Here is a 57,671-nt window from a genome sequence, read left to right as displayed (position 1 = left end):
AGGTGGAGCAGCCCCTTCATCATTCGACATCGAAGATTCCGAATCGATGCCGGCCTCCATAAGGAGAACCTCATCGTCGATGTCAAACTCCGGCACTTCTTTACTGAGAGCCATTGTTATAGTCCTTTGGTGAGTTCGACCCCAAGCTCAAGCGACGCCTTTATCCTTGGCAGCGCTGGAGCCTGTCCCCTCTACGCGACGGAACAGGCTGGCCTCAAATCAACGTTTGGGCAGGAACTGCAGCGGATCTACAGGTTTACCTTGGCGGCGAATCTCAAAATGCAGTTTCACCCGGTCTGTACCCGTTGACCCCATTTCGGCAATTGTCTGTCCGACCTTGACCTGCTGCCCCTCCCGTACCAACAGCCTGCGGTTATGTCCGTAGGCACTGACGTAGGTTTCGCTGTGTTTGATGATGACTAATTCGCCGTAGCCCCTTAAGCCACTCCCGGCGTAAACCACCGTCCCATCAGACGCAGCTAAAACAGGCTGTCCCAAATCTCCGGCGATATCAATTCCTTTATTCAAACTACCGTTTGAAGAGAATTTTCCAATCAGAATGCCATTAGATGGCCATCCCCAGCCGGTCGGGGCCGGGCCCGGTGGAGGCATCGGAGCCGGAGCCGATTTGTTCGCGACGGACGGTGCAGCCCCCGCAGCAGCGGCTCCGGAGCCGGTCACGGTGGTGGTCGTCGTGCCATTCGCCTGGCGCCGGATTACCGTGGTTTTGCTCGACGATGATGGCGCGGAACTGCCGTTGCTCACCACCGCTGTCGGTGTTGAACCGGTGCGGCCGTCAAAGCGAATTGTCTGACCCGGGTGGATCGTATACGGCGTAGGAATATTGTTCCGGGCCGCGAGGGCTTTGTAGTCCCAGCCGTAGCGAAAAGCGATGGAAAACAGCGTATCGCCCGGACGGACTACATACTGCCCGGTCGTGACGGCCGGACGCTGGGCCGCCGCGCTGTTGCGATCGACCACCCGCACGTTGCTCGATTTGGTGCTGGAGCAACCGACGAGCAGGGTGCTCAATACAAGGCCAGTCACCAGGCGCTGAAAGCTCGTGTTACCCATACGCTGCGCAATGACTGTGAGACTCACCCGCCGCTCCCTTTGTGGTGGCTGAAATATGTGGAATGCCGAATCGCGGCAAGTAGTGTCGCAAGTATAACGGGCCGAACCGGCTTTACCGTTAAAGATGCGAAAACGCTTCACGCACACGTTTGCCCTTGGACAATCAGTTGCGTTTAAACCATCGCTGCCGGTGTAAGACACAAGCCAGCGCAAGGAATTCAGCGCCCGCAAACAAATGCTCAGGCCAGCGGGCCATTGAGCAATGGCACGAAGCGTACAGCTCCCAATACGTGACGGGAAAAGCCGTGTTCTTCACGCACGATTAGCATCAGTTGCTGCACTTCCCCCGAGCCGACCGGAATCACCATCCGCCCACCCGGTGCCAGTTGATCGAGCAAGGCCTGCGGCACGTCGGTCGCGACTGCGGTGACGATGATGCCGTTGTACGGCGCCAGCGCCGGCCAGCCTTCCCAGCCATCACCCCAGCGGAACACCACGTTGCGCAGGTTGAGTTCGACCAGGCGTTCCTTGGCCCGATCCTGCAGGACCTTGATGCGTTCGACCGAAAATACCCGCTCGACCAGTTGCGACAGCACGGCCGTCTGGTAACCCGAACCGGTACCGATCTCCAGCACCTTGTCCAGCGGCCCCGCCTCCAGCAGCAGCTCGCTCATGCGCGCCACCATATAAGGCTGAGAGATGGTCTGGTTGTGGCCGATCGGCAGTGCGGTGTCTTCGTAGGCACGATGCGCCAGCGCTTCATCGACAAACAGATGACGCGGCGTACGGCGGATCACTTCCAGCACCTTGGCGTTGGACAGGCCTTCTTCATACAGGCGCTGGATCAGACGTTCACGGGTGCGCTGCGACGTCATGCCGATGCCACTGCGCAGTCTGTCTTCGTGTTCACGAGCCATCAGCGCAGTTCCTCCAGCCAGCCGTCGAGACTTCTGAAGGCATCATTGAAAGTGCGATCGAGCTGCAACGGAGTGATCGACACATACCCCTGCATCACCGCATGAAAGTCGGTGCCCGGGCCGCCGTCTTCGGCATCACCGGCCGCAGCAATCCAGTAGCCGGCCTTGCCACGCGGGTCGACCACTTTCATCGGCGCCGCAGCACGGGCGCGATGGCCCAGACGGGTCAGTTGAATGCCACGAATATGATCGATCGGCAGATTGGGAATGTTCACGTTCAGCACCGTGCGCGGCGGCAGGCCCAGCCCGGCGTGGGCTTCGACCAGTTTGCGCGCGAAATGTGCGGCTGTCGCCAGATTGTCCACCTGTCGTGAGCACAGCGAGAACGCAAACGAAGGGCGCTCGAGAAAGCGCCCTTCGAGGGCTGCCGCCACAGTGCCGGAATACAGCACGTCATCGCCCAGATTGGCACCGAGGTTGATCCCGGAAACCACCATGTCCGGCTCGCGCTCCAGCAGGCCGTTGAGGCCCAGGTGCACACAGTCGGTCGGCGTACCGTTGAGGCTGATGAAACCGTTTGCCAGGTATTGCGGGTGCAACGGACGGTCGAGCGTCAGCGAACTGCTGGCGCCGCTTTTGTCCTGCTCCGGGGCGATAACCACGCACTCGGTGTAATCCGCCAGCGCAGCATAAAGCGCGGCGAGACCGGGTGCGGTTACCCCATCGTCGTTAGAAATCAGAATACGCATGGGCTGTCCGTCTGCCCCACCGGCACCAGATCAACGAGTTCGCGCACCAATACGGTGGCGAAGCATCCGGCCGGGAGGACGAATTCCAGTTGCAGAATGTCAGGCTGGGGATAATGCCACGACAACCCGCCAATGGGCAGCCGCAGGATGCGACGTTCGTGGCTCATTCCGGCATTGATCAACCAATCGCGCAGATCCGCTTCACGCTCGGCAATCCCCTGCTCCAGATCATGGACAGCGCCAGCGGCGGGTGAGTCACCTTCGCCCCACTGCGGACCGGTCGGGTGCAGGTCGAGAATCGCCAGGCGCGGATCGCTGCATTCGGCCTCACCGGCCGGGAAAAAACTGCGGCTGTCGGTGAACGCCAGCAGATCGCCGACTTGCGCCTGCTGCCAGGTGCCATCGGCAACCCGAGCGGCCAGTACCTGATTGAACAGAAAACTGCGCGCCGTCGATAGCAGCCGCGAGCGCACATTGCGCTGCTCCGGTAGCGCCTTGCGCGCCGCCCAGGCACGCGCATCAACGACGTTACCGCCGTCATGGCCGAAACGCTGGGCGCCGAAATAATTGGGAATGCCTTGCTTGGCGATCAGTTGCAGACGCTGCTCGATCGCATCCTTGTCGCCGGCAAACTGGGTCAGGCGCAAGGTGAAGCCGTTCGCCGAATGCGCGCCGCGTTGCAGCTTGCGCTTGTGCCGCGTGGTTTTAAGGATCTTCAGCGTGTCGTTTTCCGCCGCCGACAGATCCGGATCAGCCTTGCCCGGCAGTTGCACGCTGAACCACTGACGGGTCAACGCCTGACGATCCTTGAGCCCGGCATAACTGACGGTGCGCAACGGCACGCCGGCGGCCTTGGCAATTCGGCGCGCTGCTTCTTCGGTATTCAGGCCACGTTTTTCGACCCAGATCCACAGGTGCTCACCATCGCCGCTGAACGGGATGTCGAGCACTTCATCGACCTGAAAATCTTCGGCGATGGCTTTCAGAACCGCAGTGCCGAGTGGTTCGCCATAGGCCCGCGGGCCAAGCAATTGCAGTTCGTTCATGCGCGCAGCAACAAGGCAACGGAATGCACGGCGATGCCTTCTTCGCGACCGACAAAGCCGAGCTTTTCGGTGGTAGTAGCCTTCACGTTCACTTGATCCAGTTCAACTTGCAGATCGGCGGCGATCAACGCGCGCATCGCTTCGATATGCGGGGCCATTTTCGGTGCCTGAGCGACGATGGTGTTGTCGACGTTGCCGACTTTCCAACCCTTGGCGTGGATCAGCGCGACCACATGCCGCAGCAGGACACGGCTGTCGGCGCCCTTGAATTGCGGGTCGGTGTCCGGAAAGTGCTTGCCGATATCGCCCAGCGCGGCCGCTCCGAGCAAGGCATCGCTCAAGGCATGCAGCAGGACGTCACCGTCGGAATGAGCGAGCAGCCCGAAGCCGTGTGCAATACGCACGCCGCCCAGAGTAATGAAATCGCCTTCAGCGAAACGGTGAACATCGTAGCCGTGGCCAATACGCATAAAAAAACGCCCCGATTTTTGTCAGGGCGTGATTCTACCTGCATTAACCGCGCAGGGCGCGTGCGTGATGCTGCAAGTGGTCGTCAATGAAGCTTGAGATGAAGAAATAGCTGTGGTCGTAGCCCGGTTGCAGGCGCAGCGTCAGCGGATGACCCGCTTGTTTTGCAGCTTGTTGCAGGGCTTCGGGTTTGAGCTGCGTGGCGAGGAAGTCATCGCGATCCCCCTGATCGACCAGCAACGGCAGTTTCTCGTCGGCTTCAGCAATCAGCGCGCAGGCATCCCATTCTTTCCACTTGGAACGGTCTTCGCCCAGATAGCGGGAGAATGCTTTCTGCCCCCACGGACAATCCATCGGGTTGTTGATCGGCGAAAACGCCGACACCGACTGATAACGCCCCGGGTTGCGCAGCGCGCAGACCAGTGCACCGTGACCGCCCATGGAGTGGCCGCTGATGCTGCGTTTGTCCGACGCCGGGAAATGCGCTTCAACCAATGAAGGCAATTCCTGCACAACATAGTCATGCATCCGATAGTGCCGCGACCACGGTTCCTGCGTGGCATTCAGGTAGAACCCGGCACCGAGACCGAAATCCCAGGCGCCATCTGGATCACCCGGCACATCCGGGCCGCGCGGACTGGTGTCCGGCGCGACGATGATCAGACCGAGTTCGGCGGCCATGCGCATCGCCCCGGCCTTCTGCATGAAGTTCTCGTCGGTGCAGGTCAGGCCGGACAGCCAATACAGCACCGGCAGCTTGCCGCCCTGCTCCGCTTGCGGCGGCAAATACACGGCAAACACCATGTCGCAGCCGAGCACGTCGGAACGGTGGCGATAGCGCTTGTGCCAGCCGCCGAAACTTTTCTGACAGGAGATGTTTTCCAGACTCATGTAAAGACTCCTACGCGGCCCCGGCTATAAACCTTCAAGGTCTGTAGCCGTGGCGTCGCGATTGATCAGAAATGAATGACGGTGCGGATGCTCTTGCCTTCGTGCATCAGGTCGAAGGCCTTGTTGATGTCTTCCAGACCCATGGTGTGGGTAATGAAAGTATCCAGCGGAATCTCGCCGCTCTGCGCCATGTCGACATAGCTTGGCAGCTCGGTACGGCCACGCACGCCACCGAACGCCGAACCACGCCAGACGCGACCGGTCACCAGTTGGAACGGACGGGTCGAAATTTCCTGACCGGCACCGGCAACACCGATGATCACCGATTCGCCCCAGCCCTTGTGGCAGCATTCCAGCGCCGCGCGCATCAGTTGCACGTTGCCGATGCACTCGAAAGAGAAATCGACGCCGCCGTCGGTCATGTCGACGATCACTTCCTGGATCGGACGATCGAAGTCTTTCGGGTTGACGCAATCGGTGGCGCCCAACTGCTTGGCGATCTCGAACTTGGCCGGGTTGATGTCGATGGCGATGATCCGCGCAGCCTTGGCTTTCACTGCACCGATGACTGCCGACAGACCGATGCCGCCGAGACCGAAGATCGCCACGGTGTCACCTGGCTTGACCTTCGCAGTGTTGATTACTGCGCCGATACCGGTGGTTACGCCGCAACCGAGCAGGCAGACCTTTTCCAGCGGCGCATCCTTGGCGATTTTCGCCACGGAGATTTCCGGCAGTACGGTGTATTCCGAGAACGTCGAAGTACCCATGTAGTGGAAAATCGTTTGGCCCTTGTAGGAAAAGCGCGAAGTGCCGTCCGGCATCAGGCCTTTGCCCTGAGTAGCGCGAATCGCCTGGCACAGGTTGGTCTTGCCCGACTTGCAGAATTTGCACTGGCCGCATTCCGGGGTGTACAGCGGAATCACGTGGTCACCGACGGCGACCGAGGTGACGCCCTCGCCGATGGCTTCAACGATCGCGCCACCTTCGTGGCCGAGGATCGACGGGAAGATACCTTCCGGATCCGCGCCGGACAGGGTGTAGGCGTCAGTGTGGCAAACCCCGGAAGCCACCACGCGCAGCAACACTTCACCGGCCTTGGGCATGGCCACATCGACTTCTACGATTTCCAGCGGCTTCTTGGCCTCGAAGGCAACGGCGGCGCGCGACTTGATCATGCTGACTCTCCAGTGAATCCAATGAATAAAAAACCAGACCGGCAGTGTAGTTCAGCGCCAACTGATTAATAATCCGGACAAATGCAAAATATTATTGCTGTACAGGGATAATCAAATGTCCGAAAACCGCTGGGAAGGTATCGACGAGTTCGTCGCCGTCGCCGAATGCAGCCAATTCACCGCTGCGGCCGAACGCCTTGGGGTTTCCTCCTCACACATCAGTCGACAAATCGTACGGCTGGAGGATCGATTACAGACGCGCCTGCTCTACCGCAGCACCCGTCGTGTGACCCTGACCGAAGCCGGTCAGACCTTTCTGCAGCATTGTCAGCGCCTGCAGGACGGTCGCGAAGAAGCTCTGCGCGCGGTCGGCGACCTGACCAGCGAACCGAAAGGCATGCTGCGCATGACCTGCGCCGTGGCCTATGGCGAGCGGTTTATCGTGCCGTTGGTGACGCGGTTCATGGGGCAATACCCGCAACTGCGCGTTGATATCGAGCTGAGTAACCGCCAACTCGATCTGGTGCATGAGGGACTGGATCTGGCGATCCGTCTGGGCCGATTGCAGGATTCTCGATTGGTCGCCACCCGCCTGGCGCCGCGTCGGATGTACCTGTGCGCGTCTCCTTCCTACGTGGAACGGTATGGCCGCCCACACAGCTTGTCGGAACTGAGCCGGCACAATTGCCTGATCGGCAGTTCGGATCTGTGGCAACTGGAACAGAACGGCCGGGAATTTTCCCAGCGCGTACAGGGAAACTGGCGCTGCAACAGTGGGCAAGCGGTGCTGGATGCGGCGCTGCAAGGGGTCGGCCTGTGTCAGTTGCCGGACTATTACGTGCTGGAGCATTTGCACAGTGGTGCGCTGATTTCGCTGCTGGAGGCGCATCAGCCGCCGAATACGGCGGTGTGGGCGTTGTATCCACAGCAGCGGCATTTGTCGCCGAAGGTGCGCAAGCTGGTGGATTTCTTGAAGGAAGGATTGGCCGAGCGGCCGGAGTATCGGGGCTGAGTGATGGGTTGCTTGAACGATCGCCTTCGCGAGCAGGCTCGCTCCCACAGGGGATCGGCGGTGCATGCAAATTCGGGGTCAGGCGCAAATCAAATGTGGGAGCGAGCCTGCTCGCGAAGGCAATCTGACAGGCTCCACAGCAATCAGCGGCGATTGGCCCAGCGCTGGCGCAACCACTCCAGGTCTTCCGGCCGGGTGACCTTGAGGTTGTCCGCCCGCCCTTCGATCAGACGCGGCGCCAGACCGGCCCACTCCATCGCCGAGGCTTCATCGGTAATCACCGCGTCCGCCACCAGACTGTCAGCCAACGCCCGATGCAAGGCACCGAGACGGAACATCTGCGGCGTATAGGCTTGCCAGATCACGCTGCGATCCACGGTTTCAAGCACACGACCGTGCTTGTCGACCCGCTTCAGGGTATCGCGCGCCGGCACGGCCAGCAGACCGCCGACGGCATCATCCGCCAGTTCAACCAGCAACTTGTCGAGATCGTCGCGACTCAGGTTGGGCCGTGCAGCATCGTGCACCAGCACCCAGTCATCGTCATCGGCACCCTGCGCATGCAAATGCAGCAAAGCGTTCAGCACCGACCCGGAACGCTCCGTGCCGCCCTCGACCCGCTGAATCCGCGAGTCGCTGGCGCAAGCCAGGTTTGGCCAATAAGGATCATCAACAGCCAGACTGACCACCAGCCCCTTGAGGCTCGGGTGATCAAGGAAACAGCCGAGGCTGTGTTCGAGAATTGTGCGCCCGCCCAGTTGCAGATATTGCTTGGGACGGTCCGCGGCCATTCGGGCACCGACGCCCGCGGCAGGAATCACGGCCCAGAAGGCCGGCAGGGAATCGATCATTGCGCGAGCTGGTAAAGGGTTTCACCGTCCTTGACCATGCCCAGCTCATGGCGAGCCCGTTCTTCAACGGTCTCCATGCCTTTTTTCAACTCGCTGACTTCGGCGTCCATCACCCGATTGCGCTCCAGCAGGCCTTCGTTCTCGGCGTGCTGATCAGCAATCTGCTGCTTCAGCTCGGCGACCTGCGCCAGACTGCCATTGCCCACCCACAGGCGGTACTGCAGACCGGCCAGCAGCAAGAGCAAAACGAGAAACAACCAGTAAGGACTGCGCATCGAATATCAGGTATCCAGTGAAAAAAGACAGCCACGCCAAAACTTTGAAACGTCTGATAGCACGAAGCCTGGAAGATCCAGGCTTGTGCATGTAAGGCATCAGATTAGTGGCAAATCCATCGCTGTCACGACTTTTCCGACACAATCCGGTGTCTTTTTACCATCTACTGCTTAACCGCGGAACTCGGAGCGACCGTTGTACTTGGCTTTGCCATTCAACTGCTCTTCGATACGCAGCAGTTGGTTGTACTTGGAAACGCGGTCGGAACGGCACAGGGAACCGGTCTTGATCTGGCCAGCCGAAGTGCCCACGGCCAGGTCGGCAATGGTCGAATCTTCGGTTTCGCCCGAACGGTGCGAGATCACCGCGGTGTAACCGGCAGCCTTGGCCATCTGGATGGCTTCCAGGGTTTCGGTCAGGGTGCCGATCTGGTTGAACTTGATCAGGATCGAGTTGGCGATCTTTTTATCGATGCCTTCTTTCAGGATCTTGGTGTTAGTCACGAACAGGTCGTCGCCGACCAGTTGGGTCTTCTCGCCGATCTTGTCGGTGAGGATCTTCCAGCCAGCCCAGTCGGACTCGTCCAGACCGTCTTCGATCGAGATGATCGGATAACGTTCGGTCAGGCCTTTCAGATAATCGGCGAAACCTTCAGCGGTGAACACCTGGCCTTCACCGGACAGGTTGTACTTGCCGTCTTCGTAGAATTCGCTGGCCGCGCAGTCCAGCGCCAGGGTCACGTCGGTGCCCAACTTGTAACCGGCGTTGGCCACGGCTTCGGAGATCACTTTCAGCGCGTCTTCGTTGGACGCCAGGTTCGGTGCGAAACCGCCTTCGTCGCCAACGGCGGTGCTCAGGCCACGGGCCTTCAGCACAGCTTTGAGGTGATGGAAAATCTCGGTGCCCATGCGCAGACCTTCCGAGAACGTCTTGGCGCCAACCGGCTGCACCATGAATTCCTGGATGTCGACGTTGTTATCGGCGTGCTCGCCACCGTTGATGATGTTCATCATCGGAACCGGCATCGAGTACACACCCGGGGTACCGTTCAAGTTGGCGATGTGTGCGTACAGTGGCAGATCCTGGTCCTGTGCAGCCGCTTTGGCCGCAGCCAGGGACACCGCGAGGATGGCGTTGGCGCCCAGGGTTGCCTTGTTTTCGGTACCGTCGAGCTTGATCATCGCGTGGTCGAGGGCTTTCTGGTCGCTTGGGTCGGTGCCCAGCAGCAGATCGCGGATCGGACCGTTGATGTTGGCTACCGCCTTGAGCACACCTTTGCCCAGGTAACGGCTCTTGTCGCCATCACGCAGCTCGAGCGCTTCACGCGAGCCAGTGGATGCACCGGACGGCGCGCAAGCGCTGCCGATGATGCCGTTGTCGAGAAGCACGTCCGCTTCCACGGTGGGATTGCCACGGGAGTCGAGAACTTCACGACCTTTGATGTCGACGATTTTTGCCATTGTTGTAAACACTCCAAAGTTGACGAAAACGACGCAGCTAGAGGAAATCTTTTTACCGTCGGCAAGTGGTGTGCAGCGGGCAGCTTGCAGACGACAACGCACATGCCCGAGGGCATGTGCGACAAATCGTGCGGTACTTTACCGGAGAATTGAGCTTTACGCGGTTTCTACCGTCGGAAAACTCTTCACCAGTTCGTCCAAGGCTTTGAGCTGGGCCAGAAATGGCTCCAGTTTGTCCAGACGCAAGGCGCAAGGGCCGTCGCATTTGGCGTTGTCCGGATCCGGATGCGCTTCGAGGAACAGACCGGCCAGCGACTGGCTCATGCCGGCCTTGGCCAGATCGGTGACTTGGGCGCGGCGACCGCCGGCGGAGTCGGAACGACCGCCAGGCATTTGCAGCGAGTGGGTCACGTCGAAGAATACCGGGTACTCGAACTGCTTCATGATGCCGAAGCCGAGCATGTCAACCACGAGGTTGTTGTAGCCGAAGCTCGAACCGCGCTCGCAGAGGATCAATTGATCGTTACCCGCTTCCACGCACTTGTTCAGGATGTGTTTCATTTCCTGAGGCGCGAGGAACTGGGCTTTCTTGATGTTGATCACAGCGTTGGTCTTGGCCATCGCCACGACCAGATCGGTCTGGCGCGACAGGAAGGCCGGCAGCTGGATGATGTCGCAGACTTCAGCGACGACCGCGGCCTGATCAGGCTCGTGGACGTCGGTGATGATCGGCACGCCGAAGGCTTGTTTGATGTCCTGGAAGATGCGCATGCCTTCTTCCAGGCCAGGGCCGCGATACGAAGTCACAGAAGACCGGTTGGCCTTGTCGAAGCTGGCCTTGAACACGTAAGGGATACCGAGTTTCTCGGTGACCTTCACGTACTCTTCGCAAACCTGCATGGCCATGTCGCGGCTTTCCAGCACGTTCATGCCGCCGAACAGCACCATGGGTTTGTCGTTGGCGATTTCGATGTCGCCGACGCGGATGATCTTCTGTGCCATCGGGTTACGCCTTCTTCTGGTGTTGAGCCAACGCAGCTTTCACGAAACCGCTGAACAGCGGGTGACCGTCACGTGGCGTCGAGGTGAACTCCGGGTGGAACTGGCAAGCGACGAACCAAGGATGATCCGGTGCTTCGACCACTTCAACCAGCGCGGCATCAGCGGAGCGACCGGAGATTTTCAGGCCGGCTTCGATGATTTGTGGCAGCAGGTTGTTGTTCACTTCGTAGCGGTGACGGTGACGTTCAACGATCACGTCCTTGCCGTAGCAATCGTGCACCTTGGAGCCGGCTTCGAGCAGGCATTCCTGAGCGCCGAGTCGCATGGTGCCGCCCAGATCGGACGCTTCGGTACGCACTTCAACTGCGCCGGTGGCGTCTTCCCACTCGGTGATCAGACCCACGACCGGATGGCCGCTGGCGCGATCGAATTCGGTGGAGTTGGCGTCTTTCCAGCCCAGCACGTTACGGGCGAACTCGATAACCGCCACTTGCATGCCCAGGCAGATGCCCAGGTACGGAACCTTGTTTTCACGAGCGTACTGAACGGCAGTGATCTTGCCTTCCACGCCACGCAGACCGAAGCCGCCCGGAACGAGGATCGCGTCGACACCTTCGAGCAGCGCAGTGCCCTGGTTCTCGATGTCTTCGGAATCGATGTAACGCAGGTTGACCTTGGTACGGTTGGTGATGCCGGCGTGACTCATCGCTTCGATCAGCGACTTGTAGGCGTCCAGCAGTTCCATGTACTTGCCGACCATCGCGATGGTGACTTCGTGCTCTGGGTTGAGCTTGGCATCGACGACCTTTTCCCACTCGGACAGGTCGGCGCCATTGCATTGCAGGCCGAAACGCTCGACGACGAAATCGTCCAGACCCTGAGCGTGCAGCACGGCCGGAATCTTGTAGATGGTGTCGACGTCTTCCAGGGAGATCACCGCACGCTCTTCAACGTTGGTGAACAGCGCGATCTTGCGACGCGACGACACATCCACCGGATGGTCGGAGCGGCAGATCAGCACGTCTGGCTGCAGGCCGATCGAACGCAGCTCTTTTACCGAGTGCTGGGTTGGCTTGGTTTTGGTCTCGCCAGCGGTGGCGATGTACGGAACCAGCGTCAGGTGCATCAGCATCGCGCGCTTGGAACCGACTTCCACACGCAGTTGACGGATGGCTTCGAGGAACGGTTGCGATTCGATGTCGCCAACGGTACCGCCGATTTCCACCAGGGCCACGTCGGCATCGCCGGCACCCTTGATGATGCGACGCTTGATTTCGTCGGTAATGTGCGGAATCACCTGGATGGTTGCACCCAGGTAGTCACCACGGCGCTCTTTGCGCAGCACGTGCTCGTAGACACGGCCAGTGGTGAAGTTGTTGTTCTGGGTCATGGTCGTGCGGATGAACCGCTCGTAGTGGCCCAGGTCCAGGTCGGTCTCGGCGCCGTCGTGGGTGACGAACACTTCACCGTGCTGGAACGGGCTCATGGTGCCCGGGTCGACGTTGATGTACGGATCCAGCTTAAGCATGGTGACCTTAAGCCCCCGCGCCTCCAGGATGGCCGCCAATGAAGCCGAGGCAATGCCTTTCCCCAATGAAGAAACAACACCGCCCGTGACGAATATGTAGCGCGTCATGAAAAACCCTAGAAGTCTGCGTTAAAGCGGTACGAGCCGCCGGGGAAAGCGAAGGAAGGCCGAAGCCCCCGATCACCTGCATTAATCACAGTGCACCTTTCAAAAAAACCGCCGCGTTGGGACAGACCGGCAGATGAAACACCGGTACGTTGCTCGCTACACATTTTTTGGAATCGCCCAGCAAAGACTGCTTGGTAATCGGCAACTCCTGCAATTCAGGCGAATCCACAGAAGTTGTATCAAGAAGGGAGCGTAGTCTACCGGAATGCCCCTTTCATCTCAAACCTTGATCTTCGTCTGTTGGCTGCCAATGCAAATTCCAGCCGTCCGGCCCCTGCCCGTCAAGGCCCGGCAGATTCGCCACGGCGAGCAATTCTGCGCCGCGAAACAGCAGCGGCAATCTGCCACGGACGAAGCCCGGCACCGCGCGCTCATTGAGCAGGCGCTTGAGATCGCGGTGGCCGCGCCCCGCCAGATGCATCAGCTCGCCGCCCTGCCGATAGCCAATGCGCAGCGGCCCGACGGGAGTCTGCCCGCTGAACATGACACGCCCGTTATTCGCCAAGCGTAGCGGCGTCGACGGGTCAGGCCACTCGACGCTGACCGCTGGCGCCCGCAGCCAGTCGCCGCTCAACCACCATACCCGGCCGGCGCTGCGATGCAGCTCACCGTCGGCCAGACGCCAGACCGGGGATGCATCGCTGGCAGCACCGCATAGGTCGTTCCAACCCGACCAATGGTCAGTGTCGGGCAACCGGGTCAGCGGTTCGAGCCAGTGGCTGAGTGCATTGCGCTGACGAGCGGCGGACAGACTCGTCAGCGGCGCCAGCTCCAGCGACGGCAGACCCAGCCATGAAAACTCGCTCGGCGTGGCGGCTTGCGCGAGATCGAGCTGCGCCAGCTCATCGAGCAGGCCTTGCGCCTCACGCAGGTGCGCCGCGCTGCGGGCCATGCTCGCCTGCGCCTGCGGCCAGCGCGCGGTGAGCAACGGCAGCACCTGATGGCGCAGGTAGTTGCGGGAAAATTGCCGATCTTCGTTCGACGGGTCCTCGATCCAGCGCAACTGATGCGCGCGGGCGTAAGCCTCAAGCTCGGCGCGCGTGACGTCGAGCAATGGCCGCAGCAGCACGCCCTGCCCCAACGGCCGCTGCGCCGGCATCGCCGAAAGACCGCGAACGCCCGCACCGCGCATTAAACGAAACAATAGGGTTTCGGCCTGATCATCACGGTGCTGACCTGTCAGAAGCAAATCCCCAGCCTCGGTCAGCGATGCGAACGCCGCATACCGCGCCTCCCGCGCCGCTCTTTCAAGACTGGCGCCGGGTTGCACCGTCACCCGCATCACGTGCAGCGGCACACCCAGCGCATCGCAGACCGACTGACAATGCGCCGGCCACGCATCAGCCGCAGCCTGGAGGCCATGGTGGATATGGATGGCGCTGAGCGCCGGCAGGGAATGGTGTTGGGCGAGATGGGCCAGCAGATGCAGCAGGACGGTGGAATCGAGACCACCGGAGAAAGCCACGCGCCAGGTCCTGGCATTGCGCCAGGCTGCAACGTTCAGCAGAAGCCGGGACGGCAGATCACTCACGGACTGACCCCTATCTAACTGTTTGCCCAAATCAAATGTGGGAGCGGGCTTGCTCGCGAAGGCGTTTAAACAATCAACACATCTGTCGACTGTTATACCGCTTTCGCGAGCAAGCCCGCTCCCACATTGGGTATTGCGAGATCTGTCAGAGACCGTAGCTCATCAGACGATCGTAACGACGCTTGAGCAGCGCTTCGTTGTCGAACTTCTTCAGCATCGCCAGCTGCGAGCTCAGCTCGGCACGGATCGACGCAGCGGCAGCGGCCGGATCACGGTGGGCGCCGCCCAGAGGCTCGCCGATCACCTTGTCAACGATACCCAGACCTTTCAGGCGCTCGGCGGTAATGCCCATGGCTTCAGCGGCATCCGGTGCCTTTTCGGCGGTTTTCCACAGAATCGAAGCACAACCTTCCGGCGAGATCACCGCGTAGGTCGAATATTGCAGCATGTTCAGCTGATCGCAGACACCGATCGCCAGTGCACCGCCGGAACCACCCTCACCGATGACGGTGGCGATGATCGGGGTCTTCAGGCGCGACATCACGCGCAGGTTCCAGGCGATAGCCTCGCTCTGGTTACGCTCCTCAGCGTCAATGCCCGGGTAAGCACCCGGGGTGTCGATGAAGGTCAGGATCGGCATCTTGAAGCGCTCGGCCATCTCCATCAGACGGCAGGCCTTGCGGTAGCCTTCCGGACGCGGCATGCCGAAGTTGCGGCGTACCTTTTCGCGCACTTCACGGCCCTTCTGGTGGCCGATGATCATCACCGGCTGGTCTTCCAGACGTGCCACGCCGCCCACAATGGCCGCGTCGTCAGAGAAGTGACGGTCACCGTGCAGTTCGTCGAACTCGGTGAAGATGTGCTCGATGTAGTCGAGGGTGTACGGGCGTTTCGGGTGACGCGCCAGGCGTGCGATCTGCCAGCTGGTCAGCTTGCCGAAGATGTCTTCGGTCAGCGTGCGGCTCTTGTCCTGCAGGCGGGAGATCTCATCGCCGATATTCAGCGAATTGTCATTACCGACCAAGCGCAACTCTTCGATCTTGGCTTGCAGGTCGGCGATCGGCTGTTCGAAATCTAGAAAATTCGGGTTCATAGGCGTCCGTCTTGGGTCGTGTCCCAAATGAGCTTGGGCCGGCCGGTTGTCTATTCGCGCCCTACCTTAAGGGAGAGGCGCGCTGAGGTCGAGATTAAAAATTCAGGTTGTGGGCAAGCGCAATGATGGCACTTGCCGGTCAACGGTATTGGAGGAAGACGTTGTCTCGCCCGAACTGGTCACGCAGGGCTTGAATCAACGCATCCGCCGGGTCGATTCGCCAGGTCTCGCCAAACTGCAGCAAGGTCTTCGCAACGGGGCTGGTGTACTCCATGGTGATCGGGCACGCCCCGCGGTGACGCTTGAGCAGCTCACCCAACCAGCGTAGCTGATCGCCTTTCAAGTCCTGAGTGTGCAGCTTCAGGCGCAGGCTCTCGGCCAGATTGGTCCGTGCATCTTCCATGCTCATCACCCGTTTGACCCGCAGGCGCAGGCCGCCGGAGAAGTCGTCGTTGCTGACCTCGCCTTCGACCACCACCATCGCGTCGGTCTGCAGCAGTGACTGCGCGGAGTGGAACGCATCGGCGAACAGCGACGCCTCGATCCGCCCCGAGCGGTCGTCGAGGGTGATAAAGCCCATCTTGTCGCCCTTCTTGTTCTTCATCACCCGCAGGGCAATGATCATCCCGGCCACGGTTTGCGTGTCGCGGGCCGGTTTCAGGTCGATAATGCGCTGCCGGGCGAAACGGCGAATCTCGCCTTCGTACTCGTCGATCGGGTGACCGGTCAGGTACAGGCCCAGAGTGTCTTTCTCACCCTTGAGCCGCTCCTTGAGGGTCAGCTCCTTGGCCTTGCGGTGCGTCGCGTAGACGTCCGCGTCTTCCTCGACAAACAGCCCGCCGAACAGGTCGGCATGGCCGCTGTCGCGGGTGCGTGCGGTCTGCTCGGCCGACTTGATCGCCTCTTCCATCGCCGCCAACAGCACGGCGCGGTTGCGGTCGATATTGGCCTGATAAGCCTTTTGTTCATCGTGGAAGTACGGCCCGAGGCGATCCAGCGCGCCGCTGCGGATCAAACCGTCCAGCGTGCGCTTGTTGATGCGCTTGAGGTCGACCCTGGCGCAGAAGTCGAACAGATCCTTGAACGGACCGGCCTGACGAGCCTCGGTAATCGCTTCCACCGGACCTTCACCGACACCTTTGATCGCGCCCAGGCCGTACACGATGCGGCCTTCGTCGTTCACCGTGAACTTGAACTCCGAAGTGTTCACGTCCGGCGCGTCGAGGCGCAGCTTCATCGTGCGCACTTCCTCGATCAAGGTCACGACCTTGTCGGTGTTGTGCATATCCGCCGAAAGCACCGCTGCCATGAATGGCGCCGGGTAGTGGGCTTTCAGCCAGGCAGTCTGGTACGACACCAGGCCGTAAGCAGCGGAGTGGGACTTGTTGAAGCCGTAACCGGCGAATTTTTCCACCAGGTCGAAAATGTTACCGGCAAGATCCGCGTCGATATTGTTCGACGCACAACCCTCAATGAAGCCGCCGCGCTGCTTGGCCATTTCCTCGGGTTTTTTCTTACCCATCGCCCGACGCAGCATGTCCGCACCACCGAGGGTGTAACCGGCCATGACCTGGGCGATCTGCATCACCTGTTCCTGATACAGAATGATGCCGTAAGTCGGCGCCAGTACCGGCTGCAGGCCTTCATACTGGTAATCCGGATGCGGATAAGCCAATTCGGCGCGACCGTGCTTACGGTTGATGAAGTCATCCACCATGCCCGATTGCAGCGGGCCCGGACGGAACAGGGCCACCAGTGCGATCAAGTCTTCGAGACAGTCAGGCTTGAGCTTTTTGATCAGCTCTTTCATGCCCCGGGATTCGAGCTGGAATACCGCGGTGGTTTCAGCTTTTTGCAGCAACTGATAAGTCGGTTTGTCATCCAGCGGAATAAACGCGATATCCAGCGGCGGCTCGTTGACCTTGGCGCGGTCACGGTTGATGGTTTTCAGCGCCCAGTCGATGATCGTCAGGGTCCGCAGGCCGAGGAAGTCGAACTTCACCAGACCCGCCGCCTCGACGTCGTCCTTGTCGAACTGGGTCACCAGACCATCGCCGGCCTCGTCGCAATAGATCGGCGAGAAGTCGGTCAGCTTGGTTGGGGCGATTACCACACCACCGGCGTGCTTGCCGACGTTACGCACCACACCCTCGAGCTTGCGCGCCATCTCCCAGATTTCCGCCGCTTCCTCATCGACCTTGATGAAGTCGCGCAGGATCTCCTCCTGCTCGTAGGCTTTTTCCAGGGTCATGCCGACTTCGAACGGAATCATCTTCGACAGACGATCCGCCAGGCCGAATGACTTGCCCTGGGCCCGTGCCACGTCGCGCACCACAGCCTTGGCGGCCATGGAACCGAAGGTGATGATCTGGCTTACCGCGTTGCGACCGTATTTCTCGGCCACGTAGTCGATCACCCGGTCACGACCGTCCATGCAGAAGTCGACGTCGAAGTCGGGCATCGAGACCCGTTCCGGGTTAAGGAAACGTTCGAACAGCAGGTCGTATTCCAGCGGATCGAGGTCAGTGATCTTCTGCACATAGGCCACCAGCGAGCCGGCACCCGACCCACGGCCCGGGCCCACCGGCACACCGTTGTTCTTGGCCCACTGGATAAAGTCCATCACGATCAGGAAATAACCGGGGAAGCCCATCTGGATGATGATATCCAGCTCGAAATTCAGCCGGTCGACATAGACCTGACGCTTGGCCTCGTAGTCTTCGGTGGTGTCCTTGGGCAGTAGTACGCTGAGGCGGTCTTCCAGACCGTCGAACGACACCTTGCGGAAATATTCGTCGATGGTCATGCCATCGGGAATCGGGTAGTCGGGCAGGAAGTGCTTGCCCAGCTTCACGTCGATATTGCAGCGCTTGGCGATCTCGACGGTGTTTTCGATCGCGTCGGGAATGTCGCTGAACAGCTCGGCCATTTCCTCGGCGCTTTTGAGGTATTGCTGGTCGCTGTAATTCTTCGAACGCCGCGGATCGTCGAGGGCACGGCCCTCACCGATGCACACGCGGGTTTCGTGAGCGGCGAAGTCTTCCTGCTTGATGAAACGCACATCGTTGGTCGCCACCAGCGGCGCGCCGAGCTTGTCGGCCAGGGCCACGGCACCGTGCAGTTGCTCTTCGTCGTTGGGACGATTGGTGCGCTGGATCTCCAGATAGAAACGATCCGGGAACACCGCCATCCATTCGCGCGCCAGCGTTTCGGCTTCGTCCGGGTTGCCACTGATCATGGCCATGCCGATCTCGCCTTCTTTGGCGGCGGACAGCATGATCAGGCCTTCGTTGGCCTCGGCGACCCATTCACGCTCGATGATGATCATGCCGTTGCGCTGGCCATCGATGAAGCCGCGCGAGATCAACTCGGTGAGGTTGCGATAACCCTTGGCGTTCATCACCAACAGGCTGATCCGGCTCAATGGCCCGTCCGGATCCTTGTTCGACAGCCACAGGTCGGCACCGCAGATCGGCTTGATGCCGGCGCCCATGGCGTTTTTATAGAATTTGACCAGGGAACACATGTTGTTCTGATCGGTGACCGCCACGGCCGGCATGTTCATGCCGGTCAGCGCCTTGACCAGTGGCTTGATCCGCACCAGCCCGTCGACCAGGGAGTATTCAGTGTGCAGGCGTAGATGAACGAATGAAGCCGGCATAGTGATCCTGTCCAGTTACATAGAGACAACAAGGCCCGGATTGTACCGGGCCTCGAACAAAACATCAGCCTTGCGCCTAAACCTGCGTCAGGCCTTCAAGCGCCTCGTAAGCCTGACGCACCGGGGCGAAGGAGCGCCGGTGAATCGGGGTCGGGCCAAGGCGCACCAACGCTTCCAGATGAACGGGCGTCGGGTAGCCTTTATGACCGCCGATGCCGTACCCCGGGTAGATCAATTCGAATGCAGCCATTTCACGGTCGCGGCTGACTTTGGCCAGAATCGACGCGGCAGCGATGGCCGGTACCTTGCCGTCACCCTGCACCACCGCTTCGGCGCGCATCGGCAGTTTCGGGCAGCGGTTGCCGTCGATCATCGCCAGTTTCGGCTGAATATGCAGCCCGGCCACCGCGCGCTGCATGGCGAGCATGGTCGCGTGCAAAATGTTCAGCTCGTCGATTTCCTCGACTTCGGCGCGAGCAATGCACCAGCTCAGGGATTTCTCGATGATCTCGTCGTAGAGTTTCTCGCGCTTGGCTTCGGTGAGTTTCTTCGAGTCGTTGAGGCCGAGGATCGGCCGGTTCGGATCGAGGATCACCGCCGCCGTCACCACTGCGCCGCACAACGGGCCACGACCGACTTCGTCGACACCGGCCACCAGTTCTTCGACTTCGGCGACCAGGGTGAAATCCAGGCCCATCTGCATCGTCTTGCTCATTGTTTCTGACCGATCAGGTTGAGGACGGCATCCGCCGCCTGATTGGAAGCATCCAGCCGCAGGGTGCGGTGGATTTCGTCGAAGCCTCGGGTCTGCTCTTCGCCGCCTTCGATCAATGGCAACAGCGTCTGGGCCAGGGCCTCGACTGTCGCATCATCCTGCAACAATTCCGGCACCAACAGACGCTGGGCCAGCAGGTTCGGCAGCGACACGTACGGGCTCTTGACCATGCGCTTGAGAATCCAGAAGGTCAGCGGTGCCAGGCGATACGCGACGACCATTGGCCGCTTGTACAGCAACGCTTCCAGCGTCGCCGTGCCCGAAGCGATCAGCACCGCGTTACACGCCGCCAAGGCCAGATGCGACTTGCCGTCGAGCAGGGTTACTGGCAAGTCGCGGCCAACCAGCAACTCTTCGAGCTGAGCGCGACGCTCGGCATTGGCGCACGGGATGACGAAGCGCAGCCCGGGGCGCATGGCCCGCAGACGTTCGGCCGTATCCAGGAACAGCGCACCGAGACGGCCGACTTCGCCACCGCGACTGCCGGGCATCAATGCCACCAGCGGCCCGTCGGGCAAGCCGAGTTCGGCACGCGCTGCGGCGCGATCGGCCTGCAGCGGAATGGTATCGGCCAGCGTATGACCGACGAACCGCACCGGCACGCCCTGCTCTTCGTAGAATTTTGCTTCAAACGGCAACAGGGTGAGCATCAGATCGCAGCCTTCGCGAATCTTCAGCACACGCTTCTGGCGCCACGCCCACACCGAAGGGCTGACGTAATGCACGGTCTTGATCCCGGCCTGACGCAGCTTGAGTTCGATGTTGAGGTTGAAATCGGGAGCGTCGATGCCGATGAACACATCCGGTTTCTCGGCGATCAGCGTGGCGATCAGTTCCTTGCGGCGCTTGAGCAGCTCGCGCAGCCGTCCGAGGACTTCCACCAGCCCCATGACCGACAGACGTTCCATGGGGAAATAAGACGTCAGGCCCTCGGCCTGCATCAACGGACCGCCGACACCTATGAACTCGATTGCCGGATGTTGAGCCTTGAGGGCGCGCATGAGGCCGGCGCCCAGAATGTCACCGGAAGCTTCGCCCGCCACCAGCGCAATACGCAGACTGGCCATGATCAGCGGGTGATGCCGCGAGTCGACGACTGGATCGAGTCACGAAACAGCGCAACTTCCGGGAACTGCGCAGCAGATTCGGCCAATTCGGCCAACGCTTGCTCCACGGTCAGGCCCTGGCGATACACGGTCTTATAAGCGCGGCGCAGCGCGTGAATCGCGTCTTCGCTGAAACCACGACGGCGCATGCCTTCGAAGTTCATGCTGCGCGCTTCGGCCGGGTTGCCGAACACGGTCACGAACGCCGGAACGTCCTTGCCGATGGCGGTGCCCATGCCGGAAAAACTGTGGGCGCCGATGTGGCAGTACTGATGCACCAGGGTGAAACCGGAAAGGATCGCCCAATCGTCAACGTGCACATGCCCGGCCAACGCGGTGTTGTTGACCAGGATGCAGTGGTTGCCGATCACGCTGTCATGCCCGATGTGGGCATAGGCCATGATCAGGTTGTGATCGCCCAGCGTGGTTTCCGAACGGTCCTGCACGGTGCCACGGTGAATCGTCACGCCTTCGCGAATGACGTTGTGGTCACCGATCACCAGACGGGTTTCCTCACCCTTGTACTTCAGGTCAGGGGTGTCTTCACCGACCGAGGAAAACTGGTAGATGCGATTGTGCTTGCCGATGCGGGTCGGGCCTTTGAGGACCACATGCGGCCCGATCACGGTACCCTCGCCGATTTCCACACCTGCGCCGACGATCGACCACGGGCCGACCTCGACGCCGTCAGCCAGAACGGCCGACGGATCGATGATTGCGCGAGGGTCAATCAAACTCATAGCTTGCGTTCCGCACAGATGATTTCAGCCGAGCAGACTGGCTTGCCGTCGACCGAAGCCTGGCATTCGAATTTCCAGATCTGGCGCTTGCAGCTGATGAACTTGGCTTCCAGGATCAACTGGTCACCCGGCAGCACTGGCTGACGGAAACGCAGCTTGTCGGAACCGACGAAGTAGTAAAGGGTGCCATCGGCCGGCTTCACGTCGAGCATTTTGAAACCGAGGATCCCGGCAGCCTGGGCCATCGCTTCGATGATCAGTACGCCCGGCATGATCGGGTGCGCTGGAAAGTGGCCGTTGAAGAACGGCTCATTGATGCTGACATTCTTGTAGGCGCGAATGCGCTTGCCTTCAGTGTCCAGTTCCACCACCCGGTCCACCAGCAGGAACGGGTAACGGTGAGGCAGGTATTCGCGAATCTCGTTGATGTCCATCATTTCGGGGGGAAGCCTATGTAAAGATTGGGAGCGCGACTGACGCGCACTCCTCTAGCAAATCAAGGAGGCAGTCTAGAGGCTGTGCACACTTGATATGGAAATGGTATCAGCCATCAGATGAAGCATTGCTGCCGGGGGTCACTTCTCCGACGCGCTTTTCCAGCTGCTTCAAACGTCGCGCGAGGTCATCGAGCTGACGGATGCGGGCCGCGCTTTTGCGCCATTCGGCCGCCGGTTGCATGGCTGTGCCGGAAGAATAGGCACCCGGCTCGGTAATCGAGTGGGTCACCATGGTCATCCCGGTCAGGAAAACGTTGTCGCAAATATCGATGTGCCCCACCAGGCCGACACCACCGGCGAGCATGCAGTGCTTGCCGATTTTGGTGCTGCCGGAGATACCGACACAGGCCGCCATGGCGGTGTGATCACCGACCTGGACGTTGTGCGCGATCTGGATCTGGTTGTCGAGTTTCACGCCGTTGCCGATCACGGTATCCGCCAGCGCGCCACGGTCGATGGCAGTGTTCACGCCGATCTCGACATCGTCGCCGATGGTTACGCCGCCGATTTGGGCGATCTTTTGCCAGATACCTTTCTCGTTGGCAAAACCGAAGCCTTCACCACCGAGAACGGCACCGGACTGGATCACTACACGCTTGCCGATGCGCACGTCGTGGTACAGCGTCACCCGAGGAGCGAGCCAGCCGCCCTCGCCGATTTCACTGCGGGCACCGATGACGCAATGGGCGCCCAGGGTGACCTGCGCACCGATGCGCGCACCGGCCTCGATCACCACAAACGGACCGATGCTGGCGCTTGGATCAACCACCGCATCCGGTGCAATCACCGCCGTGGGATGAACACCCGCAGTGGCTTTCGGTTTGGGATCGAACAGATGGGAGATACGGGCGTAAGCCAGATAAGGATCCGGCACCACCAGCGCGTTACCGGCAAAACCTTCGGCGTCGGCTTCCTTGAGCAATAGCGCAGCCGCCTGGGAACTTGCCAGGTATTTACGGTATTGAGGATTTGCCAGAAAGCTCAACTGAGCTGGGCCAGCCTCCTGCAAGGTGGCTAGCCCAGTAATTTGCTTCTCGGGGTCGCCACGCAGGGTGGCGCCGAGGAACTCGGCCAACTGGCCGAGCTTGATAGTCACGGTCATGGGTTACTTCAGCTGATTCATGCGCTCGATAACCTGGCGCGTGATGTCGTACTGAGGTTTGACATCGATCACTGCGCCACGCTCGAACACCAGGTCAAAACCACCTTTCTTGATGACTTCTTCCACTGCGCTATCCAGTTTCGGCTTCAGTTGCTTGAGCATTTCGCGGTCGGCAACTGCCTTGGCTTCGTTCAGCTCCTTGGACTGGAACTGGAAGTCACGGGCCTTTTGCTTGAATTCCAGCTCCAGACGCTCACGCTCGCCCTGCTGCATCTTGTCGCCACCGGCCATCAGACGGTCCTGAATGCCCTTGGCGCTGCTTTCCAGCGTCTTGAGCTTGGTCAGTTGCGGACCGAACTTCTTCTCGGCATCCACGGCGTATTTCTTGGCCGCATCGGATTCCAGCAATGCCATCTGATAGTTCAGAACGGCGATTTTCATGTCGGCGAACGCCGGGCCTGCCACCAGTACGGAGGCCAGGAGAACCAATTGAGTCAACTTACGCACGATGCACTCCTACAAAATCCATTGTCGTTATCTTGGGTCAGACGCTTAGAACGTCTGGCCGAGGGAGAATTGGAACACTTGAGTTTCAGCGTCATCCGGTTTCTTGATCGGCATGGCCAACGCGAAGCTCAAAGGCCCCAGTGCGGTTACCCACGTCACGCCCACACCGACGGAACTGGCCATGTTGCTCAGGCTGATGTCGTTGCACTGAGTGTTGGCTTTTGTACCGTCAGCGTTGCTGGTCGACTTGCAAGTCGAATCGAACACGTTACCCACGTCCCAGAATACCGAGGTGCGCAGGGAGCGTTGATCTTTCACGAATGGCAGCGGGAACAGGACTTCAACACCACCCTGAATCAATACGTTGCCACCGAACGGCAGTGGATCCTGATCCGGGTCGGCGATAGTGCCAACATTACCAGTCTTGTCGAAACCGCGACTCGGGGTACTGCGAGGACCCAGCGTACTGTCCTTGAAGCCACGTACCGAGTTGAAACCACCAGCATAGTAGTTTTCATAGAACGGCAAGCCGTCGGTCGAACCATAACCGTCGCCATAACCCAGTTCGGTGTGCAGACGCAGGGTGTAGTTTTCGGTGATCGGCTGGAACAACTGACCACGGTAGTCGAGTTTGTAGAACGACAGGTCGCTGCCCGGGATCGTGGTTTCCAGCGTCAGGCTCTGCGAACGGCCACGGGTCGGCAGCACGCCCTTGTTCAGGGTCGACTCGGACCAGCCGGCCGAAGCCTTGAAGTTCAGGTAGTTGTCGCCTTCCTTGTTAACGAAGTCGAAAATCTCGTCAACGGTGTATTGACCGGTCTTGATCTTGTCCTGCTGAGCGGACAGACCGAAGGTCAGACGCGAAGTCTCGCTGATCGGGTAGCCAACGTTGACGCCGGCACCCAGGCTGTCGACCGCATAGCTTGCTACGTCGACGTCGAGGTCTTTGTAGTCGGTGGTGCGATAGAACGCGTTGTAACCCAGGCTCACGCCATCGGCGGTCCAGTACGGGTCAACGTAGCCAAAGTTGTAGCGGCTCTGGTATTCGCTGCGGGTCAGGCCCACGCTCACACGGTTACCGGTACCCAGGAAGTTGTTCTGAGTGATCGAACCACCGAGGATCAGACCGGCGCTCTGAGCGAAACCGACACTGGCGGTGATCGAACCGGAGGCCTGTTCTTCAACGGCGTAGTTCACGTCAACCTGGTCGTCGACACCCGGTACAGCCGGCGTTTCAACGTTCACTTCCTTGAAGAAGCCCAGACGCTCCAGACGGGTCTTGGACTGGTCGATCAGGTAGGTCGAAGCCCAGCCACCTTCCATCTGACGCATTTCACGACGCAGCACTTCGTCCTCGGACTTGGTGTTGCCGCGGAAGTTGATGCGATTGACGTAGGCACGTTTGCCCGGATCGACGGCGAACAGGATGTCCACAGTGTGATCGTCGTCATGCGGCTGAGGTACGCCGTTGACGTTGGCGAAGGTGTAACCCTCGTTACCCAGACGGCGGGTGATCAGTTCGGAGGTGGTGGTCATCAGCTTGCGCGAGAACACCTGGCCTTTCTGCACCAGCAACAGCGACTTGACCTGGTCTTCAGGCACTTTCAGGTCACCGCTGAGCTTGACGTCACGAACGGTGTACTTCTCGCCTTCGGTGATGTTGACGGTGATGTAGACGTGCTTCTTGTCCGGGGTGATGGACACCTGGGTCGAAGCGATATCCATGTTGATGTAGCCACGGTCCAGGTAGTAGGAACGCAGGCGCTCCAGGTCACCGGAGAGTTTTTCACGGGCGTACTTGTCGTCGTTCTTGAAGAACGACAGCCAGTTGGTGGTTTTCAGCTCGAACAGGTCGATCAGATCGTCATCAGGGAAGACCGTGTTACCCACCACGTTGATGTGCTGGATGGCCGCCACGGTGCCTTCGTTGATCTTCACTTTCAGCGCGACGCGGTTGCGCGGCTGCGAGACCACTTCGGTGTCGACGGTCGCCGAGTAACGGCCTTGGGCAACGTACTGACGTTGCAGCTCGTTACGGACACCTTCGAGGGTGGCGCGCTGGAAGATTTCACCTTCGGACAGACCGGACTGCTTGAGGCCCTTCATCAGGTCTTCGGTGGAGATCGCCTTGTTGCCTTCGATCTCGATACTGGCGACCGACGGACGTTCGACGACCGTGATCACCAGAACGTTGCCTTCGCGGCCCAGCTGGATATCTTGAAAGAAACCGGTTTTGAACAACGCACGAGTGGATTCCACCAGGCGACGATCATCCGCCTGCTCGCCGACGTTCAACGGCAAGGCACCAAAGACGCTACCCGCGGAGACCCGCTGGAGGCCATTGACGCGAATATCAGAGATAGTGAAGGACTCGGCGTGAACTTCGGCGATCATCAATACGGTGAGAACCGCAGTTAGCAGCAGACGTTTCATGAAGTCCTTTCTTATTCCAACTGGCAATAAACAAACTGCCGCAAAATGCGGCAGATTCGCAATTCAGCGAAGCTTTACAGTCGACCCAGATCATTGACCAGAGCAAGCAACATCACTCCGACCACCAAACTGATACCGATCTGCACCCCCCAACCTTGCACCCGATCCGACAAGGGGCGACCACGCACCCACTCAATCAGATAAAACAACAAATGCCCCCCATCCAGTACAGGAATGGGCAGCAAATTCAGAACCCCCAGGCTAATACTCAGATAAGCAAGGAAATTCAGGAAATCAGCAACGCCCGACTGGGCAGAAGCGCCCGCCACTTTAGCAATGGTTATCGGCCCACTCAAGTTTTTTACCGAGAGCTCGCCAAACAGCATTTTCTTCAGTGAGTCCAGCGTCAGGATGCTCATGGTCCAGGTACGCCGGGCACCCTCGCCAATTGCGGCCAACGGGCCATAACTGACCTCGCGGATCATTTCCGGCGGCCAGTCCACTGCTTTCACGCCAGCACCCAGATAACCGCTCGGCGCCTTGCTTTCGCCACGCGCAGCCAAGGTCACCGGGACGTCGATTTGAGCACCGTCGCGCTCGACGCGCAGCAAGATTTTGGTATCAGGACGCGTACGAACGGTATCGACCACTTGCTGCCAGTCACCCAGCGCCTGGCCATCGAGCGACAACAGGCGGTCGCCGGTTTTCAGACCGGCGGCCTGCGCCGGACCTTTTGGATCGAGCTCGGCCAGCACCGGCGGCAACGCCGGGCGCCATGGGCGAATACCCAGCGAGCGAATCGGATCGGGTTCATCAGCCCCTTTGAGCCAGTGATCCAGCGCCAGTTCGCGCGGCGTGTCAGCGGTAGAGCCCTGCTCGCGCACGAGCAATTTCAGGGAACCGCTTTCCCCAAGACGACGAACCAACTGCAAATTGACGGCCGCCCAGCCGGAAGTCGGCTCACCATCGATGGCGACGATTTCCTGACCGGCACTCAAACCGGCCTTGGCCGCGATGCTGCCGGACTCGACGGCACCGATGACCGGACGGATCTGCTCACTGCCGAGCATCGCCAGCACCCAGAAAAACACCAGGGCCAGCAGGAAGTTGGCGATCGGTCCCGCCGCGACAATAGCGATGCGCTGGCGAACCGATTTGCGATTGAAGGACTGATGAAGCTGATCGGCTGGCACCTCGCCTTCACGCTCATCGAGCATTTTGACGTAGCCACCCAGCGGAATCGCGGCGACGACAAACTCGGTGCCCTGCTTGTCGTGCCAGCGCAGCAGGGGCATGCCGAAGCCTACGGAAAAACGCAAAACCTTGACGCCACAGCGACGCGCGACCCAGAAGTGGCCGAATTCGTGAAAGGTGACCAGTACACCCAAAGCGATCAGGGTGCCGGCAATCATATAGAGCGCGCTCATCTACTTTCTCCGCAATCCTGTTCAGTGCCGCGTGACGCCATGGTTCTGCAACGGCTATCGGCCGTGACGATCAAGCCATTGTTCGGCCAGAATCCGCGCTTTCGCGTCTGCGGTAAACACCGCATCCAGATCCTCAAGCGCAACCACTGGCTCGAGGTTCAGCACGTCCTCGATAATACTCGCGATTTCCAGATAGCCAACGCGTCCGTCGAGAAACGCCGCGACTGCCACTTCGTTGGCCGCATTGAGCATGGCCGGTGCGCTGTTGCCGGTTTCCGCCGCCTGTCGCGCCAGGCGCAGGCAGGGGAAGCGCTGTTCGTCCGGTGCCTCGAAATCCAGGCGCGCAACGGCAAACAGATCCAGCGGTGCCACACCCGAGTCGATTCGCTCAGGCCAGGCCAATGCGTTGGCAATCGGCGTGCGCATGTCAGGGTTGCCCAACTGCGCCAATACCGAGCCATCCACATAGTCGACCAGCGAGTGAATCACACTCTGCGGATGGATCACCACCTCGACCTGCGACGGCTTGGCATCGAACAGCCAGCAGGCCTCGATCAACTCCAGGCCCTTGTTCATCATGCTGGCCGAGTCCACCGAAATCTTGCGACCCATCGACCAGTTCGGGTGCGCACACGCCTGATCAGGCGAAACATGCGCCAGCTCGCTCATCGGCGTCTGCCGGAAAGGACCGCCCGAAGCCGTCAGCAGAATCCTTCTTACACCGACGGCGCCCAGCCCACGGGCGAAATCCTGCGGCATGCACTGGAAGATCGCGTTGTGCTCGCTGTCGATCGGCAGCAACACCGAACCGCTCTTGTGCACGGCCTGCATGAACAGCGCGCCAGACATCACCAGCGCCTCTTTGTTGGCCAGGAGAATTTTCTTCCCGGCCTGCACCGCCGCCAGCGTCGGGCGCAGGCCCGCGGCGCCGACAATGGCCGCCATCACAGCATCGACTTCAGGGGCGGAGGCAACCTGGCACAGGCCCTCCTCGCCGACCAATACACGAGTGGACAGACCGGCAGCCCGCAAGTCGTCCTGCAGACCACGCGCCGCCGCCACTTCAGGCACTACCGCGAATTGAGGCACATGGCGAACGCACAAGGCGAGCAACTCGCTCAGGCGCGTGAAACCGCTCAGGGCGAAAACCTGATAACGCTCGGGATGCCGAGCGATAACGTCGAGGGTGCTCAGGCCAATCGAACCGGTAGCCCCCAGAACAGTGATCTGTTGCGGGCGGCTCACGGCGCAGCCATCCACAGCAGTACGGCAAAAATCGGGATCGCAGCGGTCAGGCTGTCGATGCGATCAAGCACACCGCCATGACCGGGCAGCAGGTTGCTGCTGTCCTTGATGCCGGACTGGCGCTTGAACATACTTTCGGTTAGGTCGCCCACCACCGAAATGAACACGATCAACGCAGCGCCGATCAAGCCCTTGAGCAGTTCGGCCACGGTCCAGTCACGCACCAGGCCGACGATCGCGGTGATCACCAGACTCAGCGCCAGACCACCATAAACGCCTTCCCAGCTCTTACCCGGGCTGACTTGCGGCGCCAGCTTGCGCTTGCCGAAAGCACGGCCGGAGAAGTAAGCACCGATGTCGGCACCCCAGACCAGCACCATCACCGCCATGATCAGCCAGTTACCCAGCGGGTACTGTTTGATCTGCACCAGCCCTTGCCAGGCCGGCAACAGGATCAGCAAGCCGATCACCAGTTTGGTGGCCGCCGTAGACCAGTGCTCGCTCGAGCGCGGGTACGTCAGCACCAGGTACGTCGCTACCGCCCACCACAACACCGAAGCGCCCAACACCCAAGGGGCGAGGCCCGGCAGGACGTACATGACGAACAGCATCAGCGCGACGACAGCGGCATAGCCGACACGGAACGACTGTGCGGTAAAGCCAGCCAGGCGCGCCCATTCCCAGGCGCCCAGACTTACGACCAGACCGATGAACAGCGCGAAACCGGAGCCTTCGAGCAGGAAAAACCCGCACAGGGCGATCGGCAGCAGGATCAGCGCAGTGATGATTCGTTGTTTAAGCATTAAACCCGGGCTCCAGCTTCAACCTGTTCGCTCGTTTTACCGAAGCGACGCTGGCGTGAAGCGAAATCGGCCAGCGCAGTGCGCATGGCTTCGTGTTTGAAGTCCGGCCAGAACAGGTCGGAGAAGTACAACTCGGCATACGCCAGTTGCCAGAGCAGGAAGTTGCTGATGCGGTGCTCGCCACCGGTGCGGATGCACAGGTCCGGCAGCGGCAGATCACCGGTGGCCAGACAGGTTTGCAGCAGATCCGGGGTGATGTCCTCCGGACGCAGATGCCCGGCCTGGACTTCACGCGCCAGACGCTGCGCCGCCTGGGCAATATCCCACTGACCGCCGTAGTTGGCGGCGATCTGCAGGATGAAACGGTTGGCACCGGCGGTCATGGCTTCCGCTTCGCGCATCGCTGCCTGAAGCTCAGGATGGAAACGCGAGCGATCGCCAATGATGCGCAAGCTGATGTTGTTGTCGTTCAGACGCTTGGCCTCACGACGCAGCGCCTTGAAGAACAGATCCATCAAGGCGCTGACTTCATCGGCCGGGCGCTGCCAGTTTTCACTGGAAAAGGCGAACAGGGTGAGCACTTCGACCTTGGCCTCGGCGCACACCTCGATCACTGCCCGCACAGCATCCACGCCGGCTTTATGCCCGGCGACACCCGGCATAAAGCGTTTTTTCGCCCAGCGATTATTGCCATCCATGATGATCGCGACATGGCGCGGCACCGCGGACGGCGCAGACTGCTTGGTCTTGTCCATTAAAAGCTCGACCCTTATACGGCCATCAGGTCTTTTTCTTTCTCGTCCGTGGCCTTGGTGATCTGGGCCTCGGATTCTTTGGTCAGCTTATCGATATCAGCGATGGCACGACGCTCTTCGTCTTCACTGATTTCCTTGTCCTTGACCAGCTTTTTAAGCTCACCCAATGCGTCACGACGAATGTTGCGCACGGCAACGCGCGCGTCTTCCGCTGCGCTACGGGCCTGCTTGGTGAAGCCCTTGCGCGTTTCCTCGGTGAGGGCAGGCATCGGGATCAAAAGCAACTCACCCAGGTTGGTCGGATTGAGGTTCAGACCGGCGCTCTGGATCGCCTTGTCGACGGCAGCGAGCATGTTGCGCTCGAAGGCCACGACTTGCAGGGTACGCGAATCTTTCACGGTGACGTTGGCCACGCTGCTCAGCGGGGTGTCAGTGCCGTAGTAAGGCACCATGACGCTGCCGAGAATGCTCGGGTGAGCTTTGCCGGTACGAATCTGGCCGAACGCGTGGTTCAGAGATTCCAGGGATTTCTGCATACGCGCTTGGGCGTCTTTCTTGATTTCGTTGATCATTGTTGGCCTTCCTCGATCAAAGTCCCTTCAGCGCCGCCGTGCACAATGTTCAGCAGGGCGCCGGGCTTGTTCATGTTGAATACGCGCAGCGGCATCTTGTGATCGCGGCACAGGCAGATAGCAGTCAGATCCATTACACCCAGCTTGCGATCCAGCACTTCATCATAAGTCAGATGATCGAACTTCTCGGCATGCGGGTCTTTGAACGGGTCTGCGGTGTAAACGCCATCAACCTTGGTCGCTTTCAGCACGACGTCGGCATCGATTTCGATGGCACGCAGGCAGGCTGCCGAATCCGTGGTAAAGAACGGATTACCGGTACCGGCGGCGAAGATCACCACGTCCTTGGAGTTCAGGTGGCGCATGGCTTTGCGGCGATCATAGTGATCGGTCACGCCAACCATGGAAATGGCCGACATCACGATGGCTGAGATATTGGCACGTTCCAGCGCATCGCGCATGGCCAGGGCGTTCATCACAGTGGCCAGCATGCCCATGTGGTCGCCTGTCACCCGATCCATGCCAGCCTTGCTCAAGGCCTCGCCACGGAACAGGTTGCCACCGCCGATCACCAGACCGACCTGTACGCCGATGCCGACCAGTTGGCCGACTTCCAGCGCCATCCGATCCAGCACTTTTGGATCGATCCCGAACTCTTCCGAGCCCATCAGGGCCTCGCCGCTAAGCTTGAGTAGAATGCGTTTATAGCGAGCCTGATAACCACTGCCCTGCTGAGCCATTGCGAATCTCTCCTGCGGCGTATTTAAAAAATTCTGTGCAAGCTGTTTTACAGCTGCCGTTCACTCTAGCTTGGCGCTGCTTCAGCGCCATCGGAACCTGGCTTTGTAAGTCAGTTCCCAGTGGAAACCAATTAAAAAATGGTAACCCCATCTGAAAAGAGGCTGCGCGCGTGAGCGGGCAGCCTCTTTCGGGCGACAGTTGAAAAACCGTCTTATTGCTTGGCGGCAGCCAGCTGGGCAGCAACTTCTTCAGCGAAGTTGTCGACCGGCTTCTCGATGCCTTCGCCTACTTTGAAGTAGGTGAAGGAAACGATTTCTGCGCCGCCTTTCTTGGCCAGCTCGCCAACCTTGATTTCAGGGTTCTTGACGAACGCCTGCTCAACCAGGCTTGCTTCTGCCAGGAACTTGCTGATACGGCCTTTGACCATGTTCTCAACAATGTTTTCTGGCTTGCCTTTGATCTTCTCTTCGTTCAGCTGCAGGAACACAGCTTTTTCACGCTCGATCGCTTCAGCCGAAACTTGCGAAGGCAGCAGGAACTCAGGGTTGCTGGCAGCTACGTGCATCGCGATGTCTTTGGCCAGCTCGACGTCACCGCCTTTCAGAGCCACAACCACGCCGATCTTGTTGCCGTGCAGGTAAGAACCGACAACGTCACCTTCGATACGGGCCAGACGACGGATGTTGACGTTCTCGCCTACTTTGGCAACCAGTGCTTCGCGAGCAGCTTCTTGCGAAGCGATCAGCGGAGCAGCGTCGGTCAGCTTGTCAGCGAAAGCTTTTTCAACGCTGGCAGCGACGAAGTTTTTGAAGTCGTCTTGCAGAGCCAGGAAGTCGGTCTGCGAGTTCACTTCCAGGATAACGGCAGCTTTACCGTCGTCCTTGATTGCGATTGCGCCTTCAGCGGCAACGTTGCCAGCCTTTTTCGCAGCCTTGATCGCGCCCGAAGCACGCATGTCATCAATGGCTTTTTCGATGTCGCCGTCAGCCTTTTCCAGGGCTTTCTTGCAGTCCATCATGCCTTCGCCGGTACGCTCGCGTAGTTCTTTAACCAACGCTGCAGTAATTGCTGCCATTTTCAAATTCCTCTTGGATAGGTTTTCAACCATTCCACCCGATCGAACGGGCGTTCAATTCTTCCCGAAACACCTTGTAGCTGCTGCACGTTACAAATGCAGGAGGTGCGCTGCCACAAGTGGGCGCCAACAAACGGTTTTCGAGGTGGCAAAAAGGGGGCCAAGCCCCCTTTTTGCTTACTGAGTCAACGCCAGGGCGTCGATTACTCAGCTGCAGCCTGAGTTTCTTCAACTGCGAATTCAACAGTGCCGCCAGCAACATTGTTGCGACCACGGATCACTGCGTCAGCCATCGAACCCATGTACAGCTGGATAGCGCGGATTGCGTCATCGTTGCCTGGGATGATGTAGTCAACGCCTTCCGGGCTGCTGTTGGTATCGACAACGCCGATGACCGGGATGCCCAGCTTGTTGGCTTCGGTGATCGCGATGCGCTCGTGGTCAACGTCGATCACGAACAGTGCGTCTGGCAGACCGCCCATGTCCTTGATGCCGCCCAGCGAACGATCCAGCTTTTCCAGGTCACGGGAGCGCATCAGCGCTTCTTTCTTGGTCAGCTTGGCGAAGGTACCGTCTTCGGCTTGAACTTCAAGGTCACGCAGACGCTTGATGGAAGCACGAATGGTTTTGAAGTTGGTCAGCATGCCGCCCAACCAGCGGTGATCGACGTACGGCGAACCGCAACGTGCTGCTTCTTCAGCAACGATCTTGCCAGCGGAACGCTTGGTGCCGACGAACAGAATCTTGTTTTTGCCCTGGGCCAGACGCTCTACGAAAGTCAGAGCTTCGTTGAACATTGGCAGGGTTTTTTCAAGGTTGATGATGTGAATCTTGTTACGCGCGCCGAAAATGTACTTACCCATTTTCGGATTCCAGTAACGGGTTTGGTGACCGAAGTGCACACCGGCCTTCAGCATATCGCGCATGTTGACTTGGGACATGATAGTTCCTTAATAAGTCGGGTTTGGCCTCCACGTATCCCAATGACCAACCAGTGGCATAAAGCCAAAAGCACCCAGGTCATCGTGTCGACACGTGTGTGGATTTAAGCTTTTCGGGGTATCCCCGGAAAGCGGCGCATTTTATACCACAGGGTGCACAGAAACGGAACCCGGAATCTGCAATCGCACCAGGGACATGGGCGCAGCCCCCTTGGAATCGCCTTCAAGCGCACCATTGTATAGACAGACGCGATGCACGCAGGCGCGGATTTGCTCCTTTCGTCTGGTAGAATCGCGTTTTTCAGGGTCGCAAATCCCACACCTGCCACCCTATCCGTATCAGCAAGCGCCGCCGAGCGCAGAGAGAGCCTGTATGACCGTCAACCTCAAAACCCCCGAGGACATCGCTGGCATGCGTGTCGCCGGCAAACTGGCCGCCGATGTGCTGGAAATGATTGCCGAACACGTCAAACCGGGCGTGACCACCGATCAACTGAACCAGATCTGCCACGACTACATCGTCAACGTGCAGCAGGCCATCCCTGCCCCGCTCAACTACAAGGGCTACCCGAAGTCGATCTGCACATCGATCAATCACGTGGTCTGCCACGGCATCCCGAATGACAAGCCGCTGAAGAATGGTGACACGCTGAACATCGACGTCACCGTGATCAAGGACGGCTACCACGGCGACACCAGCCGTATGTTCCACGTTGGCGAAGTGCCGGTCTGGGCCGAACGCCTGTCGCAGGTCACCCAGGAATGCATGTACAAGGCGATCGAAATCGTCAAACCTGGCTGCCGTCTCGGCGACATCGGTGAAATCATCCAGAAGCACGCGGAAAAGAACGGTTTCTCGGTGGTTCGCGAGTTCTGCGGCCACGGCATCGGCAAGGTGTTCCACGAAGAGCCGCAGATCCTGCATTACGGTCGCGCCGGCACCGGCATGGAACTGAAGGCCGGCATGACCTTCACCATCGAACCGATGATCAACCAGGGCAAGGCCGACACCAAGGTACTGGGCGACGGCTGGACCGCGATCACCAAGGACCGCAAACTCTCGGCGCAGTGGGAACACACCCTGCTGGTGACCGACACCGGCTACGAGATCTTCACCCTGCGCGCCGACGACACCATCCCGCGCGTCTCGGCCTGATCCCAAGAACGCTCCCAGCCCTATAGAAGGAAAGCCAATCGATGCCGCAGGTGGATCCCGAACTCTTCGACCGCGGCCAGTTCCAGGCTGAACTGGCCCTGAAAGCGAGTCCCATCGCAGCGTTCAAGAAGGCGATCCGCCAGGCGCGCGAGGTCCTCGACACGCGTTTTCGCAGCGGCCGCGACATCCGCCGACTGATCGAAGACCGTGCATGGTTCGTCGACAACATCCTGCAAAAAGCCTGGGAGCAGTTCAACTGGAGCGAAGACGCCGATATCGCACTGGTCGCGGTCGGCGGCTACGGCCGTGGTGAGTTGCACCCCTATTCCGACATCGACCTGCTGATCCTGCTGGACAGCGCCGATCACGAAGTCTTCCGCGATTCCATCGAGCGTTTTCTGACGCTGCTGTGGGACATCGGCCTGGAAGTCGGTCAGAGCGTACGCTCGGTCGACGAATGCGCCGAAGAGGCCCGCGCCGACCTGACGGTGGTCACCAACCTGATGGAAAGCCGCACCATCTGCGGCCCCGAGCGCCTGCGCCAGCGCATGCTCGATGTCACCAGCACCGCGCACATGTGGCCGGCCAAGGAGTTTTTCCTGGCCAAACGCGCCGAGCAAAAGGCCCGTCACCACAAGTACAACGACACCGAATACAACCTGGAACCCAACGTCAAAGGCTCGCCTGGCGGCCTGCGGGATATCCAGACGATTCTGTGGGTGGCCCGTCGTCAATACGGCACCCTGAACCTGCGCGCTCTCGCTGGCGAAGGTTTCCTGGTCGAGAGCGAAAACGCCCTGTTGGCGTCGTCCCAGGAATTCCTCTGGAAAGTGCGTTACGCCCTGCACATGCTCGCCGGGCGCTCGGAAGACCGCCTCTTGTTCGATCATCAACGGACCATCGCCGGCCTGCTCGGTTTTGAAGGCGACGACGCCAAACAGGCCGTCGAAAACTTCATGCAGCAGTACTTCCGCGTGGTCATGAGCATCGCCCAGCTCAGCGACCTGATCATCCAGCACTTCGAGGAAGTCATCCTCGCCCCGGAAGACGAAGCACCGCCGCAGCCGATCAACTCGCGCTTCCAGCTGCACGACGGCTACATCGAAGCACGCAACGACAACGTATTCCGCCGCACGCCGTTCGCCATGCTCGAGATCTTCGTGTTGATGGCCCAGCAGCCGGAAATCAAAGGCGTGCGCGCTGACACCATTCGTCTGCTGCGCGAGAACCGGCACCTGATCGACGACAATTTCCGCAACGATATCCGCAACACCAGCCTGTTCATCGAGCTGTTCAAGTGCAAGATCGGCGTGCACCGCAACCTGCGCCGGATGAACCGCTACGGCATCCTCGGGCGCTATCTGCCGGAGTTCGGCTTCATCGTCGGGCAGATGCAGCACGACCTGTTCCACATCTATACGGTCGATGCGCACACGCTGAACCTGATCAAACACCTGCGTAAGTTGCAATACACCCAGGTGTCGGAAAAATTCCCGTTGGCCGCCAAGCTAATGGCCAAACTGCCCAAGCCCGAACTGATTTACATGGCCGGCCTGTATCACGATATCGGCAAGGGCCGGCATGGCGACCACTCCGACATCGGCGCGGTCGATGCCGAAGCGTTCTGCCAGCGCCATCAGTTGCCGCTGTGGGACAGCCGCCTGATCGTCTGGCTGGTGCAGAACCACCTGGTGATGTCGACCACCGCACAGCGCAAGGATCTGTCCGATCCGCAGGTGATCCACGATTTCGCCCAGATCGTCGGCGACGAAACCCGTCTGGATTACCTGTACGTGCTGACCGTGGCCGACATCAACGCGACCAACCCGACGCTTTGGAATTCGTGGCGCGCCAGCCTCTTGCGCCAGCTCTACACCGAGACCAAACGCGCTCTGCGCCGTGGCCTGGAAAACCCGGTGGATCGCGAAGAGCAGATCCGCCAGACCCAGAGTGCGGCGCTGGACATCCTGGTGCGCGGTGGCACTGATCCGGACGATGTCGAGCAGTTGTGGGCACAGTTGGGCGATGACTATTTCCTGCGTCACACAGCCGGCGATGTGGCCTGGCACAGTGACGCGATCCTGCAGCAGCCGGCCGATGGCGGTCCGCTGGTGCTGATCAAGGAAACCACCCAGCGCGAGTTCGAGGGCGGCACGCAGATCTTCATCTACGCCCCGGACCAGCACGACTTCTTCGCCGTAACCGTGGCCGCGATGGACCAGCTCAACCTGAACATTCACGACGCCCGGGTCATCACTTCGAGCAGCCAGTTCACCCTCGACACCTACATCGTGCTCGACACCGACGGCGACTCGATCGGCGACAACCCGGCGCGGGTCAAACAGATTCGCGACGGCCTGACCGAAGCGCTGCGCAATCCTGACGATTACCCGACGATCATCCAGCGCCGGGTGCCGCGCCAGCTCAAGCACTTCGCCTTCGCGCCGCAGGTGACGATCCATAACGACGCGCAACGTCCGGTGACGGTGCTGGAGTTGACGGCGCCTGACCGCCCGGGCCTGCTGGCACGGATCGGCGGGATCTTTCTCGAATTCGACCTGTCGCTGCAGAACGCCAAGATTGCGACCCTGGGCGAACGCGTAGAAGACGTGTTCTTCATCACCGACGCCCACAACCAGCCGCTCTCCGACCCGCTGCTGTGCAGCCGTTTGCAGGACGCAATCGTCGAGCAACTGAGCGTCAATCAGGAACCGGATATCAAGCTTTCGCGCATCAGTATTTGATCCAGCAATTCCCCCCTGTGGGAGCGGGCTTGCTCGCGAAAGCGGTGTGTCAGGCAACACATCATTCACTGACACACCGCTTTCGCGAGCAAGCCCGCTCCCACATTGAACGAGGCCCCCATGAACAACGCTCTGACGCAGCTCCAGCCCTACCCGTTCGAAAAACTCCGCGCGCTGCTTGGCACGGTCACGCCGAACCCGGACAAACGCCCGATCGCCCTGTCGATCGGCGAGCCGAAACATCGCTCGCCAAGCTTTGTCGCCGAAGCGCTGGCGAACAATCTGGATCAGATGGCGGTGTATCCGACCACCCTCGGCATCCCGGCCCTGCGCGAAGCCATCGCCGGCTGGTGCGAACGTCGTTTTGGCGTACCGAGCGGCTGGATCGATCCGGCGCGCAATGTGCTGCCGGTCAACGGTACCCGCGAAGCGCTGTTCGCCTTCACCCAGACTGTGGTCAACCGTGGCGACGATGCACTGGTGGTCAGCCCGAACCCGTTCTATCAGATCTACGAAGGCGCAGCGTTCCTCGCCGGGGCCAAGCCGCACTACCTGCCGTGCCTGGACGAAAACGGCTTCAACCCGGATTTCGACGCCGTGTCGCCAGACATCTGGAAACGCTGCCAGATCCTGTTCCTGTGCTCGCCAGGCAACCCGACCGGCGCGCTGATCCCGGTTGATGTACTGAAAAAACTCATCGCCCTGGCCGACGAATACGACTTCGTGATCGCCGCCGACGAGTGCTACAGCGAACTGTACTTCGACGAACAGACCCCGCCGCCGGGCCTGCTCAGCGCCTGCGTCGAACTGGGCCGCAAGGACTTCAAGCGTTGCGTGGTGTTCCACAGCCTGTCCAAGCGCTCCAATCTGCCGGGCCTGCGCTCCGGGTTCGTCGCCGGTGACGCGGATATCCTCAAGGGTTTCCTGCTGTACCGCACCTACCACGGCTGCGCGATGCCGGTGCAAACCCAACTGGCCAGCGTTGCGGCGTGGAATGACGAAGTGCATGTACGCGCCAACCGTGCGCTGTACCGCGAGAAGTTCGACGCAGTGCTGGCAATTCTCAGCCCGGTGATGGACGTACAGCGTCCGGACGGCAGCTTCTACCTCTGGCCGAACGTGGCCGGTGACGATGCCGCATTCTGCCGCGACCTGTTCGAGCAGGAACATGTGACTGTCGTGCCAGGCTCGTATCTGTCGCGCGAGGTCGACGGCGTGAATCCGGGCGCCGGGCGCGTGCGCATGGCACTGGTTGCGCCTTTGGCTGAATGTGTTGAAGCTGCAGAACGGATCCGCGACTTCATCACCCGCCAACACTGAGTTTTTAATGTCCGTGCCAGTCATCTGGCACGGACATACCTCTCAAGTTACATTTAAAACCACTTTACGACTACTCCAGACACTGCCCGAAGCTTAATCTCGCGCAGTGGTTTTTTGCATGCGCGAAACAACCAAAAAGACAAATCAAGGAGCAAGACAAAGCATGGACAACTTTCAATATTGCACGCTGCAGAAACCGGCTAAAGAACTCAAATCCAGCGCCCTTAACAACAGCCGAAAAAAACGCTCGTTGGTACACTACGACAAACTTTGGCCAAGCCGACACACTCTGAAAATAGCTTTCATGGATAACCCAACTCCGGAACACAAAGATAAAATCATTGCCGCCGCCGAAAAATGGCTTCCTTATATCAGTTTGAAGTTTGAGTTCGTTGAAGGCGTAGAGGGTGAGATCCGAATCGCCACCGAGGGTGTGGTGAACAGTTCATTTCTGGGTACCGATGCACTGGATATGTTTCCTGACACGCCAACCATGAACCTTGGCATCGACCCCGAACACGAAGACTTCGAGACCGTCGTCATTCACGAGTTTGGCCACGCACTCGGCGCGATGCACGAACACCAGCACCCCAAGGCGCAAATCCCCTGGAATAAAGAAAATGTTTACAACTACTACCAGAACAGACCGATGAATCCACTGTCGCGAGGCGAAGTTGACGACAATATATTTACGCCTTTTGACGATGCCGACGCGCTTTACTTGCCATACGATCGAAAATCCATCATGCACCATCCTGTTCCCAACAATTTGACGCTTGGCAATTGGGCGAATCCGATCAATCGCGAAATCAGTGATAAAGACAAACAGCTCATGCGGTTGATTTACCCACGTTGAATCACATCTTTACCGTGCCAGTTCTGTTGGCACGGTAATCCGTCATAAAATCGTACACATATCCAATTTACCTGCTCAGGCGCAGCAACTAGCATCCTTCATTCAAAGCGACTTTCCGGGAACAAAAAGCAGCCCGAGAAGTTACATATGACGGACGAAAACATGGATGTTCAGTTATGCACTCAACCCGGCTTCAGCCAAACAAAAAAACCGAAACCACACGCACCTCCCGCAACATCAAATGCACTTCGGAGGTTCAGTAAAATGTGGGCTAAAAACAATCCGGCAAAATTCTGGACTCCCGGCAGCACTCTCCGCATCGCCTTCCTCAACGGTACGCAGGAATTCAAGGACGCGACCATTGCCGCTGCCAGCAACTGGTTGCCGCACATCAACTTGAAATTCGATTTCGTTGAAGGTGAAGTGGGCGACATCCGCATACTCAGTCAGGAAGGAACGTTTTCCTCCCGGATAGGTACGGATGCTCTGCTACACCCCGATGAGCCGACCATGACACTGTGGCCGCATCCGAGTCTGCCACGTTACTTCGCAGCCAATGTCATGCATGAGTTCGGTCACATGCTGGGCGCGGAGCATGAACAGACCAATCCCACGGCAGATATTCCCTGGGACAAGCCAGCCATCTATGCACAATTTGGAATCACCGCCGACCCGGAAGAAGACGACTCCCAGGCCAGCGTGACGCGCAAACGCCTGCACGACTGGTACTTTGACCGCGGCAATCCCGACGAAAGCATTTATTCGGAATACGATCCAAAGTCGATCATGCACTATCGCATCAGCCAGTCCTGGACCATCGGAGACTTCCAGCTCTTCATTAATCTGGATCTCAGCGAAAAGGACAAAATCTTCATGGCGAACGCTTATCCCTGCCCCGCGAGTGAGTGAGCGCATCAGGTCCGTGTCAGGCTATTTGACCTGACCCAGATTCGCCTCACTCAAATCCAGCTCACCCAATACCTCACGCAACACGTCATCACCGATCTGGTGCTGACGACTGAGGCTATACAACTCCAGGCGCTGCGCCCGCAACGCCTTCAAGCGCAAGCGGCGTTCCAGCAGATCCATCTGGAACGCCAGCGCCTGGGCTTCGGCCGAATCATTGAACACGTCGAGCTGATGACGATACTCGGACATGATCCGCGCCTTGAGTTCCGCCGAGAGTGCGGCCTGCGCCGCATCCTGCGGGCCGACCTCTTCGGTTTCCAGCGCATGGATCGCCGCCTCGGCGGTCTTGCGCCAGGCGTCGCGCACTTCCTGACGGCGCTTGTCGTCCGGGCTTTTCTCGATGCCGCGCAACAGCAACGGCAAGGCTATGCAGGCGCAAATCAGCGACAACAGAATCACCCCGGCGGCGATGAAAATCAGCAGATCACGCTCGGGGAACGCCTCGGCCCCCATCAACATCGGTACCGACATCACACCGGCCAGCGTCACCGCCCCGCGCACTCCGCCGACAGTCAGCAGCCAGCAAGATCGAGCGGTCGGCACTTGCGTCAGGTCGCCCTTGCCGCGCAGCCGTCGCAGCAGCACCGACAAACGCCAGATGCTCTGCACCCAGATAAAGCGCAACAGCACCAGGGCAAGGAAAATTGCCACCACGTCGAGGCCGCGATACATCAGCGTCGGCCACAACGTCGGTTCGTGGCTGACCACGGCCTTGATGATGTCCGGCAATTGCAGACCCAGCAGCAGGAAGATCAGGCCGTTGAAGGCAAATTCAAGCAGCGACCAGACGCTGCGATTGAGTAGCCGGGTGCTGGTCTGCCGCGGCAGCAGATCGAGCCAGCTCTGCATCATCCCCGCCGCGACAGCCGAAAGAATCCCCGAAGCGCCCAGTCGCTCGGCCAGTACATAGGCGGCGAACGGCAGCAGCAACATGAACACCACGTGGGTGGCCGGATCGTCCCAGCCCCGGGCGATCATCCACGCGCGCAAACGCCCGACCAGCCAGCTCAGCACCACGCCGACGGCCAAGCCTCCGACCGCCACCAGCACGAAAGTCAGACTGGCATTGGCCAGTGAGAACACTCCGGTCACCGCCGCGACCAGGGCAAACTTGAACGTCACCAGACCCGAAGCGTCGTTCATCAGCGCCTCGCCTTGCAGGATATGCATCAGCGGCGTCGGCAAACGGTTCTGCGAGATCGCCGAGACCGCAACGGCGTCGGTCGGCGACAGCACAGCGGCCAGCGCGAAGGCCACCGGTAGTGGAATTGTCGGCAACAGCCAGTGAATGAAGTACCCGGCACCGACCACGGTAAACAGCACCAGGCCGACCGCCAGCGTCAGGATCGGCCCACGCAAATGCCAGAACTCGCGTTTGGGCATCCGCCAGCCGTCGGAAAACAGCAGCGGGGGCAGGAACAGAAACAGGAACAATTCGGGGTCCAGCGCGACGTGCAGGCCCAGTGTCGGCCAGGCCAGCAAGGCACCGGCGGCGATTTGCACGAGGGGCAGTGGCAGCGGGATGACCCGTCCGACCAGCCGCGAAACGCTGACCAGCATCAGCAGGATCAGGACGGTATAAGCGGTTTGCATAAAGCGGAAATCTCAGACAATCGACAGCGTTGAACTGCCATATTAGCCGCTTAGGATGCGTCTGGCGTTTGCACCTATGTCGCACTGCCCTTGTGGGAGCGAGCCTGCTCGCGAATGCGGTGTCTCCTTCAACAGAAATATTGCCTGTCATGGCCCCTTCGCGAGCAGGCTCGCTCCCACAGGTTTTGCAGCGTTACGACAACCGTGGCCGACGAAACCGTTTGGTCATGGCATAATCCGACACCATTTTTTTCCAGCACCTGTAAAGGGGGCGATTCCTTGACCGTTTCAAGTAAAACGTTGCACCTTTTCGGCATCAAAGCCTGCGACACCATGAAGAAGGCGCGCACCTGGCTCGATGAACACGCTGTCAGCTACGACTTTCACGACTACAAAACCGCCGGTATCGACCGTGAGCACCTGACCCAATGGTGTGACGAGCACGGCTGGCAAACGGTGCTGAACCGTGCAGGCACGACCTTTCGCAAACTCGACGACGAACGTAAAGCCGATCTCGACCAGTCGAAAGCCATCGAACTGATGCTCGCTCAACCCTCGATGATCAAGCGCCCGGTGCTTGATCTCGGTGACCGAACCCTGATTGGCTTCAAGCCAGACATCTACGCGGCCGCACTCAAGTAAGCAGCCCGTCACTTATTGCTAGAGGTATTCACATGTCCAACTCTCTGTTCAGCATCGCCTTTGGTGTCGGCACGCAAAACCGTCAAGGCGCATGGCTGGAAGTGTTCTACGCTCAGCCACTGCTCAACCCGTCGGCCGAACTGGTCGCCGCTGTTGCGCCGATCCTCGGTTACACCGAAGGCAACCAGGCCATCACCTTCACCACTGCACAGGCTGCGCAACTGGCTGAAGCAGTCAAAGGCATCGACGCCGTTCAAGGCAAGCTGCTGACCCGTCTGGCCGAGAGCCACAAGCCGCTGGTCGCCACCCTGCTGGCCGAAGACGCACAGCTGACCTCGACGCCTGAGGCCTACCTCAAGCTGCACCTGCTGTCGCATCGTCTGGTCAAGCCACACGGCGTAAGCCTGGCCGGGATCTTCCCGCTGCTGCCGAACGTGGCCTGGACCAGCCAGGGTGCAATCGACCTGAGCGAACTGGCCGAAATGCAACTGGAAGCCCGTCTGCGCGGCGAGCTGCTGGAAGTGTTCTCGGTGGACAAGTTCCCGAAAATGACCGACTACGTGGTACCGGCCGGTGTGCGTATCGCTGACGCGGCACGTCTGCGTCTGGGCGCTTACGTGGGCGAAGGCACCACCGTGATGCACGAAGGCTTCATCAACTTCAACGCCGGCACCGAAGGCCCAGGCATGATCGAAGGCCGCGTGTCCGCTGGCGTGTTCGTCGGCAAGGGTTCGGACCTGGGCGGCGGCTGCTCGACCATGGGCACCCTGTCGGGTGGCGGCAACATCGTGATCAAGGTGGGCGAAGGCTGCCTGATCGGCGCCAACGCCGGTATCGGTATTCCGTTGGGCGACCGCAACACCGTCGAGTCGGGCCTGTACGTGACCGCCGGCACCAAGGTCGCGCTGCTGGACGAGCACAACAACCTGGTCAAGGTGGTGAAGGCGCGCGAGCTGGCCGGTCAGACTGACCTGCTGTTCCGTCGCAATTCGGAAACCGGTGCCGTGGAGTGCAAGACCCACAAATCGGCGATCGAGCTGAACGAAGCGCTGCACGCTCACAACTAAGTGCCGCAGGCACTTGTGGGAGCGAGCCTGCTCGCGAAGGCGTCCTTGAGGTCGCAAAAAGCTTCGCGAGCAGGCTCGCTCCCACAGTGTCTTGTGTACAGGCTGAACAGATGATGATTCCCTCCCCCTGGCGCGCCGACTTTCCGGCCATCGCCGCCCTGCAACGGCAAGACCAGACCTATCTGGACAACGCCGCCACCACGCAAAAACCCCAGGCCCTGCTCGACGCACTGACGCATTACTACGCCAACGGCGCGGCCAATGTGCATCGTGCGCAGCATCTGCCCGGCGCGCACGCGACGCAGGCGTTCGAAGACAGTCGGCTCAAGGTTGCCCAGTGGCTGAATGCCGGTGACAGCGGGCAGATCATCTTCACCCACGGCGCCACCAGTGCGCTGAATCTCCTGGCCTATGGCCTGGAACATCTTTTCCACCCGGGCGATGAAATAGTCATCAGCGCCCTGGAGCATCACGCCAACCTGCTGCCGTGGCAGCAACTGGCACAGCGTCGCGAGCTGAAACTGGTGATCCTGCCGCTGGACGCCGACGGCGTGGTCGACCTCGGCGCCGCTGTGCGTCTGATCACCCCGCGCACTCGCTTGCTGGCGGTCAGTCAGCTGTCCAACGTGCTCGGTGCCTGGCAACCGTTGCCGGCGCTGCTGGCGATGGCCAAGGCGCACAACGCGCTGACCGTGGTCGATGGCGCCCAGGGTGTGGTGCATGGTCGCCACGACGTGCAGGCGCTGGGTTGCGACTTTTATGTGTTTTCCAGCCACAAGCTGTATGGCCCCGACGGCCTCGGTGTGCTGTTCGGGCGCAACGCCGCACTTGAGCAACTGCAGCCGTGGCAGTTCGGCGGCGAAATGGTGCTGGAAGCCAATTATCACGATTCACGCTTCCGCCCTGCTCCGCTGGGCTTCGAGGCGGGCACGCCGCCGATTGCCAGCGTGATCGGCCTCGGCGCGACCCTCGACTATTTGGCCGGGCTGGATCAGGACGCGGTGTCGGCCCACGAAGCTGCGCTGCACGCTTACCTGCTGCAAGGCCTGGCCGCGCGCAACGGCATTCGTCTGCTGGGCAAGCCGCAATTGGCGCTGGCGAGTTTTGTCGTCGAGGGCGTGCACAACGCCGATCTGGCGCACTTGCTCACCGAGCAAGGCATCGCCGTACGCGCCGGGCATCATTGCGCCATGCCGTTGCTGAAAAGCTTTGAGCTGGCCGGTGCTATTCGTGTGTCGCTGGCGCTGTACAACGACTCCGAGGATCTGGAGCGTTTCTTCGAAGCGCTGGATCAGGCCCTGGAGTTGCTGCGATGAGCCTGCCGCTCGCCGCCGCCGAAGCGCTGCAGACCTTTCAGAATGCCGCCGGTTGGGAACAACGGGCGCGGTTGCTCATGCAGTTTGGCGATCGTCTGCCGCCGCTGGATGACGCGGACAAATGCGAAGCCAACCGGGTGCATGGCTGTGAGAGCCAAATGTGGCTGGTGGGTGAGTTGCAGGACGGTCACTGGCAGTTCAGCGCTGCCAGCGATGCGCGGATGATTCGTGGGTTGGTGGCGTTGCTGCTGTTGCGGGTCAACGGCTTGAGCGCTGCCGAGTTGCGGCAGGTGGATTTGCCCGAGTGGTTCAATCAGCTGGGACTTTCGCGGCAGTTGTCGCCGTCGCGCAGTAATGGCTTGAATGCCGTGCTCCAGCGGATGAATGAGTTGGCTAAATAAAGCGGCTGCTTCGCAGCCATCGCGAGCAGGCTCACTCCTACAATTGGAATGCGTCCCCCTGTAGGAGTGAGCCTGCTCGCGATGAGGCCATCAGCCCCAGAATCAAACCTGAGGCTTCACCCGATCCGCTGGCCGCCGCACACCCGCCACAATCTTGTCCACCGCCTTGGTCGCCGCGACCATGCCGAACGTCGCCGTGACCATCATCACCGCGCCAAACCCGCCAGCGCAGTCGAGCTTCACCCCGTCGCCGACAAAACTCTTCTGCAAACAGATGCTGCCGTCCGGTTTCGGATAGCGCAGTTGTTCGGTGGAGAACACACACGGCACGCTGTAATGGCGAGTCACGGTACGCGAGAAGCCATAGTCGCGACGCAACGTCGAACGCACTTTCGAGGCCAGCGGGTCGTTGAACGTGCGGTTGAGGTCGCAGACCTGAATCAGCGTCGGATCGATCTGCCCACCCGCACCGCCGGTGGTAATGATCTGGATCTTGCGGCGCTTGCACCAGGCGATCAGTGCAGCCTTGGCGTTGACCGCGTCGATGCAGTCGATCACGCAATCGATGTTCGGCGTGATGTATTCGGCCATGGTGTCGCGGGTGACGAAATCCGCCACCGCGTGCACCGTGCAGTCCGGGTTGATCCCGCGCAGACGCTCGGCCATCACCTCGACCTTGGGTTTGCCGACGGTGCTGTCCAGCGCGTGCAACTGGCGGTTGGCGTTGCTGACGCAGACGTCATCGAGGTCGAACAGCGAAATCTCGCCGACGCCACAGCGGGCCATGGCTTCCGCCGCCCAGGAACCGACGCCACCGACGCCGACAATCGCCACATGGGCCGCACGCAGGCGCTCGAGGCCCTCGATGCCATACAAACGGGCGATGCCTGCAAACCGCGGATCTTCTGTACTCATGACCATTACCCCAAAAACCGGCGCGCATTATAGGGCCGTCGGCGGCCAAGAGCATCTTTGACGCTATGAACGGTGAACGCAGCCGTTTTGCGCAAGCCTTGTGGCGAGGGAGCTTGCTCCCGCCGGGTCGCGAAGCGGCCCTTTGAAAGCGGCCTGCTTCGCAGTCCAGCGGGAGCAAGCTCCCTCGCCACTGGGAATTGCTATAACTAAGCAACAAAGTTTTCTCTTACAAGCTGTTACTAAAGAACTTAAATCAGGTTGGACTGCCCAATGTCGGGCATTTCCCTGCCCGGTGTACGAGCAGTGAACTGCCGGTGTAGGATTCGCGCCCTTTTGGCGTAAGCCGATCCGTTCCTTCGTTCCACAGCCTTTGGAACCCGAAATAGCTATGTCATCGCGTAAATTTGGTCTCAACCTGGTGGTGGTTCTGGCAATCGCCGCCCTGTTCACCGGTTTCTGGGCGCTGATCAACCGCCCGGTCTCCGCGCCCAACTGGCCGGAACAGATCTCCGGTTTTTCCTATTCGCCATTCCAGCAGGGCCAGTTCCCGCAGAAGGATCAGTATCCGACTGACGACGAAATGCGCCGCGACCTGGAGATCATGAGCAAGCTGACGGACAACATCCGCATCTACTCGGTCGACGGTTCGCTGCAGGACATCCCGAAACTGGCGGAAGAATTCGGTCTGCGCGTGACCCTCGGGATCTGGATCAGCCCCGATCAGGAACGCAACGAGCGCGAGATCCAGCGCGCCATCGAACTGGCCAACACCTCGCGCAGCGTGGTTCGTGTGGTGGTCGGTAACGAGGCGATATTCCGCAAGGAAATCACTGCCGAGCAACTGAGCGTGCTGCTGGATCGCGTGCGCGCGGCGGTGAAAGTGCCGGTGACCACCTCCGAGCAGTGGCACGTCTGGGAAGAACACCCGGAACTGGCCAAGCACGTTGACCTGATCGCTGCGCACGTCCTGCCGTACTGGGAATTCATCCCCGTGGACAAGGCCGGACAGTTCGTCTTCGACCGCGCCCGTGACCTGAAAAAGCTGTTCCCGAAAAAGCCGCTGCTGCTGTCCGAAGTCGGCTGGCCAAGCAACGGGCGCATGCGCGGTGGCGCCGATGCGTCGCCGGCGGATCAGGCGATCTACCTGCGCACGCTGGTCAACAAGCTCAACCGCCAAGGCTTCAACTACTTCGTGATCGAAGCGTTCGACCAGCCGTGGAAGGCCAGTGACGAAGGTTCGGTGGGCGCCTACTGGGGCGTGTTCAACGCCGCGCGCCAGCAGAAATTCAACTTCGAAGGCCCGGTGGTCGCCATCCCGCAATGGCGCGTGCTGGCCATCGGTTCGGTGGTGCTGGCGCTGCTGTCGCTGACCCTGCTGATGATCGACGGCTCGGCCCTGCGCCAGCGTGGCCGCACCTTCCTGACCTTTATCGCGTTCCTTTGCGGTTCGGTGCTGGTGTGGATCGGTTACGACTACAGCCAGCAATACAGCACGTGGTTCAGCCTGACGGTGGGTTTCCTCCTGGCACTGGGTGCGCTCGGGGTGTTTATCGTGTTGCTGACCGAAGCGCATGAACTGGCCGAGGCGGTCTGGACCCACAAGCGCCGGCGTGAATTCCTGCCGGTGGTGGGCGATTCGGACTACAGACCGAAAGTCTCGATCCACGTCCCTTGCTACAACGAACCGCCGGAGATGGTCAAACAGACCCTCGATGCCCTGGCCGCCCTCGATTACCCGGACTATGAAGTCCTGATCATCGACAACAACACCAAGGACCCGGCCGTCTGGGAGCCGGTGCGCGACTACTGCGCAACCCTCGGCCCGCGCTTCAAGTTCTTCCACGTTTCGCCGCTGGCCGGGTTCAAGGGCGGCGCGCTGAATTACCTGATTCCGCACACCGCCAAGGACGCCGAGGTGATCGCGGTGATCGACTCCGACTACTGCGTGCACCCGAACTGGCTCAAGCACATGGTGCCGCACTTCGCCGATCCGAAAATCGCCGTGGTGCAGTCGCCGCAGGACTATCGCGATCAGAACGAAAGCACCTTCAAGAAGCTCTGCTACGCCGAATACAAAGGCTTCTTCCACATCGGCATGGTCACCCGTAACGACCGCGACGCGATCATTCAGCACGGCACCATGACCATGACCCGCCGTTCGGTTCTGGAAGAGCTGGGCTGGGCCGACTGGTGCATCTGTGAAGACGCCGAACTCGGCCTGCGCGTGTTCGAAAAAGGCCTGTCGGCGGCGTATTACCACGACAGCTACGGCAAGGGTCTGATGCCGGACACCTTCATCGACTTCAAGAAGCAGCGTTTCCGCTGGGCCTACGGCGCAATCCAGATCATCAAGCGTCACACCCGCAGCCTGCTGCGCGGCAAGGACACCGAACTGACCCGTGGCCAGCGTTACCACTTCCTCGCGGGATGGCTGCCATGGGTCGCGGACGGCATGAACATCTTCTTCACCGTCGGCGCCCTGCTGTGGTCGGCGGCGATGATCATCGTGCCGCAACGGGTCGATCCGCCGCTGCTGATTTTCGCAATCCCGCCATTGGCGCTGTTCGTGTTCAAGGTCGGCAAGATCATCTTCCTCTACCGTCGCGCCGTGGGCGTGAACCTCAAAGATGCGTTCTGCGCCGCACTGGCTGGCCTGGCGTTGTCGCACACCATCGCCAAAGCGGTGTTGTACGGCTTCTTCACCAGCAGCATTCCGTTCTTCCGCACGCCGAAAAACGCCGACAACCATGGCTTCTGGGTGGCGATTTCCGAAGCGCGCGAAGAGCTGTTCATCATGCTGCTGTTGTGGGGCGCGGCGCTGGGGATCTACCTGGTGCAGGGCATTCCGAGCAACGACATGCGCTTCTGGGTCGCAATGCTGCTGGTGCAGTCGCTGCCATACCTGGCCGCGCTGATCATGGCGTTCCTCTCGTCGCTGCCAAAACCTGCGACAGCGCCTGAACCGGCGCCTGTCGTCTAATTCCTCTTTGATCCACTAAACGGCGGCCAATGGTCGCCGTTTTGCTTTAAGATAACCGCCATTTTGCGGGGCACTCCTCTAATCCCTGTGGGAGCGAGCCTGCTCGCGAAGGCTTTGTAACATTCACCGATTATGTTGACTGATACACCGCATTCGCGAGCAGGCTCGCTCCCACATTGTTAGTCCGCGCCCACATTCATGACTCCGGAGTTTTCCATGACGGCCCACGCCGACCTTTCGCCGACCCTTCAACTCGCCATCGACCTGATCCGCCGTCCGTCCGTGACGCCGGTCGACGCCGATTGCCAGAAGCAGATGATGCAGCGCCTGGGCGATGCCGGTTTCACCCTGGAGCCGATGCGTATCGAAGATGTGGACAACTTCTGGGCCACCCACGGCAACGACGACGGCCCGGTGCTGTGCTTCGCCGGCCACACCGACGTGGTGCCGACCGGTCCGGTGACCGCCTGGCAGATCGACCCGTTCAACGCGGTGATCGATGCACACGGCATGCTCTGCGGCCGTGGCGCAGCGGACATGAAAGGCAGCCTGGCGTCGATGACCGTGGCCGCCGAGCGTTTTGTCGCCGACTACCCGAACCACAAGGGCAAGGTCGCGTTCCTGATCACTAGCGACGAAGAAGGCCCGGCACACCACGGCACCAAAGCGGTGGTTGAACGTCTGGTCGCGCGCAAGGAACGTCTGGACTGGTGCATCGTCGGCGAACCGTCGAGCACCACGCTGGTCGGTGACGTGGTGAAAAACGGTCGTCGCGGCTCGTTGGGCGCCAAGCTCACCGTGCGCGGTGTGCAGGGTCACGTGGCCTACCCGCATCTGGCGAAGAACCCGATCCACCTCGCCGCCCCGGCACTGGCCGAGCTGGCCGCCGAGCACTGGGATCACGGCAACGATTTCTTCCCGCCGACCAGTTTCCAGATTTCCAACCTCAACTCCGGCACCGGCGCGACCAACGTGATCCCGGGTGATCTGGTGGCGGTGTTCAACTTCCGCTTCTCCACCGAATCCACCGTCGAAGGCCTGCAGAAACGCGTGGCCGACATCCTCGACAAACACGATCTGGACTGGCACGTCGACTGGGCGCTGTCCGGTCTGCCGTTCCTCACCGAGCCGGGCGCGCTGCTCGACGCGGTGTCGTCGAGCATCAAGGACATCACCGGCCGCGAGACCAAGGCGTCGACCAGCGGCGGTACCTCCGACGGCCGTTTCATCGCGACCATGGGTACGCAAGTGGTTGAGCTGGGCCCGGTCAACGCGACCATTCACCAGGTCAACGAGCGTGTGCTGGCGGCCGATCTCGACGTGCTGACCGAGATCTACTACCAGACCCTGATCAAGTTGCTCGCCTGATGCTCGCGTGCCCGATCTGCAGTGAACCGCTGAACAGCGTCGACAACGGCGTGGTCTGCCCCGCCGGCCACCGCTTCGACCGCGCGCGTCAGGGCTACCTGAACCTGTTGCCGGTGCAGCACAAGAACAGTCGCGACCCTGGCGACAATCAGGCGATGGTCGAGGCGCGCCGCGACTTCCTGAACGCCGGGCATTACGCGCCGGTGGCCAAGCGTCTGGCCGAGCTGGCGGCGGGTTATGCGCCGGCACGCTGGGTCGATATCGGTTGCGGTGAGGGTTACTACACCGCACAGATTGCCGATGCCCTGCCGGATGCCGATGGCTACGCGCTGGACATCTCCCGCGAGGCGGTGAAGCGCGCCTGCAAGCGTAATCCGGCAATCACCTGGTTGATCGCCAGCATGGCCCGCGTGCCGTTGGCGTCGGGCAGTTGCCAGTTTCTCGCCAGCGTTTTCAGCCCTCTGGACTGGGCAGAAGCCAAGCGCCTGCTCAGCGTCGGCGGCGGCCTGATGAAGGTCGGCCCGACCAGCGGCCACCTGATGGAGTTGCGCGAACGCCTGTATGACGAAGTGCGCGAATACACCGACGACAAGCATCTGGCATTAGTGCCCGAAGGTATGGCGCTCGCGCACAGCGAAACCCTGGAATTCAAACTGACGCTGGACAAGCCCGAGGATCGCGCCAACCTGTTGGCGATGACGCCCCACGGCTGGCGCGCCAGTGCCGAACGCCGCGCCGCCGTGATCGAACAGGCCGAGCCGTTCGTGACCACCGTGTCGATGCGCTACGATTATTTCGTTCTTCAATAACTTTTGGTCTCGGGCAAGTGCCCGGGGCCGGCTAAATCCGCGAATGGATTTTTCAGACCCGCAGTGAGGACATCCATGCGCCAACCGGATATCGAGATTTACCTGAAAGACGCCGACGTCGACCACAAGGCGATTTCCGCCTGGCTCGGTGAGGCTCTGGGCCCGTGCAGCGACTGGGTACAGAAAGGCCAGACCTACAAGTGCAAGGCCGGCAACATCCCGGTGACCTGGCTGCCGAAAGCCGTGGGCAAGTGGAACAGCCTGTACCTGGAAAGCGATGCGACTCCATGGGACGACGACATCGCCTGCGCCCGTGCAGCCTTTGCCGCGCTGAACGTCGAGGTGCGTTGCGCACCGGGCACGTGGGTCGAGGAAGAAGGTGAGGAAACGGCGGATCGCTGGATTCGCATCAGCGCCGACGGTGAAGAAGAAATCACCTGGAAAACCGCGTAACAACAGTCAACGCAGATCCAAATGTGGGAGCGGGCTTGCTCCGGGCGGCGTTCCGACGAATGCGGTGTATCAGCTACACATGTGCTGAATGACACGACGCATTCGCGAGCAAGCCCGCTCCCACAGTGGTTTTGGGATGTTTTGGAGGGTTGTGTTACAGACCGACCACATCCTCAGCCTGCAAACCCTTCTCGCCAGTAATCACCGCATACTCAACCTGCTGACCTTCAGTCAGCGAGCGATGCCCCTCACCGCGAATCGCGCGGTAGTGCACGAACACGTCCACCCCGTCGTCGCGCTGAATGAAGCCGTAGCCCTTGGCGTCGTTGAACCACTTCACATTGCCGGTTTCACGTGTTGCCATCTGTTCATACTCCTTTTTTATTATTGAACAGGCTTTTCGCAGGAAAGCCTTTGCGGAACGTCAGACTGCGCCCGACGTCCATAAAGGGCCCCGGCGACAGATTGCCGAGTATATGACAGGCGCAAAAAGTCTCAACAGGAGATTACTTCGCCGCTTTTTTGCCGATTTTCGGTGAATACGGCAAACTGTCGACCTCCCGAGCAAACGCTCGGTTTTATTCACTCACGCAGAAGCCGTATGACCCGTTCCCCGTTCCGCCGTCTTGTGTTTGGCACCTTGCGCCGACTGTTGTACCTCTGGGTTCGCTCCGAGACGATCAACCAGTCGTCGTTCACCCTCAACCTCGACCGCAGTCGTCCGGTGTTCTACGTCCTGCAAAACCCTTCGCTCACCGATCTGGCGGTGGTCGACACCGAGTGCACCAAGGCCGGTCTGCCGCGTCCGGTGCTGCCGGTGTCGGTGGGGCCGTTGATCGAACCGGCGGCGTTTTTCTATCTGACGCCGGATCCGGACTGGCTCGGTCGTCAGGACAAGCGCGGCGCACCGCCGACCCTGACCCGCCTGGTCAGCGCCCTGACCCAGAACGCCGCCGAAGACGCGCAGATCATTCCGGTCAGCGTGTTCTGGGGACAGTCGCCGGACAGCGAAAACAGTCCGTGGAAGCTGCTGTTTGCCGACAGCTGGGCGGTCACCGGGCGCTTGCGCCGACTGCTGAGCATCATCGTTCTGGGGCGCAAGACTCGCGTGCAGTTCTCCGCGCCGATCCACCTGCGCGAACTGATCGAACACAACAAGGGCCACGAACGCACCGTGCGCATGGCCCAGCGCATCCTGCGCGTGCACTTCCGCAATCTGAAAGCCGCCGTCATCGGCCCGGACATTTCCCACCGCCGTAACCTGGTCAAGGGCCTGCTCAACCAGCCCTTGGTCAAGCAAGCGATCCTCGACGAAGCCGAGCGCGAGAACATCTCCCCGGAAAAAGCCAAGGCCCAGGCCCTGCGTTACGGCAACGAGATCGCCTCGGACTACACCTACACCGCGATCCGTTTTCTCGAAGTGGTGCTGAGCTGGTTCTGGAACAAGATCTACGACGGGATCAAGGTCAACCACATCGAAGGCGTGCAGAAGGTCGCTCAGGGTCACGAAGTGATCTACGTGCCGTGCCACCGCAGCCACATCGACTACCTGCTGCTTTCGTACCTGCTGTTCCGCAACGGCCTGACCCCGCCGCACATCGCCGCCGGGATCAACCTGAACATGCCGGTTATCGGCAGCCTGCTGCGGCGTGGCGGCGCGTTCTTCATGCGCCGCACGTTCAAGGGCAATCCGCTGTACACCTCGGTGTTCAACGAATACCTGCACACCCTGTTCACCAAAGGTTTCCCGGTCGAGTACTTCGTCGAGGGCGGCCGCTCGCGCACCGGGCGCATGCTGCAACCGAAAACCGGGATGCTCGCGATCACGATGCGCAGCTTCCTGCGTTCGTCGCGGATGCCGATCGTTTTCGTGCCGGTGTACATCGGTTACGAGCGCGTGCTGGAAGGTCGTACCTACCTCGGCGAACTGCGTGGCGCGAGCAAGAAGAAAGAGTCGATCTTCGACATCTTCAAAGTCATCGGCGCGCTCAAGCAGCGTTTCGGTCAGGTCGCGGTGAACTTCGGCGAGCCGATCAAACTCGCGGAATTCCTCGACAGCGAACAGCCAGACTGGCGCCAACAGGAACTCGGCCCGCAGTACAAACCGGCATGGCTCAACGAGACCACCAACCGCCTCGGCGAGAAAGTCGCGCAGCACTTGAACGAAGCAGCGGCGATCAACCCGGTCAATCTGGTGGCGCTGGCGCTGCTCTCGACCACCCGCCTGGCACTGGACGATCGGGCCATGGCGCGGGTGCTGGATCTGTATCTGGCGCTGTTGCGCAAAGTCCCGTACTCGCCGCACACCACGTTGCCCGAAGGCGATGGTCGGGCGCTGATCGAGCATGTGAAGGACATGGATCTGCTGTCCGAGCAGAACGATGCGCTGGGCAAGATTCTTTATCTGGACGAGCAGAACGCCGTCCTGATGACCTACTACCGCAACAACGTGCTGCACATCTTCGCCTTGCCGGCGCTGCTGGCGAGCTTCTTCCAGAGCACCTCGCGCATGAGCCGCGAACAGATCCTGCGTTACACCCGCGCGCTGTATCCGTACCTGCAGGCGGAGCTGTTCATTCGCTGGTCGCTGGAAGAACTGGACGGCGTGGTCGATCAATGGCTGGAAGCCTTCGTCGAGCAAGGCCTGCTGCGTTTCGAGAAGGACGTGTATATGCGTCCGGCGCCAAGTTCGCGGCACTTTGTGCTGCTGACCCTGCTGTCGAAAAGCATCGCGCAGACCCTGCAGCGCTTCTACATGACCGTGTCCCTGCTGCTCAACAGCGGCCAGAACAGCATCAGCGCCGAAGAGCTGGAGGACCTGTGCACGGTCATGGCCCAGCGCCTGTCGATCCTCCACGGTTTGAATGCCCCGGAGTTCTTCGACAAGAGCCTGTTCCGCCACTTCATCCAGACCCTGCTCGACCTCGACGTGCTGCGCCGCGACGAAGCCGGGAAGTTGAGCTACCACGAACTGCTCGGCGAACTGGCCGAAGGCGCTGCCAAACGGGTGTTGCCGGCGGAGATTCGCCTGTCGATTCGTCAGGTGGCTTTGCACCGCAGTGAAGATGCCGCCGAAACAGCGGATACACCACAAGTCTGAAACTTGCTGACAACTAACGGGCCCGCACTTCAATGGCCCCGTTAGTTGATTCATGGATTAATAGGCTCACTCCACCAATCACGATACGGATATCGAGATGAGCCTGTTAAACGAAGAAACTTGCACAGTAATCCTGGACTTCCGCCTACCGCCCGAATTCCACGCGCCTGCCGATGGTGTCAATGAAACCATTGTCAGCGTCAAAGTTTTCAATTCCCAATCGCCTGTTAACATCAAGGACTGGCACCGTGCTGCGATCTTCGACGCTGGCTGGAAATTTGACTTCCCTCATCACTACGGCGATGTAGGCGTCAGGTACCAAGTCAATGTGCAGATCCTTCATGACCAAATACCCTTGCTGATCGAGCAGGACTACTTCGTCACTGTCAACAACACTCCCCATCGCCAAACCCTGCACCTGAGCCCGATCGGTTTTCTATATGTCGAGGCTCAAGAAGCCGAAATTGTTGCGCCAGAAGAAGCGGTCACCATCAGTCTGCATGAAGCAGAGTCTCCCGAAGTTGAGCTGGTAAGTGTCAAACAGGACGAACAGTCAGTCTCCGGGTTTTATCTGAAATATGATCCTGACAGCGTTATACCCGGTAAACGCTATGCACTGACGGGTATTGAAAACCGCTACCATCAGCGTCTTTTGATCTCGCCTGAACAAGTCGAACTGGCTCCCGCGATGCCCAACACAAGCGCGCTGTCGTTTCAGAAATTAATGCAGTGGCTGGAAAAACCCTTACGTTTGTTCACTGACGCTGGCACCAAAATCCGCTAGATTTCCTTCGGCGCCGGGATTCTTCCGGCGCAACCGTCTCAGAGGTCCCGATGAAAAAACTCACCCTTCTCGCCGCAGCTACCCTGTTGAGCGCCTGCCAGTCGACCACCCCCGCCGGCAAAGTCGGCCTCGACGGCGAAGTGTTCTACCTGCAACGCATCGCCCTGCCACCAAGCGCGACCCTGAGCGTGAGCCTGCAGGACGTGTCGCTGGCCGACGCACCGGCGGTGGTCATCGACGAACAGAAAGGCCCGGTCAAAGGCCAGGTGCCGCTGCCGTTCCACTTGAGTTACGATCCGGCCCAGGTCAAACCCGGCCACCGCTACTCGGTCAGCGCGCGCATCGAAGTCAACGGCGAGTTGATGTTCATCACCACCGAAAACCACGCCGTGCAACTGGACGGCAACGATCCGCAGCCGCTGAAAATCCGCGTCGACGCCATTCGCTAATTGTCTTTCAAGGAAGCTGCCATGCTCCGCCCTACCCTTCGCTTCGCCGGCCTGTGCGCGGGCTTGATGATCTCTGCCAGCGCCCTGGCACTGTCGCTCAGCGACCTCTCGCAACAAGACGCCACCGGCGGCCTCAAGGACGCCCTGACCCAAGGCGCGCAAATCGCCGTCAAACAACTCGGCACCCCGGGCGGCTTCAGCAACAACCCGGAAGTGAAAATCGAACTGCCGGGCAAACTCGGCAAAGTCGCCGGCAAGATGAAAGCCTTCGGCATGGGCGCCCAGGTCGACGAACTCGAAACCGCGATGAACAAGGCCGCAGAAAGCGCCGTAACCCAGGCCCAGCCGATCCTCGTCGACGCCGTGAAGAAAATGACCGTGGCCGACGCCAAGGGCATCCTCAGCGGCGGCACTGACTCGGCCACCCAATACCTGGACAAAACCAGCCGCGAGCAGATCCGCGCCAAGTTCCTGCCCATCGTCAAACAAGCCACCGACAAAGTCGGCGTAGCGCAGAAATACAACGCCTTCGCCGGCCAGGCCGCGACCCTCGGCGTGGTGGATGCGAAGAGCGCCAACGTCGAAAACTACGTCACCGAACAAGCGCTCAATGGCCTGTTCGAAATGATCGGCAAACAGGAAGAAACCATCCGCAAGAATCCGGCTGCTGCGGCGACGGGCCTTGCGAAGAAAGTGTTCGGCACTTTGTAATTTTTGCCGCACGAAAAAGCCCGCTGAACCGGTGAAGGTCAGCGGGCTTTTTGTTGCGTGTCAGCCTTGCGGATCGACCTGATCGAGGACGCGGTTAACCGACAGCTCAGCGAGCGATTTTTAAACAGACCAAAGAGATTGGGTGGCTGGGCGGGCCTCTTCGCGAGCAAGCCCGCTCCCACAGTTGGATTGAGTGCAGGCAGTTGGAGATTAGTCGGCTCATAGGCCGCCATCGCGAGCAAGCTCACTCCTACAGTGGGATTGGGTGCAGGCAGTTGGAGATTGGTCGGCTCATAGGCCGCCATCGCGAGCAAGCTCACTCCTACAGTGGGATTGGGTGCAGGCAGTTGGAGATTGGCCGGCTCGTAGGCCGCCATCGCGAGCAGGCTCACTCCTACAGTGGGATTGGGTGCA

53 protein-coding genes (1 of these 53 running past the window's edge) are annotated in these 57,671 nt (G+C 60.0%); 18 read left to right on the top strand and 35 right to left on the bottom strand.

Annotated elements, in window-relative coordinates; translation table 11 throughout:
• From rpoS to QRN61_RS19605, 8 genes are all read right to left on the bottom strand, one after another.
• Nucleotides 1-114, bottom strand: the beginning of a protein-coding gene (gene rpoS, locus QRN61_RS19640) for an RNA polymerase sigma factor RpoS (protein WP_007964304.1). The gene continues 897 nt to the left of window position 1, outside the view; the window shows 114 of its 1,011 coding nt (coding positions 1-114); the start codon lies at nt 112-114; its stop codon lies beyond the left edge, outside the window.
• Between the two features lie 105 nt (nt 115-219).
• Complete coding sequence (locus tag QRN61_RS19635) at nt 220-1,101, bottom strand: peptidoglycan DD-metalloendopeptidase family protein (protein ID WP_027611047.1); 882 nt, start codon at nt 1,099-1,101, stop codon at nt 220-222.
• 212 nt (nt 1,102-1,313) lie between these two features.
• Complete coding sequence (locus QRN61_RS19630; RefSeq protein WP_169841266.1) at nt 1,314-1,949, bottom strand: protein-L-isoaspartate(D-aspartate) O-methyltransferase; 636 nt, start codon at nt 1,947-1,949, stop codon at nt 1,314-1,316.
• A gap of 41 nt (nt 1,950-1,990) precedes the next feature.
• Nucleotides 1,991-2,740 (bottom strand): 5'/3'-nucleotidase SurE, encoded by a 750-nt coding sequence (gene surE, locus QRN61_RS19625; RefSeq protein WP_285374783.1) that lies wholly within the window; start codon nt 2,738-2,740, stop codon nt 1,991-1,993.
• Complete coding sequence (truD, locus tag QRN61_RS19620; RefSeq protein ID WP_027611045.1) at nt 2,728-3,786, bottom strand: tRNA pseudouridine(13) synthase TruD; 1,059 nt, start codon at nt 3,784-3,786, stop codon at nt 2,728-2,730. The genes surE and truD overlap by 13 nt, the downstream gene beginning before the upstream one ends.
• A complete protein-coding gene (gene ispF, locus QRN61_RS19615; RefSeq protein WP_027611044.1) occupies nt 3,783-4,256 on the bottom strand; it encodes a 2-C-methyl-D-erythritol 2,4-cyclodiphosphate synthase in 474 nt (157 codons plus the stop codon). Before ispF ends, truD begins: the two co-directional genes overlap by 4 nt.
• Before the next feature lie 43 nt (nt 4,257-4,299).
• On the bottom strand, nt 4,300-5,145 hold the full coding sequence (gene fghA / locus QRN61_RS19610) for an S-formylglutathione hydrolase (RefSeq protein WP_115986312.1): 846 nt from the start codon (nt 5,143-5,145) through the stop codon (nt 4,300-4,302).
• Between the two features lie 65 nt (nt 5,146-5,210).
• Nucleotides 5,211-6,323 carry an S-(hydroxymethyl)glutathione dehydrogenase/class III alcohol dehydrogenase gene (locus QRN61_RS19605; RefSeq protein WP_027611042.1) on the bottom strand — a complete coding sequence of 371 codons (1,113 nt, stop codon included), beginning with the start codon at nt 6,321-6,323 and terminating at the stop codon, nt 5,211-5,213.
• 115 nt (nt 6,324-6,438) lie between these two features.
• Here QRN61_RS19605 and QRN61_RS19600 point away from each other — a divergent pair, with 115 nt between their 5' ends.
• Nucleotides 6,439-7,335, top strand: a complete 897-nt coding sequence (locus tag QRN61_RS19600) for a LysR family transcriptional regulator (RefSeq protein ID WP_007964295.1) — start codon at nt 6,439-6,441, stop codon at nt 7,333-7,335.
• 143 nt (nt 7,336-7,478) lie between these two features.
• On the opposite strand, the gene ispD is transcribed toward QRN61_RS19600, so the two are convergent.
• The 23 genes from ispD to rpsB all read right to left on the bottom strand — a co-directional run bounded on the left by ispD (nt 7,479) and on the right by rpsB (nt 33,624).
• Entirely contained in the window at nt 7,479-8,186 is a 708-nt protein-coding gene (ispD, locus tag QRN61_RS19595) for a 2-C-methyl-D-erythritol 4-phosphate cytidylyltransferase (RefSeq protein ID WP_027611041.1), read from the bottom strand.
• A complete protein-coding gene (gene ftsB / locus QRN61_RS19590) occupies nt 8,183-8,461 on the bottom strand; it encodes a cell division protein FtsB (protein WP_007964293.1) in 279 nt (92 codons plus the stop codon). Before ftsB ends, ispD begins: the two co-directional genes overlap by 4 nt.
• Before the next feature lie 171 nt (nt 8,462-8,632).
• A complete protein-coding gene (gene eno / locus QRN61_RS19585) occupies nt 8,633-9,922 on the bottom strand; it encodes a phosphopyruvate hydratase (RefSeq protein WP_003222156.1) in 1,290 nt (429 codons plus the stop codon).
• Nucleotides 9,923-10,078: 156 nt separating this feature from the next.
• Entirely contained in the window at nt 10,079-10,924 is an 846-nt protein-coding gene (gene kdsA, locus QRN61_RS19580) for a 3-deoxy-8-phosphooctulonate synthase (protein ID WP_007954807.1), read from the bottom strand.
• Between the two features lie 4 nt (nt 10,925-10,928).
• Entirely contained in the window at nt 10,929-12,560 is a 1,632-nt protein-coding gene (gene pyrG / locus QRN61_RS19575) for a CTP synthase (protein ID WP_003222153.1), read from the bottom strand.
• 274 nt (nt 12,561-12,834) lie between these two features.
• Nucleotides 12,835-14,151: a tRNA lysidine(34) synthetase TilS gene (tilS, locus tag QRN61_RS19570; protein WP_285374773.1), complete on the bottom strand. Its 1,317-nt coding sequence runs from the start codon at nt 14,149-14,151 to the stop codon at nt 12,835-12,837.
• A 145-nt stretch (nt 14,152-14,296) separates the two neighbouring features.
• Entirely contained in the window at nt 14,297-15,244 is a 948-nt protein-coding gene (locus QRN61_RS19565) for an acetyl-CoA carboxylase carboxyltransferase subunit alpha (RefSeq protein WP_064586192.1), read from the bottom strand.
• Nucleotides 15,245-15,383: 139 nt separating this feature from the next.
• On the bottom strand, nt 15,384-18,905 hold the full coding sequence (gene dnaE, locus QRN61_RS19560; RefSeq protein WP_285374770.1) for a DNA polymerase III subunit alpha: 3,522 nt from the start codon (nt 18,903-18,905) through the stop codon (nt 15,384-15,386).
• Nucleotides 18,906-18,981: 76 nt separating this feature from the next.
• Nucleotides 18,982-19,608 carry a ribonuclease HII gene (gene rnhB / locus QRN61_RS19555; RefSeq protein ID WP_027611036.1) on the bottom strand — a complete coding sequence of 209 codons (627 nt, stop codon included), beginning with the start codon at nt 19,606-19,608 and terminating at the stop codon, nt 18,982-18,984.
• 8 nt (nt 19,609-19,616) lie between these two features.
• Entirely contained in the window at nt 19,617-20,747 is a 1,131-nt protein-coding gene (gene lpxB / locus QRN61_RS19550) for a lipid-A-disaccharide synthase (RefSeq protein ID WP_502942637.1), read from the bottom strand.
• 2 nt (nt 20,748-20,749) lie between these two features.
• Nucleotides 20,750-21,526 carry an acyl-ACP--UDP-N-acetylglucosamine O-acyltransferase gene (gene lpxA, locus QRN61_RS19545; RefSeq protein ID WP_027611034.1) on the bottom strand — a complete coding sequence of 259 codons (777 nt, stop codon included), beginning with the start codon at nt 21,524-21,526 and terminating at the stop codon, nt 20,750-20,752.
• Nucleotides 21,523-21,963: a 3-hydroxyacyl-ACP dehydratase FabZ gene (fabZ, locus tag QRN61_RS19540; RefSeq protein ID WP_003222142.1), complete on the bottom strand. Its 441-nt coding sequence runs from the start codon at nt 21,961-21,963 to the stop codon at nt 21,523-21,525. The genes lpxA and fabZ overlap by 4 nt, the downstream gene beginning before the upstream one ends.
• 106 nt (nt 21,964-22,069) lie before the next feature.
• Nucleotides 22,070-23,125, bottom strand: coding sequence for a UDP-3-O-(3-hydroxymyristoyl)glucosamine N-acyltransferase (gene lpxD / locus QRN61_RS19535; protein WP_027611033.1), 1,056 nt, complete (start codon nt 23,123-23,125; stop codon nt 22,070-22,072).
• 3 nt (nt 23,126-23,128) lie between these two features.
• Nucleotides 23,129-23,632: an OmpH/Skp family outer membrane protein gene (locus QRN61_RS19530; protein ID WP_003222140.1), complete on the bottom strand. Its 504-nt coding sequence runs from the start codon at nt 23,630-23,632 to the stop codon at nt 23,129-23,131.
• A gap of 45 nt (nt 23,633-23,677) precedes the next feature.
• Nucleotides 23,678-26,065: an outer membrane protein assembly factor BamA gene (gene bamA, locus QRN61_RS19525; RefSeq protein ID WP_027611032.1), complete on the bottom strand. Its 2,388-nt coding sequence runs from the start codon at nt 26,063-26,065 to the stop codon at nt 23,678-23,680.
• Nucleotides 26,066-26,139: 74 nt separating this feature from the next.
• The gene (gene rseP, locus QRN61_RS19520) at nt 26,140-27,492 is read right to left on the bottom strand and encodes a sigma E protease regulator RseP (RefSeq protein WP_285374764.1); all 1,353 of its coding nucleotides are present in this window, start codon (nt 27,490-27,492) and stop codon (nt 26,140-26,142) included.
• Nucleotides 27,493-27,546: 54 nt separating this feature from the next.
• Nucleotides 27,547-28,737, bottom strand: coding sequence for a 1-deoxy-D-xylulose-5-phosphate reductoisomerase (gene ispC, locus QRN61_RS19515; RefSeq protein ID WP_103369682.1), 1,191 nt, complete (start codon nt 28,735-28,737; stop codon nt 27,547-27,549).
• On the bottom strand, nt 28,734-29,540 hold the full coding sequence (locus tag QRN61_RS19510) for a phosphatidate cytidylyltransferase (protein WP_027611029.1): 807 nt from the start codon (nt 29,538-29,540) through the stop codon (nt 28,734-28,736). Before QRN61_RS19510 ends, ispC begins: the two co-directional genes overlap by 4 nt.
• Nucleotides 29,540-30,295: a polyprenyl diphosphate synthase gene (uppS, locus tag QRN61_RS19505; protein WP_003222128.1), complete on the bottom strand. Its 756-nt coding sequence runs from the start codon at nt 30,293-30,295 to the stop codon at nt 29,540-29,542. Before uppS ends, QRN61_RS19510 begins: the two co-directional genes overlap by 1 nt.
• Before the next feature lie 14 nt (nt 30,296-30,309).
• Complete coding sequence (gene frr / locus QRN61_RS19500; RefSeq protein ID WP_047291868.1) at nt 30,310-30,867, bottom strand: ribosome recycling factor; 558 nt, start codon at nt 30,865-30,867, stop codon at nt 30,310-30,312.
• Nucleotides 30,864-31,607: a UMP kinase gene (gene pyrH / locus QRN61_RS19495; protein WP_003222124.1), complete on the bottom strand. Its 744-nt coding sequence runs from the start codon at nt 31,605-31,607 to the stop codon at nt 30,864-30,866. The genes frr and pyrH overlap by 4 nt, the downstream gene beginning before the upstream one ends.
• A 212-nt stretch (nt 31,608-31,819) precedes the next feature.
• Nucleotides 31,820-32,683, bottom strand: coding sequence for a translation elongation factor Ts (tsf, locus tag QRN61_RS19490; protein ID WP_027611027.1), 864 nt, complete (start codon nt 32,681-32,683; stop codon nt 31,820-31,822).
• Nucleotides 32,684-32,886: 203 nt separating this feature from the next.
• Nucleotides 32,887-33,624, bottom strand: a complete 738-nt coding sequence (rpsB, locus tag QRN61_RS19485; RefSeq protein WP_285374752.1) for a 30S ribosomal protein S2 — start codon at nt 33,622-33,624, stop codon at nt 32,887-32,889.
• 373 nt (nt 33,625-33,997) lie between these two features.
• Between rpsB and map the strand changes: the two genes are divergently transcribed.
• The 5 genes from map to QRN61_RS19460 all read left to right on the top strand — a co-directional run bounded on the left by map (nt 33,998) and on the right by QRN61_RS19460 (nt 40,609).
• Nucleotides 33,998-34,780, top strand: coding sequence for a type I methionyl aminopeptidase (gene map / locus QRN61_RS19480; protein WP_007964271.1), 783 nt, complete (start codon nt 33,998-34,000; stop codon nt 34,778-34,780).
• A 41-nt stretch (nt 34,781-34,821) separates the two neighbouring features.
• A complete protein-coding gene (locus QRN61_RS19475; protein ID WP_098967462.1) occupies nt 34,822-37,524 on the top strand; it encodes a [protein-PII] uridylyltransferase in 2,703 nt (900 codons plus the stop codon).
• 120 nt (nt 37,525-37,644) lie between these two features.
• Nucleotides 37,645-38,844, top strand: a complete 1,200-nt coding sequence (gene dapC, locus QRN61_RS19470) for a succinyldiaminopimelate transaminase (protein ID WP_097086439.1) — start codon at nt 37,645-37,647, stop codon at nt 38,842-38,844.
• A gap of 163 nt (nt 38,845-39,007) precedes the next feature.
• Nucleotides 39,008-39,700 (top strand): M12 family metallopeptidase, encoded by a 693-nt coding sequence (locus tag QRN61_RS19465; RefSeq protein WP_103368414.1) that lies wholly within the window; start codon nt 39,008-39,010, stop codon nt 39,698-39,700.
• A 147-nt stretch (nt 39,701-39,847) separates the two neighbouring features.
• Nucleotides 39,848-40,609: a zinc metalloprotease gene (locus QRN61_RS19460; protein WP_285374744.1), complete on the top strand. Its 762-nt coding sequence runs from the start codon at nt 39,848-39,850 to the stop codon at nt 40,607-40,609.
• A 21-nt stretch (nt 40,610-40,630) separates the two neighbouring features.
• On the opposite strand, the gene QRN61_RS19455 is transcribed toward QRN61_RS19460, so the two are convergent.
• Complete coding sequence (locus QRN61_RS19455) at nt 40,631-42,262, bottom strand: Na+/H+ antiporter (RefSeq protein ID WP_096795827.1); 1,632 nt, start codon at nt 42,260-42,262, stop codon at nt 40,631-40,633.
• Nucleotides 42,263-42,541: 279 nt separating this feature from the next.
• Between QRN61_RS19455 and QRN61_RS19450 the strand changes: the two genes are divergently transcribed.
• The 4 genes from QRN61_RS19450 (at nt 42,542) to QRN61_RS19435 (ending at nt 45,688) form a co-directional block, all read left to right on the top strand.
• A complete protein-coding gene (locus QRN61_RS19450; RefSeq protein ID WP_003222107.1) occupies nt 42,542-42,904 on the top strand; it encodes an ArsC family reductase in 363 nt (120 codons plus the stop codon).
• 32 nt (nt 42,905-42,936) lie between these two features.
• Entirely contained in the window at nt 42,937-43,971 is a 1,035-nt protein-coding gene (gene dapD / locus QRN61_RS19445; RefSeq protein ID WP_003222105.1) for a 2,3,4,5-tetrahydropyridine-2,6-dicarboxylate N-succinyltransferase, read from the top strand.
• Nucleotides 43,972-44,081: 110 nt separating this feature from the next.
• The gene (locus QRN61_RS19440; RefSeq protein WP_285374741.1) at nt 44,082-45,287 is read left to right on the top strand and encodes an aminotransferase class V-fold PLP-dependent enzyme; all 1,206 of its coding nucleotides are present in this window, start codon (nt 44,082-44,084) and stop codon (nt 45,285-45,287) included.
• Entirely contained in the window at nt 45,284-45,688 is a 405-nt protein-coding gene (locus QRN61_RS19435) for a SufE family protein (protein WP_098967452.1), read from the top strand. Before QRN61_RS19440 ends, QRN61_RS19435 begins: the two co-directional genes overlap by 4 nt.
• 102 nt (nt 45,689-45,790) lie before the next feature.
• On the opposite strand, the gene tcdA is transcribed toward QRN61_RS19435, so the two are convergent.
• The gene (gene tcdA, locus QRN61_RS19430) at nt 45,791-46,609 is read right to left on the bottom strand and encodes a tRNA cyclic N6-threonylcarbamoyladenosine(37) synthase TcdA (RefSeq protein ID WP_003222099.1); all 819 of its coding nucleotides are present in this window, start codon (nt 46,607-46,609) and stop codon (nt 45,791-45,793) included.
• A gap of 382 nt (nt 46,610-46,991) precedes the next feature.
• Here tcdA and QRN61_RS19425 point away from each other — a divergent pair, with 382 nt between their 5' ends.
• The 4 genes from QRN61_RS19425 to QRN61_RS19410 all read left to right on the top strand — a co-directional run bounded on the left by QRN61_RS19425 (nt 46,992) and on the right by QRN61_RS19410 (nt 52,213).
• On the top strand, nt 46,992-49,583 hold the full coding sequence (locus QRN61_RS19425) for a glycosyltransferase (protein ID WP_003222095.1): 2,592 nt from the start codon (nt 46,992-46,994) through the stop codon (nt 49,581-49,583).
• A 216-nt stretch (nt 49,584-49,799) separates the two neighbouring features.
• Entirely contained in the window at nt 49,800-50,951 is a 1,152-nt protein-coding gene (dapE, locus tag QRN61_RS19420) for a succinyl-diaminopimelate desuccinylase (RefSeq protein WP_285374735.1), read from the top strand.
• The gene (locus QRN61_RS19415) at nt 50,951-51,760 is read left to right on the top strand and encodes a putative RNA methyltransferase (protein WP_285374733.1); all 810 of its coding nucleotides are present in this window, start codon (nt 50,951-50,953) and stop codon (nt 51,758-51,760) included. Before dapE ends, QRN61_RS19415 begins: the two co-directional genes overlap by 1 nt.
• A 75-nt stretch (nt 51,761-51,835) precedes the next feature.
• On the top strand, nt 51,836-52,213 hold the full coding sequence (locus QRN61_RS19410) for a hypothetical protein (protein ID WP_007964251.1): 378 nt from the start codon (nt 51,836-51,838) through the stop codon (nt 52,211-52,213).
• 154 nt (nt 52,214-52,367) lie between these two features.
• On the opposite strand, the gene QRN61_RS19405 is transcribed toward QRN61_RS19410, so the two are convergent.
• Nucleotides 52,368-52,577: a cold-shock protein gene (locus tag QRN61_RS19405; protein WP_016771489.1), complete on the bottom strand. Its 210-nt coding sequence runs from the start codon at nt 52,575-52,577 to the stop codon at nt 52,368-52,370.
• A 237-nt stretch (nt 52,578-52,814) separates the two neighbouring features.
• Between QRN61_RS19405 and plsB the strand changes: the two genes are divergently transcribed.
• The 4 genes from plsB to QRN61_RS19385 all read left to right on the top strand — a co-directional run bounded on the left by plsB (nt 52,815) and on the right by QRN61_RS19385 (nt 57,257).
• Entirely contained in the window at nt 52,815-55,313 is a 2,499-nt protein-coding gene (plsB, locus tag QRN61_RS19400) for a glycerol-3-phosphate 1-O-acyltransferase PlsB (RefSeq protein WP_097086427.1), read from the top strand.
• Nucleotides 55,314-55,410: 97 nt separating this feature from the next.
• Complete coding sequence (locus QRN61_RS19395) at nt 55,411-56,097, top strand: hypothetical protein (protein WP_285374725.1); 687 nt, start codon at nt 55,411-55,413, stop codon at nt 56,095-56,097.
• A gap of 50 nt (nt 56,098-56,147) precedes the next feature.
• Complete coding sequence (locus QRN61_RS19390) at nt 56,148-56,546, top strand: YbaY family lipoprotein (protein WP_098967439.1); 399 nt, start codon at nt 56,148-56,150, stop codon at nt 56,544-56,546.
• A 21-nt stretch (nt 56,547-56,567) separates the two neighbouring features.
• Nucleotides 56,568-57,257 (top strand): DUF4197 domain-containing protein, encoded by a 690-nt coding sequence (locus QRN61_RS19385; RefSeq protein ID WP_086792179.1) that lies wholly within the window; start codon nt 56,568-56,570, stop codon nt 57,255-57,257.
• A gap of 38 nt (nt 57,258-57,295) precedes the next feature.
• On the opposite strand, the gene QRN61_RS19380 is transcribed toward QRN61_RS19385, so the two are convergent.
• The coding region (locus tag QRN61_RS19380; RefSeq protein ID WP_285374718.1) for a hypothetical protein at nt 57,296-57,671 on the bottom strand (376 nt) is incomplete at its 5' end.

This window comes from Pseudomonas sp. lyk4-TYG-107 (assembly GCF_030209055.1).
Lineage (GTDB): Bacteria > Pseudomonadota > Gammaproteobacteria > Pseudomonadales > Pseudomonadaceae > Aquipseudomonas > Aquipseudomonas putida_A.
Note: the sequence above shows the minus strand (reverse complement) of the source record. Positions and strands in the feature narration are given on the sequence as shown.

What these genes read in the sequence shown, in the direction of transcription:
- QRN61_RS19630 (WP_169841266.1), bottom strand. Translation starts at nt 1,949, where the DNA reads ATGACGTCGCAGCGCACCCGTGAACGTCTGATCCAGCGCCTGTATGAA.
- surE (WP_285374783.1), bottom strand. Translation starts at nt 2,740, where the DNA reads ATGCGTATTCTGATTTCTAACGACGATGGGGTAACCGCACCCGGTCTC.
- truD (WP_027611045.1), bottom strand. Translation starts at nt 3,786, where the DNA reads ATGAACGAACTGCAATTGCTTGGCCCGCGGGCCTATGGCGAACCACTC.
- ispF (WP_027611044.1), bottom strand. Translation starts at nt 4,256, where the DNA reads ATGCGTATTGGCCACGGCTACGATGTTCACCGTTTCGCTGAAGGCGAT.
- fghA (WP_115986312.1), bottom strand. Translation starts at nt 5,145, where the DNA reads ATGAGTCTGGAAAACATCTCCTGTCAGAAAAGTTTCGGCGGCTGGCAC.
- QRN61_RS19605 (WP_027611042.1), bottom strand. Translation starts at nt 6,323, where the DNA reads ATGATCAAGTCGCGCGCCGCCGTTGCCTTCGAGGCCAAGAAGCCGCTG.
- QRN61_RS19600 (WP_007964295.1), top strand. Translation starts at nt 6,439, where the DNA reads ATGTCCGAAAACCGCTGGGAAGGTATCGACGAGTTCGTCGCCGTCGCC.
- ispD (WP_027611041.1), bottom strand. Translation starts at nt 8,186, where the DNA reads ATGATCGATTCCCTGCCGGCCTTCTGGGCCGTGATTCCTGCCGCGGGC.
- ftsB (WP_007964293.1), bottom strand. Translation starts at nt 8,461, where the DNA reads ATGCGCAGTCCTTACTGGTTGTTTCTCGTTTTGCTCTTGCTGCTGGCC.
- eno (WP_003222156.1), bottom strand. Translation starts at nt 9,922, where the DNA reads ATGGCAAAAATCGTCGACATCAAAGGTCGTGAAGTTCTCGACTCCCGT.
- kdsA (WP_007954807.1), bottom strand. Translation starts at nt 10,924, where the DNA reads ATGGCACAGAAGATCATCCGCGTCGGCGACATCGAAATCGCCAACGAC.
- pyrG (WP_003222153.1), bottom strand. Translation starts at nt 12,560, where the DNA reads ATGACGCGCTACATATTCGTCACGGGCGGTGTTGTTTCTTCATTGGGG.
- QRN61_RS19565 (WP_064586192.1), bottom strand. Translation starts at nt 15,244, where the DNA reads ATGAACCCGAATTTTCTAGATTTCGAACAGCCGATCGCCGACCTGCAA.
- dnaE (WP_285374770.1), bottom strand. Translation starts at nt 18,905, where the DNA reads ATGCCGGCTTCATTCGTTCATCTACGCCTGCACACTGAATACTCCCTG.
- rnhB (WP_027611036.1), bottom strand. Translation starts at nt 19,608, where the DNA reads ATGCAGATGGGCCTGGATTTCACCCTGGTCGCCGAAGTCGAAGAACTG.
- lpxB (WP_502942637.1), bottom strand. Translation starts at nt 20,747, where the DNA reads ATGGCCAGTCTGCGTATTGCGCTGGTGGCGGGCGAAGCTTCCGGTGAC.
- lpxA (WP_027611034.1), bottom strand. Translation starts at nt 21,526, where the DNA reads ATGAGTTTGATTGACCCTCGCGCAATCATCGATCCGTCGGCCGTTCTG.
- fabZ (WP_003222142.1), bottom strand. Translation starts at nt 21,963, where the DNA reads ATGATGGACATCAACGAGATTCGCGAATACCTGCCTCACCGTTACCCG.
- lpxD (WP_027611033.1), bottom strand. Translation starts at nt 23,125, where the DNA reads ATGACCGTGACTATCAAGCTCGGCCAGTTGGCCGAGTTCCTCGGCGCC.
- bamA (WP_027611032.1), bottom strand. Translation starts at nt 26,065, where the DNA reads ATGAAACGTCTGCTGCTAACTGCGGTTCTCACCGTATTGATGATCGCC.
- rseP (WP_285374764.1), bottom strand. Translation starts at nt 27,492, where the DNA reads ATGAGCGCGCTCTATATGATTGCCGGCACCCTGATCGCTTTGGGTGTA.
- QRN61_RS19510 (WP_027611029.1), bottom strand. Translation starts at nt 29,540, where the DNA reads ATGCTTAAACAACGAATCATCACTGCGCTGATCCTGCTGCCGATCGCC.
- uppS (WP_003222128.1), bottom strand. Translation starts at nt 30,295, where the DNA reads ATGGACAAGACCAAGCAGTCTGCGCCGTCCGCGGTGCCGCGCCATGTC.
- frr (WP_047291868.1), bottom strand. Translation starts at nt 30,867, where the DNA reads ATGATCAACGAAATCAAGAAAGACGCCCAAGCGCGTATGCAGAAATCC.
- pyrH (WP_003222124.1), bottom strand. Translation starts at nt 31,607, where the DNA reads ATGGCTCAGCAGGGCAGTGGTTATCAGGCTCGCTATAAACGCATTCTA.
- tsf (WP_027611027.1), bottom strand. Translation starts at nt 32,683, where the DNA reads ATGGCAGCAATTACTGCAGCGTTGGTTAAAGAACTACGCGAGCGTACC.
- rpsB (WP_285374752.1), bottom strand. Translation starts at nt 33,624, where the DNA reads ATGTCCCAAGTCAACATGCGCGATATGCTGAAGGCCGGTGTGCACTTC.
- map (WP_007964271.1), top strand. Translation starts at nt 33,998, where the DNA reads ATGACCGTCAACCTCAAAACCCCCGAGGACATCGCTGGCATGCGTGTC.
- QRN61_RS19475 (WP_098967462.1), top strand. Translation starts at nt 34,822, where the DNA reads ATGCCGCAGGTGGATCCCGAACTCTTCGACCGCGGCCAGTTCCAGGCT.
- dapC (WP_097086439.1), top strand. Translation starts at nt 37,645, where the DNA reads ATGAACAACGCTCTGACGCAGCTCCAGCCCTACCCGTTCGAAAAACTC.
- QRN61_RS19465 (WP_103368414.1), top strand. Translation starts at nt 39,008, where the DNA reads ATGGACAACTTTCAATATTGCACGCTGCAGAAACCGGCTAAAGAACTC.
- QRN61_RS19460 (WP_285374744.1), top strand. Translation starts at nt 39,848, where the DNA reads ATGACGGACGAAAACATGGATGTTCAGTTATGCACTCAACCCGGCTTC.
- QRN61_RS19455 (WP_096795827.1), bottom strand. Translation starts at nt 42,262, where the DNA reads ATGCAAACCGCTTATACCGTCCTGATCCTGCTGATGCTGGTCAGCGTT.
- dapD (WP_003222105.1), top strand. Translation starts at nt 42,937, where the DNA reads ATGTCCAACTCTCTGTTCAGCATCGCCTTTGGTGTCGGCACGCAAAAC.
- QRN61_RS19440 (WP_285374741.1), top strand. Translation starts at nt 44,082, where the DNA reads ATGATGATTCCCTCCCCCTGGCGCGCCGACTTTCCGGCCATCGCCGCC.
- QRN61_RS19435 (WP_098967452.1), top strand. Translation starts at nt 45,284, where the DNA reads ATGAGCCTGCCGCTCGCCGCCGCCGAAGCGCTGCAGACCTTTCAGAAT.
- tcdA (WP_003222099.1), bottom strand. Translation starts at nt 46,609, where the DNA reads ATGGTCATGAGTACAGAAGATCCGCGGTTTGCAGGCATCGCCCGTTTG.
- QRN61_RS19425 (WP_003222095.1), top strand. Translation starts at nt 46,992, where the DNA reads ATGTCATCGCGTAAATTTGGTCTCAACCTGGTGGTGGTTCTGGCAATC.
- dapE (WP_285374735.1), top strand. Translation starts at nt 49,800, where the DNA reads ATGACGGCCCACGCCGACCTTTCGCCGACCCTTCAACTCGCCATCGAC.
- QRN61_RS19415 (WP_285374733.1), top strand. Translation starts at nt 50,951, where the DNA reads ATGCTCGCGTGCCCGATCTGCAGTGAACCGCTGAACAGCGTCGACAAC.
- QRN61_RS19410 (WP_007964251.1), top strand. Translation starts at nt 51,836, where the DNA reads ATGCGCCAACCGGATATCGAGATTTACCTGAAAGACGCCGACGTCGAC.
- QRN61_RS19405 (WP_016771489.1), bottom strand. Translation starts at nt 52,577, where the DNA reads ATGGCAACACGTGAAACCGGCAATGTGAAGTGGTTCAACGACGCCAAG.
- plsB (WP_097086427.1), top strand. Translation starts at nt 52,815, where the DNA reads ATGACCCGTTCCCCGTTCCGCCGTCTTGTGTTTGGCACCTTGCGCCGA.
- QRN61_RS19395 (WP_285374725.1), top strand. Translation starts at nt 55,411, where the DNA reads ATGAGCCTGTTAAACGAAGAAACTTGCACAGTAATCCTGGACTTCCGC.
- QRN61_RS19390 (WP_098967439.1), top strand. Translation starts at nt 56,148, where the DNA reads ATGAAAAAACTCACCCTTCTCGCCGCAGCTACCCTGTTGAGCGCCTGC.
- QRN61_RS19385 (WP_086792179.1), top strand. Translation starts at nt 56,568, where the DNA reads ATGCTCCGCCCTACCCTTCGCTTCGCCGGCCTGTGCGCGGGCTTGATG.